This is a genomic window from Pseudoalteromonas holothuriae (assembly GCF_945859825.1).
GTDB classification, from domain to species: Bacteria; Pseudomonadota; Gammaproteobacteria; order Enterobacterales; family Alteromonadaceae; genus Pseudoalteromonas; species Pseudoalteromonas holothuriae.
In genome coordinates, this window is record NZ_CAMAPC010000019.1 from 1 (window position 1) to 57,671 (window position 57,671).

Annotated in this window: 54 protein-coding genes (1 of these 54 running past the window's edge); 30 read left to right on the plus strand and 24 right to left on the minus strand. The window is 40.6% G+C overall.

Annotated elements, in window-relative coordinates:
• The coding region (locus tag OCI93_RS17455) for a mechanosensitive ion channel family protein (RefSeq protein WP_261626934.1) at positions 1-439 on the minus strand (439 nt) is incomplete at its 3' end.
• Positions 440-710: 271 nt separating this feature from the next.
• On the opposite strand from OCI93_RS17455, the gene OCI93_RS17460 reads away from it, so the two are divergent.
• The 5 genes from OCI93_RS17460 (at position 711) to OCI93_RS17480 (ending at position 3,322) form a co-directional block, all read left to right on the plus strand.
• Positions 711-1,277 (plus strand): BON domain-containing protein, encoded by a 567-nt coding sequence (locus OCI93_RS17460; protein WP_261595506.1) that lies wholly within the window; start codon positions 711-713, stop codon positions 1,275-1,277.
• Positions 1,278-1,390: 113 nt separating this feature from the next.
• Entirely contained in the window at positions 1,391-1,981 is a 591-nt protein-coding gene (locus OCI93_RS17465; RefSeq protein WP_261626935.1) for an outer membrane beta-barrel protein, read from the plus strand.
• A 337-nt stretch (positions 1,982-2,318) separates the two neighbouring features.
• A complete protein-coding gene (locus OCI93_RS17470) occupies positions 2,319-2,651 on the plus strand; it encodes a hypothetical protein (RefSeq protein WP_261594225.1) in 333 nt (110 codons plus the stop codon).
• A gap of 1 nt (position 2,652) precedes the next feature.
• Positions 2,653-3,060: a hypothetical protein gene (locus OCI93_RS17475; RefSeq protein WP_261594226.1), complete on the plus strand. Its 408-nt coding sequence runs from the start codon at positions 2,653-2,655 to the stop codon at positions 3,058-3,060.
• A gap of 7 nt (positions 3,061-3,067) precedes the next feature.
• Positions 3,068-3,322 carry a hypothetical protein gene (locus OCI93_RS17480; protein WP_261626936.1) on the plus strand — a complete coding sequence of 85 codons (255 nt, stop codon included), beginning with the start codon at positions 3,068-3,070 and terminating at the stop codon, positions 3,320-3,322.
• Here OCI93_RS17480 and OCI93_RS17485 read toward each other — a convergent pair.
• The 6 genes from OCI93_RS17485 to OCI93_RS17510 all read right to left on the minus strand — a co-directional run bounded on the left by OCI93_RS17485 (position 3,319) and on the right by OCI93_RS17510 (position 10,645).
• Positions 3,319-5,268 carry an ATP-binding response regulator gene (locus OCI93_RS17485; RefSeq protein ID WP_261626937.1) on the minus strand — a complete coding sequence of 650 codons (1,950 nt, stop codon included), beginning with the start codon at positions 5,266-5,268 and terminating at the stop codon, positions 3,319-3,321. The genes OCI93_RS17480 and OCI93_RS17485 overlap by 4 nt on opposite strands.
• A gap of 14 nt (positions 5,269-5,282) precedes the next feature.
• On the minus strand, positions 5,283-5,729 hold the full coding sequence (locus OCI93_RS17490; protein ID WP_261594229.1) for a response regulator: 447 nt from the start codon (positions 5,727-5,729) through the stop codon (positions 5,283-5,285).
• On the minus strand, positions 5,701-7,209 hold the full coding sequence (locus OCI93_RS17495) for a sensor histidine kinase (RefSeq protein WP_261594230.1): 1,509 nt from the start codon (positions 7,207-7,209) through the stop codon (positions 5,701-5,703). The genes OCI93_RS17490 and OCI93_RS17495 overlap by 29 nt, the downstream gene beginning before the upstream one ends.
• Positions 7,210-7,252: 43 nt before the next feature.
• Entirely contained in the window at positions 7,253-7,447 is a 195-nt protein-coding gene (locus tag OCI93_RS17500) for a histidine kinase (protein ID WP_261594231.1), read from the minus strand.
• 26 nt (positions 7,448-7,473) lie between these two features.
• On the minus strand, positions 7,474-8,883 hold the full coding sequence (locus OCI93_RS17505; protein WP_261626938.1) for a sigma-54-dependent transcriptional regulator: 1,410 nt from the start codon (positions 8,881-8,883) through the stop codon (positions 7,474-7,476).
• A 64-nt stretch (positions 8,884-8,947) separates the two neighbouring features.
• Entirely contained in the window at positions 8,948-10,645 is a 1,698-nt protein-coding gene (locus OCI93_RS17510) for a diacylglycerol kinase family protein (RefSeq protein WP_261594233.1), read from the minus strand.
• Positions 10,646-11,070: 425 nt separating this feature from the next.
• On the opposite strand from OCI93_RS17510, the gene OCI93_RS17515 reads away from it, so the two are divergent.
• Complete coding sequence (locus OCI93_RS17515; RefSeq protein WP_261626939.1) at positions 11,071-13,095, plus strand: methyl-accepting chemotaxis protein; 2,025 nt, start codon at positions 11,071-11,073, stop codon at positions 13,093-13,095.
• Here the strand turns inward: OCI93_RS17515 and OCI93_RS17520 are convergent.
• The 7 genes from OCI93_RS17520 to olsF form a co-directional block, all read right to left on the minus strand.
• The gene (locus OCI93_RS17520; RefSeq protein WP_261626940.1) at positions 13,085-14,287 is read right to left on the minus strand and encodes an iron-containing alcohol dehydrogenase; all 1,203 of its coding nucleotides are present in this window, start codon (positions 14,285-14,287) and stop codon (positions 13,085-13,087) included. The genes OCI93_RS17515 and OCI93_RS17520 overlap by 11 nt on opposite strands.
• Before the next feature lie 128 nt (positions 14,288-14,415).
• A complete protein-coding gene (locus tag OCI93_RS17525) occupies positions 14,416-16,263 on the minus strand; it encodes a DEAD/DEAH box helicase (RefSeq protein ID WP_261594236.1) in 1,848 nt (615 codons plus the stop codon).
• Positions 16,264-16,476: 213 nt separating this feature from the next.
• Complete coding sequence (locus OCI93_RS17530) at positions 16,477-16,740, minus strand: GrxA family glutaredoxin (protein ID WP_261594237.1); 264 nt, start codon at positions 16,738-16,740, stop codon at positions 16,477-16,479.
• A gap of 100 nt (positions 16,741-16,840) precedes the next feature.
• On the minus strand, positions 16,841-17,119 hold the full coding sequence (locus OCI93_RS17535) for a peptidylprolyl isomerase (protein ID WP_261594238.1): 279 nt from the start codon (positions 17,117-17,119) through the stop codon (positions 16,841-16,843).
• A gap of 179 nt (positions 17,120-17,298) precedes the next feature.
• Positions 17,299-19,374: a TonB-dependent receptor plug domain-containing protein gene (locus OCI93_RS17540; protein WP_410007646.1), complete on the minus strand. Its 2,076-nt coding sequence runs from the start codon at positions 19,372-19,374 to the stop codon at positions 17,299-17,301.
• Positions 19,375-19,481: 107 nt separating this feature from the next.
• Positions 19,482-19,964 carry a TlpA family protein disulfide reductase gene (locus OCI93_RS17545; RefSeq protein WP_261626941.1) on the minus strand — a complete coding sequence of 161 codons (483 nt, stop codon included), beginning with the start codon at positions 19,962-19,964 and terminating at the stop codon, positions 19,482-19,484.
• Positions 19,965-20,078: 114 nt separating this feature from the next.
• Entirely contained in the window at positions 20,079-21,785 is a 1,707-nt protein-coding gene (olsF, locus tag OCI93_RS17550) for a bifunctional ornithine lipid synthase OlsF (RefSeq protein ID WP_261594240.1), read from the minus strand.
• A 174-nt stretch (positions 21,786-21,959) separates the two neighbouring features.
• Between olsF and OCI93_RS17555 the strand changes: the two genes are divergently transcribed.
• Both OCI93_RS17555 and OCI93_RS17560 read left to right on the plus strand, forming a co-directional pair.
• Positions 21,960-22,880: a 2-hydroxyacid dehydrogenase gene (locus OCI93_RS17555; RefSeq protein ID WP_261594241.1), complete on the plus strand. Its 921-nt coding sequence runs from the start codon at positions 21,960-21,962 to the stop codon at positions 22,878-22,880.
• A gap of 388 nt (positions 22,881-23,268) precedes the next feature.
• On the plus strand, positions 23,269-23,409 hold the full coding sequence (locus tag OCI93_RS17560) for a hypothetical protein (RefSeq protein ID WP_261626942.1): 141 nt from the start codon (positions 23,269-23,271) through the stop codon (positions 23,407-23,409).
• On the opposite strand, the gene smrA is transcribed toward OCI93_RS17560, so the two are convergent.
• The 3 genes from smrA to OCI93_RS17575 form a co-directional block, all read right to left on the minus strand.
• Entirely contained in the window at positions 23,399-23,980 is a 582-nt protein-coding gene (gene smrA / locus OCI93_RS17565) for a DNA endonuclease SmrA (protein ID WP_261594243.1), read from the minus strand. The genes OCI93_RS17560 and smrA overlap by 11 nt on opposite strands.
• Positions 23,981-24,045: 65 nt before the next feature.
• The gene (locus OCI93_RS17570) at positions 24,046-24,285 is read right to left on the minus strand and encodes a hypothetical protein (RefSeq protein WP_261594244.1); all 240 of its coding nucleotides are present in this window, start codon (positions 24,283-24,285) and stop codon (positions 24,046-24,048) included.
• 100 nt (positions 24,286-24,385) lie between these two features.
• Positions 24,386-24,835, minus strand: coding sequence for a hypothetical protein (locus OCI93_RS17575; RefSeq protein ID WP_261626943.1), 450 nt, complete (start codon positions 24,833-24,835; stop codon positions 24,386-24,388).
• Positions 24,836-24,928: 93 nt separating this feature from the next.
• Here OCI93_RS17575 and OCI93_RS17580 point away from each other — a divergent pair, with 93 nt between their 5' ends.
• On the plus strand, positions 24,929-25,312 hold the full coding sequence (locus OCI93_RS17580) for a response regulator (RefSeq protein WP_261594246.1): 384 nt from the start codon (positions 24,929-24,931) through the stop codon (positions 25,310-25,312).
• Between the two features lie 56 nt (positions 25,313-25,368).
• On the opposite strand, the gene rpsT is transcribed toward OCI93_RS17580, so the two are convergent.
• Positions 25,369-25,629: a 30S ribosomal protein S20 gene (rpsT, locus tag OCI93_RS17585; protein WP_261594247.1), complete on the minus strand. Its 261-nt coding sequence runs from the start codon at positions 25,627-25,629 to the stop codon at positions 25,369-25,371.
• A gap of 380 nt (positions 25,630-26,009) precedes the next feature.
• Between rpsT and murJ the strand changes: the two genes are divergently transcribed.
• The 13 genes from murJ to OCI93_RS17650 all read left to right on the plus strand — a co-directional run bounded on the left by murJ (position 26,010) and on the right by OCI93_RS17650 (position 40,993).
• On the plus strand, positions 26,010-27,587 hold the full coding sequence (murJ, locus tag OCI93_RS17590) for a murein biosynthesis integral membrane protein MurJ (protein ID WP_261594248.1): 1,578 nt from the start codon (positions 26,010-26,012) through the stop codon (positions 27,585-27,587).
• A 72-nt stretch (positions 27,588-27,659) separates the two neighbouring features.
• On the plus strand, positions 27,660-28,586 hold the full coding sequence (ribF, locus tag OCI93_RS17595) for a bifunctional riboflavin kinase/FAD synthetase (protein ID WP_261626944.1): 927 nt from the start codon (positions 27,660-27,662) through the stop codon (positions 28,584-28,586).
• A 21-nt stretch (positions 28,587-28,607) separates the two neighbouring features.
• Entirely contained in the window at positions 28,608-31,433 is a 2,826-nt protein-coding gene (ileS, locus tag OCI93_RS17600) for an isoleucine--tRNA ligase (RefSeq protein WP_261626945.1), read from the plus strand.
• A 9-nt stretch (positions 31,434-31,442) separates the two neighbouring features.
• Positions 31,443-31,943: a signal peptidase II gene (lspA, locus tag OCI93_RS17605; protein WP_261594251.1), complete on the plus strand. Its 501-nt coding sequence runs from the start codon at positions 31,443-31,445 to the stop codon at positions 31,941-31,943.
• A complete protein-coding gene (gene fkpB, locus OCI93_RS17610; RefSeq protein ID WP_261594252.1) occupies positions 31,940-32,380 on the plus strand; it encodes an FKBP-type peptidyl-prolyl cis-trans isomerase in 441 nt (146 codons plus the stop codon). The genes lspA and fkpB overlap by 4 nt, the downstream gene beginning before the upstream one ends.
• Entirely contained in the window at positions 32,380-33,309 is a 930-nt protein-coding gene (gene ispH / locus OCI93_RS17615; protein ID WP_261594253.1) for a 4-hydroxy-3-methylbut-2-enyl diphosphate reductase, read from the plus strand. The genes fkpB and ispH overlap by 1 nt, the downstream gene beginning before the upstream one ends.
• Before the next feature lie 18 nt (positions 33,310-33,327).
• Positions 33,328-34,353, plus strand: coding sequence for a sensor histidine kinase (locus OCI93_RS17620; protein WP_261626946.1), 1,026 nt, complete (start codon positions 33,328-33,330; stop codon positions 34,351-34,353).
• Positions 34,350-35,015, plus strand: coding sequence for a LytR/AlgR family response regulator transcription factor (locus OCI93_RS17625; RefSeq protein WP_261626947.1), 666 nt, complete (start codon positions 34,350-34,352; stop codon positions 35,013-35,015). The genes OCI93_RS17620 and OCI93_RS17625 overlap by 4 nt, the downstream gene beginning before the upstream one ends.
• 508 nt (positions 35,016-35,523) lie before the next feature.
• On the plus strand, positions 35,524-36,105 hold the full coding sequence (gene pilV / locus OCI93_RS17630; protein ID WP_261594256.1) for a type IV pilus modification protein PilV: 582 nt from the start codon (positions 35,524-35,526) through the stop codon (positions 36,103-36,105).
• A gap of 3 nt (positions 36,106-36,108) precedes the next feature.
• Positions 36,109-37,104 (plus strand): PilW family protein, encoded by a 996-nt coding sequence (locus OCI93_RS17635; protein ID WP_261594257.1) that lies wholly within the window; start codon positions 36,109-36,111, stop codon positions 37,102-37,104.
• Positions 37,092-37,565, plus strand: a complete 474-nt coding sequence (locus OCI93_RS17640) for a pilus assembly protein PilX (protein WP_261594258.1) — start codon at positions 37,092-37,094, stop codon at positions 37,563-37,565. The genes OCI93_RS17635 and OCI93_RS17640 overlap by 13 nt, the downstream gene beginning before the upstream one ends.
• Before the next feature lies 1 nt (position 37,566).
• Positions 37,567-40,587 (plus strand): pilus assembly protein, encoded by a 3,021-nt coding sequence (locus OCI93_RS17645; RefSeq protein ID WP_261626948.1) that lies wholly within the window; start codon positions 37,567-37,569, stop codon positions 40,585-40,587.
• Complete coding sequence (locus tag OCI93_RS17650; RefSeq protein ID WP_261594260.1) at positions 40,574-40,993, plus strand: type IV pilin protein; 420 nt, start codon at positions 40,574-40,576, stop codon at positions 40,991-40,993. The genes OCI93_RS17645 and OCI93_RS17650 overlap by 14 nt, the downstream gene beginning before the upstream one ends.
• Positions 40,994-41,009: 16 nt before the next feature.
• On the opposite strand, the gene OCI93_RS17655 is transcribed toward OCI93_RS17650, so the two are convergent.
• Positions 41,010-41,528, minus strand: coding sequence for a GspH/FimT family pseudopilin (locus tag OCI93_RS17655; RefSeq protein ID WP_261626949.1), 519 nt, complete (start codon positions 41,526-41,528; stop codon positions 41,010-41,012).
• A 214-nt stretch (positions 41,529-41,742) separates the two neighbouring features.
• Positions 41,743-42,282, minus strand: a complete 540-nt coding sequence (locus OCI93_RS17660; protein ID WP_261594262.1) for a GspH/FimT family pseudopilin — start codon at positions 42,280-42,282, stop codon at positions 41,743-41,745.
• A 140-nt stretch (positions 42,283-42,422) separates the two neighbouring features.
• Here OCI93_RS17660 and glnB point away from each other — a divergent pair, with 140 nt between their 5' ends.
• Positions 42,423-42,761, plus strand: a complete 339-nt coding sequence (gene glnB, locus OCI93_RS17665; RefSeq protein ID WP_261594263.1) for a nitrogen regulatory protein P-II — start codon at positions 42,423-42,425, stop codon at positions 42,759-42,761.
• Between the two features lie 206 nt (positions 42,762-42,967).
• Here the strand turns inward: glnB and OCI93_RS17670 are convergent, their stop codons facing one another.
• Complete coding sequence (locus OCI93_RS17670; protein WP_261594264.1) at positions 42,968-43,726, minus strand: outer membrane protein assembly factor BamD; 759 nt, start codon at positions 43,724-43,726, stop codon at positions 42,968-42,970.
• Positions 43,727-43,849: 123 nt separating this feature from the next.
• Between OCI93_RS17670 and rluD the strand changes: the two genes are divergently transcribed.
• From rluD to OCI93_RS17690, 4 genes are all read left to right on the plus strand, one after another.
• Positions 43,850-44,827: a 23S rRNA pseudouridine(1911/1915/1917) synthase RluD gene (gene rluD, locus OCI93_RS17675; RefSeq protein ID WP_261594265.1), complete on the plus strand. Its 978-nt coding sequence runs from the start codon at positions 43,850-43,852 to the stop codon at positions 44,825-44,827.
• Between the two features lie 11 nt (positions 44,828-44,838).
• Positions 44,839-45,564, plus strand: a complete 726-nt coding sequence (gene pgeF / locus OCI93_RS17680) for a peptidoglycan editing factor PgeF (protein WP_261594266.1) — start codon at positions 44,839-44,841, stop codon at positions 45,562-45,564.
• A gap of 88 nt (positions 45,565-45,652) precedes the next feature.
• A complete protein-coding gene (gene clpB / locus OCI93_RS17685; RefSeq protein WP_261594267.1) occupies positions 45,653-48,226 on the plus strand; it encodes an ATP-dependent chaperone ClpB in 2,574 nt (857 codons plus the stop codon).
• A 527-nt stretch (positions 48,227-48,753) separates the two neighbouring features.
• Positions 48,754-49,524 (plus strand): response regulator, encoded by a 771-nt coding sequence (locus OCI93_RS17690; RefSeq protein WP_261594268.1) that lies wholly within the window; start codon positions 48,754-48,756, stop codon positions 49,522-49,524.
• Positions 49,525-49,618: 94 nt separating this feature from the next.
• Here OCI93_RS17690 and OCI93_RS17695 read toward each other — a convergent pair whose 3' ends face one another.
• On the minus strand, positions 49,619-51,166 hold the full coding sequence (locus OCI93_RS17695) for a methyl-accepting chemotaxis protein (RefSeq protein WP_261594269.1): 1,548 nt from the start codon (positions 51,164-51,166) through the stop codon (positions 49,619-49,621).
• A 798-nt stretch (positions 51,167-51,964) separates the two neighbouring features.
• Between OCI93_RS17695 and gshA the strand changes: the two genes are divergently transcribed.
• Together gshA and OCI93_RS17705 are read left to right on the plus strand one after the other, a co-directional pair.
• Positions 51,965-53,542 (plus strand): glutamate--cysteine ligase, encoded by a 1,578-nt coding sequence (gene gshA, locus OCI93_RS17700; protein ID WP_261626950.1) that lies wholly within the window; start codon positions 51,965-51,967, stop codon positions 53,540-53,542.
• Positions 53,543-53,665: 123 nt separating this feature from the next.
• Positions 53,666-54,274, plus strand: a complete 609-nt coding sequence (locus OCI93_RS17705; protein ID WP_261594271.1) for a transglycosylase SLT domain-containing protein — start codon at positions 53,666-53,668, stop codon at positions 54,272-54,274.
• A 40-nt stretch (positions 54,275-54,314) separates the two neighbouring features.
• Here the strand turns inward: OCI93_RS17705 and OCI93_RS17710 are convergent, their stop codons facing one another.
• On the minus strand, positions 54,315-55,514 hold the full coding sequence (locus OCI93_RS17710) for an ABC transporter permease (RefSeq protein WP_261594272.1): 1,200 nt from the start codon (positions 55,512-55,514) through the stop codon (positions 54,315-54,317).
• Positions 55,504-56,451, minus strand: a complete 948-nt coding sequence (locus OCI93_RS17715) for an ABC transporter ATP-binding protein (RefSeq protein WP_261594273.1) — start codon at positions 56,449-56,451, stop codon at positions 55,504-55,506. The genes OCI93_RS17710 and OCI93_RS17715 overlap by 11 nt, the downstream gene beginning before the upstream one ends.
• A 372-nt stretch (positions 56,452-56,823) precedes the next feature.
• Between OCI93_RS17715 and OCI93_RS17720 the strand changes: the two genes are divergently transcribed.
• Positions 56,824-57,671, plus strand: the 5' portion of a protein-coding gene (locus OCI93_RS17720; RefSeq protein ID WP_261626951.1) for a pentapeptide repeat-containing protein. It continues 2,041 nt past the right edge of the window; only the first 848 of its 2,889 coding nucleotides appear in the window; the start codon lies at positions 56,824-56,826; the stop codon falls past the right edge of the window.

The following is a 57,671-nucleotide window of genomic DNA, read 5'->3' on the forward strand; positions in this document are numbered from 1 at the left end:
CTGTGCCCAAGGTGTCATCAGCTTCAATGATATCACCCACTTTAAATGGTTTGCGTACCCCCATGACAACACCAGCAATGAGGTTTTCAGTCATATCTTGAAACGCAAAACCAATAGCAAGACCAATGATACCCGCACCGGCCAACAAGGATGCCACGGCACCAGAGAGCCCCATAATGTCCAAAGCGAAGAAAAAACCAATGGCAATGACCACTAAGCGAATAATAGCAGCTAACAGCCCAGCAACTTGGGTGGAGTGAGAGGCTTTTTTGATGAGCTTAAGTGCCCACCGAGAAATAATGCTGGAGAGAAACAAAAACACCACGAAGATAACAATGGCTACTACCAAGTTAGGGAGGTTTTTAATACTCAGCTCGGCCCAGCTGTCCATCTTTTCATAGATGAGTTGCCAAAATTTTTCTAATGAGAGGTTATTCATTGTGCGCTCGCTATTTAATTAATAATGAGGTGTGGTGAGGCATTATTTATGCCAGCCGCTTAGATACACTGCTTTATCGCGTCTGGATGAGTCATGACAGGTTGGGTCTGTAATTTTTGCCTGTAAAAACTACCGTGTTATGAGAAAACTACACATAGGGGGGCGTGGTGATTGGGGTGGTTAATTGTAAGTCATTGAATTTTAACTGTTTTAAATATGGCACACGCCGTGCATTAACTAATTCGTCAAAACAACTTAAAGGAAAATGATTATGAAACGCACTCTACTTACAATGGCATTAGCATCAGCAGTAACTGTAACGTCAGTACACGCAAAAGATAACGCTTGGGAAAAAGAAGCAAGTGATGCGTGGATTGATGGTAAAGCAGAAGCAACATTGCTTTTCAATACCAACCTAGATTCATTTGATATTAATACCGACGTACACAATGGCGTGGTGGTACTTACTGGTAAGGTTGAGCATAACGTTGATAAAAAACTAGCAGAAGAACTAATCACTGGCATTGATGGTGTGAAAGACGTCGATAACCGCATTAGCCTAGTAAAAGATGTGGACCACAAGACACTTGAAAAAGAGCGTGGTATGGATGAATCAAGCTTTACTGACGCTAAGATTGCCACGGTTATTAAAACACGTTTGTTATTTGATACTGACATTAGCGGTACAGATATTGATGTAGACGTTGAAAACGGCAAAGTAACCCTAACGGGTGATGTAGACTCAGATTCTGAAAAACAACTTGCTATCGCGATTGCGAAAAACGCTGATGATGTAAAGCATGTTGATGACAACCTACGCATTGATAAAGAGTCGTAAGTAATACGGCGCTATCAATTTAACTAAACAGTATTGAGCGCGATTAACCGCGCTCACCTTTTCTATCTATTTTTAAAATAAATATTCTCTGCAAAAAATTAAAAGGAGCCATTATGCTTAATCGCTTTTCTGTATCATCTATTTCTTTAGCGCTGATTTTGGGTGCATCAAGTGCCTCAGCATTGGCCGCTGATAGTAATTACTTTGACTTTAATGGCGAGCCAAAAGTGTATACGGGTATTGGTTATGGCCAATATTCATTTCAATGGGATGACAAAGAGAACGACACCAGCTTTGATGATGATGCATCCATGCTTAAAGCCTATGTAGGTACGGCGCTAAATGAATACTTTAGCGTTGAATTAGCCTATCAAAATTTTGATGAAGCCAGTGATATAGACAGCAACGCCGAACTTGACGGTGTGTCATTGGCTGCCCGTTTTTCAGCGCCTCTTAACGAGCGTTTTTCATTATATGCAAAAGGCGGTTGGTTAGAGTGGAATGCAGATATTTATGCCACTATTCCTGATGTAGGGCGTATTGGTCGCGAGCTGGACGGCGGCGACTGGTTCTACGGTGCGGGGATTGCCTTTGGCGTAACGCAGAATGTTAATATGCGTCTTGAATATGAACGTTATGAGCTTGATGACCGTATAGACCCCAATATGGATGTGGCATCCGTCTCTGTTGAATACGTTTTCTAAGTTTCTAGAATGATATTTTAACAACGCAACTTCTCCCCTGTGTATGTTGTTTTTAGCCACCTTGTTTTGCAAGGTGGCTTTTTTGTGTTTGTTTGGTGCGTTCTCAGTCAAGCTTGAAAAGGGGAGTGCTTGGGGAGCCTAGATTTGACAGCGGATGAATGTACGTAGCGAATAAACTAAAAGAGTAGGTTAATTTTACAGAGTAAAACTTTCTCAAGCGCGTAAATCTGATTAACCCTTAAAATAGAATTTTCTCAAGTTGTTGTTTTTATTGTTTTTAATCTTGGTTTGGTTGTTGCATATATCATTGTGAACTTAACTATTAAGGAGAAAATTCATGAGTACGCAGAATAACGCAAGTAGCAGCAAAGCTAATTCAAAAAACCAAGCTAATGGTAAATTAGAGAACATGCACCCTGTGGCTGACCAAGTGGCGGAGTCACTACATCACACAGTCGATTCTTTACACGATAGTGCAGCACGTACCGAAGAGAACTTAAGAGAAAAGAGCGATGCGTCGGCACAGTCACTTAAAGCGCAATCTCGTTTAGTACAAAAAAAATGGAATGAATCTGGGGTAAAAAAATATGCCACTGAAAACCCAGTTAAAACTGCTGGTATGGCCTTTACCGCGGGTATTGTATTAAGCATGTTACTAAGGAAAAAATAGCATGAAAGAGTCTATTAGCCCTCATCACAATGAGCGAGACTCAAACGACTTAGGAGCGCAGCTTACTGCGCTTTCTGAGCAGAGCGCTCAACTTGTTACCAGCTATGGTGATGTAATTACTGATTTTATACGCTTACTTAGAGCAAAAATTAAGGCAAATGCAGCGATGCTCTTAAGCATTTTCACGCTCGTTATTGCAGCGACAGTGTTGACGAGTTTGGTTTGGGTGAGCCTTCATGTCTTATTTGCCTATGCCTTAGTGTCTTTAGGGTTGAGTTGGTTTTTCGCAGCAGGATTAGTGATGACAATTAATATTGTGCTTGTGTATTACCTGCTGATCACTGCAATTCGACTTTTTGATAAAGCGAGTAGCGATTTGCTGGACGATTTTTTAAGCATAAAAAAATAGGTGTATGATGACCAGATTAGCGGATTACATTCATAAAAAAATATACCAAGATGTGGTGCTCAAAGAGTGTAAATATCGCCAGCGTCTAGATGAAAATAAATATATTAAAATGCAAACACTCAATACAGTAAAAAGTTTGGTGAAATCTCCCATTGTACTTACCGGGCTTGCACTTTCAGGTTTATTGGTAGGACAAGGTAGCCGTTTCGCTACCTTAAGAAGGCTGGTGCTGCTAAGACGTATACTTAACCAAGTAAGTTAAGTCTTAATAAGTTGTTGTAAATCTGGCAAAGATACAGGTTTGAGCAGCACCTTATCTACATCATATTTAGCTAATAGCTCGGGTTCGGGATCTGAACCGCTGACAATGGCTATATTTTGTGTTGGGGCTAAGGCTCTAATTTTGCTTGCCGCATCAAAACCTGAACCATCAGGCAAAGTCAGGTCTAATATCACTAAGTCAATATTTGTTGTACATTCAAAGCAGGCCATGCAACTTGCAATATCATGCGCACTTTGTACCTTAGCGCCAAGTGTTTGTAGTAACAAGGTCATCAGCTCTCTTGCATCTTCATCATCTTCAACCAACAAAATGTTATCTATTTGATTACGCTTTTTGGCTGTTTTTTCATTTTGAACGGTATGGGTATGACCTAAATAAAAAGATAGGCAACGGTATAAATCATCGATATCAATTGGCTTAGTCAAGCAATCGTTAAATCCAAGCGCCGTGAGTGTTTCTTTATTACCTTTTAGTGCAGCCGCGGTAAGCGCAACAACCGGAACAGTTATGGCATTTTTCCTGAGCGTGACAATCGCCTCTCGACCATCCATTTTTGGCATATGCAAGTCCATGAGTACCATATCGAATGTATGCGAGTGACTCAATAAATCCACGGCTTCAACGCCATTTTTTGCCGTGCTTACAGTCACACCACTACTACTTAGAATGTTGATGATCAGCGCTCTGATCTCTGGAATATCCTCCACTACCAAAACATGACCCGTTAACAGAGGTTTATTTGTGGGTGTTGATGAGGATACTTGCAGGGTTTGTAAGTCAAGAGGTGCTAACTCTAATCGACGCCCGACATCATCATTGGTATCTATAAAAAACGAAAACTGACTACCTTGTGCTAATTTTGATTCAACGTGAAGACCACCGCCTAGCAACGTAACAAGCGCACCACTAATTGCAAGTCCGAGCCCAGCACCTTCTTCTTGTCGGGTTGTGGTATCTTGTACTTGCTCAAATGGCTTAAAAATACGCTTTAATTTATCGGTGGGAATGCCAACGCCTGTATCACTAATCGTGAAGTGTAACGTACCACTGTTTTGATATTCTAGCGTAACCAAGATATGCCCTGAGTGGGTAAATTTAATCGCGTTGTAGATAATATTAATAAGGACTTGGCGCAACCGTGTATTGTCACTATAAATTTGCTTGGGAATATCGCTAAGGGCACTAATCTTGAAGTCTAGATTCTTTTTATTTGCGGCGACTTTAAATAGACTTTGTAGGTCAGCTAAAAATGGCGCTAAGGGCATCCATTCTTTAGTAAGCGATAGTGCATTAGCTTTTATTTTAGATAAATCTAGCACATCGTTCAACAGGGTTAATAAGTGCTGACTATTGTTATTGATAATAGATAATTCAGGCTTAATATTATCAAGCTCAGCGCGGTTTAACAGCAGGTCGGTGTACCCCATAATGGAAGTCAGCGGGGTGCGTAGTTCATGGCTTAGGTGTGCCAAAAACCGATCTTTAGCGCGGCTATCGGCTTCCACTTTTAGGCGTTCAATACGTTCATTCGCTAATTCTGTTCGCGCCAATGCATAGCGAATAGCGCGAATAAAACGTACGCTATTGATTTCAGATTTTACTAAAAAATCTTCCGCGCCCAGCGCTAGCGCTTGGTTATCTAATACTTCGTCTGCCTGGCCGGTGAGCATAATAAAAGGTGTAGTGCAGAGCATTTTCTTTGCGACTTCGAGTACTGACAAACCGGTGTGAGCACCCAGCTGATAATCTAATAAACATAAGTCAAATTTTGCATGCTCTAATGCATGAATGATATCGTCAAAATTACTTAACCAAGTAATATTAAAATCATAATCAGGCATTTCTTGCAGGTAATCTAGGGCGAGCATATAGTCATCTTCATCGTCCTCAACCAACAGCAAATTGACTAAGCGGTTATCGCCCATGTTGTTTCTCCTTTTTATGGTAACTCGACAATTTCTATCCAGTACTTACCGAGGTTTTTCATAAGTTCAACCAGCCCATCAAAATTAACTGGTTTTGCTATATAAGATGCAGCGCCTAAGTCATATCCTCTAATTTTGTCTTCTTCCTCTTTAGATGTGGTTAATATGACAACGGGAATAGAACGAAGCTGAGAATCTGCTTTAATCTCTCTTAAGGCTTGCCTGCCATCCATTCGGGGCATATTCAAATCTAATAATATTAAGCTGGGTCTAGGAAAATCTTGGACATTGCTAAATTTTCCTTCATTTCTTAGGTACTCAAGCAATTCTACGCCATCATTAACAAAGTTGATGGTATTGAGCACCCGGCTTTGCTCAAGTGCATCTTGTGTGAGCATACGATCATCTTCGTCATCGTCTGCCATCAATATGCTAATGCTTTGTGGTTTTAAGTAGTTCATGCTTATTATCCTTAGTGCTGTGAATATTTGCGTCAATGGGTAGTAACATAGTGAAAACAGCACCTGTTTGGGCGGGGCTGGATGCGCTAATTTCGCCGCCATGGCGTTCAATAATGCGTCTGCATACAGCGAGCCCTATACCTGTACCGGCATAGTCTTTGCGTGAGTGTAAACGTTGAAATGGGGTAAATATTTTTTCTTGGTATTCTGAGTCAAATCCAATGCCATTATCAGTCACGGTTATTTTTATCCACGACTCGTCACCTTGGTTAGTCAAGTGTTCAGGCGCAGTAGTTACTTCACATTTTATGTCAATGACAGGAGGCTCGTTTGCTCGTCGAAACTTAATTGCATTGGAAATTAAGTTTGAGAACAGCTGAGTTAACTGACTGGCATCTGCAGTAATTTGGGGTAATGGGTGTACTGTGACTTTACTGTGACTATCTTCAATAGCCACTTCTAAATCTTCAATCACTTTACTTAAAAGTAGGTTGAGGTCTACCTCAATAAATGGCTTTCCGCGCGTAGTAACACGAGATAGCTCCAACAGGTCGGTGATTAATGTCGACATTCTCATGGCTGCTGAATTCATTCGCGCAAGGTAGTCTTGGCCTTTGTCTCCAAGTTGTTCGCCATAGGTGGTTGTTAATCTGTCACCAAAGGCACGTATTTTTCGCAAAGGCTCTTGTAAATCATGAGAAGCGACAAACGCAAAGTCTTCAAGTTCTCGATTACTGCGATTTAGTTCTTCAGCATACACTTCCAATGCATGGGTACGTGCTTGTACTTTTTGCTCTAAAGTTGCGTTGTATTGCTCTAAGTTTAGTTTTGCTGCTTTTGTACTTTTGAGGTGCTTAATGAGCAATAAGAGGATCGCACCACAAAGTAAAATACTCAGTGCAGTAAACCAGACTACGTTACGTTTGGAATTTGCGCGGGCAATATCTAAGCGCTTCAATAAATCAAGCCGAATTAATGTCTCTTCGTGGATTATGATGCTGTATCTGTTGCGTAAATCAATGTCAGAATTTTCAACGTCTTCTAAAATTCGGTGTGTTGGGATGACATTGGATTGAGCGGCAAGCTCAATGCTGGCTTTGAGTGAATCAAGTTTTATTTGTGCGAGCCGGGTAAACTCAGCTATGCGCTGCTGCTGCAAGTGGCTATGCGATTGCACTTGTTTTGTGCGCTCTAAAGAAAGTTCAAACTGCTCAAGTGCTTTAGTAAATGGTGTTAAATGTTTATTTTTTTCAGAGATTAGAAAGCCACGATGGCTTGACTCCGCATTTAAAAGGTCGATATGTAAACTGTCAATTACCAACATTACTTCACTGGCTTTAGTCAAGTCTTTTTGAATTGTGGCAATATTTGTTATATTTTTTAACCCGATAACAGCGTTAAATATAATTGCAGCAACAATAATAACTGCACTTAGCGATACAAAACTAGAGGTGTTTAATGCTTTGATTAATTTATCCATATATTTAACTTAAAAGCTCATTAGTGAAGCTGCTCAATGAAACTTATTTGAGCAGCTGTTGCATTGTTTCGCTACATTCTTTGGCAGAGACAATTATTTGCTCTGCCACCTTTTTTATATCCTCAGGTGATATTGATTTATCCACCATTATTTTTAATAACTCGGCATTCATAGTGATATGGTTTAGTGGCTTTCTGGCATCATGAATGACAGTTTCAACTGATTGTTTATTTTCCATCATTGTCTCCTTTTTGCGAGAGAGTGTTAGTGTGTTTGCTCATAGGAATTTAATCGGTTGTAAAGTGTTTTGGTGCTAATTCCCAAAATTTTTGCTGCGTTAGTTTTATTACCATCGACGGATGCTAGAGTTTTATAGATCAGTTCTTTTTCTAATTCTTCAATCGTCGTGCCGACAGCTGTATCTGCAGAAAGTCTTGTATTTACAGGTGGTGGTGTAACCGGAGCGTGTGGCGATAGTATTTGTGGTGGTGGATTTGCGTTAGCAGGTGCTTGAGTTGCGCGAGAAAATGGAGAATCAAAAGAGGCAGGAAATACCAGTTTATTTTCTTGTAAGTCTGCCATGATAAATGCGCGGTGAATAGTATGTTTTAATTCGCGAATATTACCAGGCCAGTCATGCGCCATTAGCAAAGCCATATCAAGGTCAGTTAGCGCTAAACTGCTTTTATTTTGCTTGTTCATATCGTTTAAAAAATATTGGGCCAACAGGGCTATATCCTCTTTTCGTTCCCGTAACGGGGGGATCGAAATTGGAAAAACAGCTAACCGAAAATAGATATCTTCTCTGAGTACTTTATTTTGTGCTATCTCTTCTACCGAGCGGTTAGTTGCTGAGATAACTCTACAATTGACATCAATGCTTTTAGTACCGCCAACACGGGTGACCGTTTGTGTTTCTAGCACACGCAGTAAGTTAGGTTGCATTTCAATGGGCATTTCAGTTAATTCATCTAAAAATAAAGTGCCGTCTTGAGCCAGTTCAAATACGCCTTTTTTCTGGGCATTTGCACCTGTAAATGCGCCTTTTTCATGGCCGAATAACTCACTACCAATCAAGTCTTTTGGGATAGCGCCACAGTTAACAGAGACACGTTGGCCTGAAAGTTTACTGGCATTATGAATTGCTTGTGCAACCATTTCTTTACCTACACCGCTTTCGCCCAACAACATAATGTTGGCATCGGTTTGTGCCACACGCTCTATCATGCGATACATATCTTTCATTGTGCTCGACTCGCCAATTAAACAATCAAAGTATAGAGCGTGACTTTGTGTCTTATTTTTATTAGGTAAGTTATTTCCCCCAGCGTTACACAATACTTGCTTTAGGTCGTCAGCATCAATTGGTTTGGTTAAATGTCCAATTTCTGTGCTACATATTTGTGCAATGGCGTTTTTAACTGACGGGTGACCTGTGATCATGGTAACTTGTGTTGATATGCCATTAACGTTGATATGATCCAGCAAGTGCAAACCACTGCCATCAGGTAACATGAAATCAAGTAGCACATGATCAAAATGTTGCGTATCAAGCCACTGTTTTGCTTCTTTTAGTGTTGCAGCACTGAATACCTCGCATTCTAAATATTCTATTATCCGACATGCTATATCTGTAAATTCTAAATCATCATCAACCAACAAAACGCTTTTCACAATTTTATCCTTTTCACTCCCGCTTTTCTTAGTCTACCTTATTTTAACGCTAATTTATAATGGGTTAAGACGCGATAATAGACAAGCTTGCGGGTAGTACGTGAATTTTTAGCTCCGTTGCACTGTCAATTTCTCCGTCTATTGAATACTTAAGGTCTTGGTCGCTGTTAATTTGTATATGCTTTACATGGCAATGTTTTATATTCTTATTTTGCGCATCAGGTGCGCGCACACTGTTATTAAATAGTTCAGCCAAAGTAGTGAGTTGTTCTGTTGTGCTGTCTGTGTGATCAAGCTGGGTGACATCCAACAAACCATCTTGCCAATCAGGGGCACCACAGCCTTGTGCTAATACGGTACTAAATGGCGCTGCGTTAGCAACGACGATACTACTGCATTTAACCTCGTGCTGGGGTTGATTATCTAATGCAAGGTGGATGTTCAGCGCTTTATTGGTGACTAAAGCGCTGAAAAAACCTTTGATATAGGCAAGTTGACCTAACTCGTTTTTTTGTTCGCGACTGGCATTGTCAATCATTTGTTCCTCAAGGCCCAGTGCGACTACTAGCAAGGCAGTTTTTCCATTGCATTGCATAGTGTCCATTTTGACAGTCTTATGCTGGATTATGGCATCGCAAGCTTCGCTTATTGGGTCAATTTTGCTAGAAAACCCCCATAAAACATGTGCGAGTGCATTGGCTGTTCCCATAGGAATAATACCTAGGTGGTGGTGCGTGTTTTTTACTGCACAGGCTACTTGTCCAACGGTTCCGTCTCCACCACAGGCAACTAAAGTATGTGGTTCTTCATGGCTTTCAATTAATGATTCGCTGAGTTTTTTAACATCGGTATCTGCTTTGGTGAAATGAAATAAGAGTGTGTACTTTTTGGTTAATTCACCAATAATGGCGTTATCATGCTGAAACCATTTTCCAGAGCCTGATGCTGGGTTTATGATCAAACTTAGGTTATGCGCTTGATGCGCTTTGAGTTGGTTACTTAGCTTCACCAAACGTTTTAGCTGCTTTTTATTCAAGCGGGCTGTTCCTCTGATCTCTTGAACTTGCTCTATAACCTCTCTAACCGATATGTCAGGCTTTGAAGCAAGCAAATAGGCACAAAGCATGAAAAATGAGCGGCCTCGCCCTAAGGCACAATGTACAACTACTTTGTTATTGAGTTGGTGTTGCGCTTTAATCCAGTTAATAGCGTGTTCAAGTTGCTCTTGAGTTGGCGAAAAATGATCAAGAATCGGAATGTTAAGATAATAGAGGTTTTCCTGTTGAGCAGACCAGTTTAATCCATCAAATTCAGCAGTTACATCTAAAATAGCATTGACGCCCTTAGACTCTAACATATCTACATCACTGGGAAATAAACGACAGGCAAGGAATAAGTCATCGGTAATTTTTTGTATTGCTGGTACTTTGTCATGATGCCTCATAAACGCATTATAAAGCTGTGTGGCGAGTAAGTAGGGTAGTAAAATACATTTTATCCAAACAGGAATAGACCCTGTTGCTGATTTTCTAAATACACTGGGATAATTTGTACTGTAAGCGAATAAGACACATGCAAGAGAAATGCATAGCCATAATGCGGGCAAGAAAAACCAATTGTGGTAGCTCAGGACAACAAAAGCCACTGATAATAAAAATAGCAGCAAGTAGTATTTGATCATCTTCATTACTATCTCTTCCTTTTTATATTTAGCTGAGACTAATTCAAGAAACGTGCCTATATCAATTTGTATATTATTCATACGGTTATGCATTTTAATATGAGTTTCTGCAATTAAGACATGCACGGTTGTAGAATTTACACATACAGTAAAGGTACTTTGTAACTCTTACATAGGCACAGTTTAGTGTGTAACTTTTTGATTGTGCAGGTATAGAAAGCCGTTAATGATAAAAAGTAACTTGTTTAACGCAGAGCAGGTTATAAAGATCAATATTGAAAAAGATATTTTATGATTCGATAGAGTCGAGATATGAATAAAATCACAAGTTGAAAGTTGTTTAGTTTGCTCAGTTGTGCCATGTTTAAAAGGTTTTATGGCCTTTTATGCAATGTAGAGGTTTGATATAAAATAAACTTTTAAGTTTTTATTCTAATTTCTAGATAAGTGTGAAATATTAACCCTTTGATTTGTATTAGGAGTGTGCGTACCGCACTGTTAACCAAATGTTTAAAAAACTTTCTATCAAGCAGAAAATCATATTAGGCTTTTCTAGTTTTGGTGCGCTATTGTTAATATCTAGCGCATTAGCCTACACGGCGCTCAAGCAAATAAATCATGCCAACAGCAAAGTAAAAAATGTCGCGTTACCAATCTTGAAAACAGCTAATGCATTACAGTTACAGCAAAGTGCATTAAGCAAGTTAGTTTCAAAGGCATTTAGTGAAAACAACCCAACAAAAGTCAAAGAAATAGAAAATCGCTTTGTTCAATTACAGCAGGGTTATCAGAGAAAATTATCTGACTTACATGATGTTACAGCAAATAACCCACAATTCTCTACGTTACTAAAAGATATTGTGTCAGTGAGCACAAATATAGATCAGCATGCAAAATCATTATTATCAGCCAAACAAACGGTATTAGCTCAGCGATTAGCAATAAAAAATAGTGTGGGGCAGTTTGAACAAAGTCGCTCCATAGCAAGCGATGCAATGTTGAATTTGGAATTAGTAGAAACAGATAACGCGCGACAGCTAGCGGAAGTTGCAGGTACAGGTATTCGTATTGATGACATGATGTATACTTTGAGTGACAACATCAAGGTCGCAAACCAGTTGGAACTAGATAACTGGCAAGAGCAGCAACAGAGCGTGCAATTTTTACTAGGTAATATTCAAAACAACTTTGAGTTTTTAAAGCGCCAAGCTCAGGGGTTGGAGGTTGAACCGTTACTGAGTGAATTTAGTGAACAACTAGCGGTTATGAGTAAACTTTTAGATAAGCCCGGTCACCTTTATCAGCGTGTGGACAGCAAGCTCTCTGCCATTACCCAAACTCAAACAGCCTATCAACAGGCTGAGTCTGCAACTGAACGAGTACAAAATACACTCAGAGAATTGCAACAGGTATCAGATAACCAGTTGAGTTATTACGAAAACAGTGCGGAACAAAAAATAGAGCAAGCTCAAAATGCGGCATTGTTGATGGCACTTATCTTCATTTTGCTAGCTGTTTTCATTGCTATATCAACCAGCCGAGCTATGTTAGGCCCTTTGGCGGCAGTCAATAAAATGCTGGGCTATTTAGCTGAAGGTGACTTTTCTCGGGCAATGAAAAAGCGTAGTGACGATGAGTTTGGCATGCTGATCGACAATATTAATAGAGTAAAAGACAGCTTAAGAGTGTTATTAGAAGACATTAATTCTAAAGTACATGAGCTAGAGCAAATGTCTGATTCTTCACAGCAGCGAAGTCAGGTTTTGGCGAACAACTCTCAGCAGCAACTAAAGCGTATTGATAGTGCTGCCGGATTGGCATCTGACATAGCACTAAGCGCTCAGCAGGTCAGTGAGGAGTCTGCCACTACGTTAAACAGTATTAAAGAAGCAGAGCAACAAAGCCTGAGTGTGAATAAAATTGCCAACGATAACAGGCAACATATGTTGTCTCTTAACGGTAAAATGGCAAATGCAGTAGAGGTAATGGATAAATTAACTCAGCATAGTCAGAGCATAGGCTCAATTTTAGATACCATAGTATCTATTGCAGAGCAGACAAACCTGTTGGCACTAAACGCGGCGATAGAAGCTGCTAGGGCAGGAGAGCAAGGGCGTGGTTTTGCCGTGGTTGCTGATGAGGTGAGAACTTTAGCTGCACGTACGCAATCTTCGACTAATGAAATTAATACTATGATTGAATCGCTCCAGCAGGATACAAAACTTGCTAATAGTGCGATTGTTGATGGCCAAGGGGGGACTCAGGCTTGTGCACAACGCAGTGAGTCGCTATCTGAGGCTATTGAGCAGATAGAACAGATTTTGATACAAGTTAATGGGTTAAGCAGTCGAGCCAGTGACGCCGCGAATGACCAAGTGTCACATTGCCAGCAAATTGAAAGTGTGATGGCAAACGCTCAACATACCGCCAAAGAAAATGCCAGTGAAATGCAGCATATGGCTCAAGCTAGTGAGTCTTTGAGCCGCTTTGCCAACTCGTTAACTGCATTGGTAGAGCGGTTTAAGCTTTAACACTCACAGAGAGTAAAATATTTTGGCATTCTTTTAAGTTCATAAAGCAAGGGACTGGGTAATCTGGGTGTGCCTCTTTGAGTGCGCTGCTCGCCAATGTGTCAATATCTTCTTGACGTAGCTCTTCAAAATGCACTTGAATGTGCATACTGCCCAGTAGTTGCTCAATATGGCAGAGTAAATCCTCTGCTTGTTGAGCAATCGGGTAATCTAAAGACGTTAAGCGGCAGTGCCGCGCGATTAATGCCAACGTGCTGTCTACTCTGTTGCCATACCAGCGTAATACCGGCAGTAATAATACTGCGTTGGATAAGCCGTGTGCTGTGCCATAGTTTGCACTTAGCTGATGAGAAATAGCGTGTACATATCCTACTGAGGTACGGGTGAAAGCTTGCCCTGCATAAAATGATGCTAATAACAGCTGCTCTCTGGCATATAAATCTGAACCTTTACAATACGCGTTTGGCAAATAGCTAAAAATGAGGTCGCACGCTTGTAAGGCGCGTTGTCGGCTAAATGACAGACAGTTAATACTCAATAGTGCTTCTATTGCATGAGTTAGAGCATCTATCGCTGTTGTTGCGGTTAAGTGTGCAGGTAAACTGGTGCTCAACTGCGGCATCAGTACCGCATGTTGCGGCACCAGCGTAAAGTCTGTAGCGGCATATTTTAGTTGTTTTTGCGGGTCATTAACGACTGCTGCAACGGTGGTTTCAGCGCCAGTACCTGCGGTAGTTGGAATAGCAATATTAGGCGGCAGGCGTTTGCGTACTTTAAATAACCCCTTAAAATCAGTAACTGCTTTATTGGGCTTTGCCACTTTGGCACCAATTAATTTAGCACAATCAATAACCGACCCTCCACCGATGGCGATAATTGCATGGCAGTGATTTTGTTGGTAGTGGAGATAACCCTGTTCAACGTTTTTGATGGTTGGGTTAGGGTTAACGTCATCAAAAATGATAGGTGTGAGATCTTGCTTTGCGATACAGGCTAGTTGCTCAATGATGATTGGCAGTTCAATGAGAGTTTTATCTGTAACAATGAGCACATGACTGCCATTTTTAAGTTGCAGTGCTTTTATGGCGTTTTCGAGCGCCTCCTCACCTCGGTGTAACTTTGGATCAGGCACACCAATTAAGACAACAATGCATTTTAAAATAAAGTGATAACAGCGATAAAGTAGTGCCATGTGAGTGCTCGATTTTTAGTCTGGACCAAAAATGTAGCATAAAGCAGATGATTCATCTAATGTGGATGTGAAGAGTGCGTGTTGGATATAACAAAGCCGCTTAAAAGCGGCTTTGTTGGGACTGGCTATTAAGCTGTAAAGCTTACTGGGCGGCGTTCTTTTCGCTCGCCATCACGACGAGGAGCACGTTTACCTTCACCGCGAGAGTCTTTGCTGAAGCTGCGCTTCTTATCACCACCACGTGGTTCAGAGTTACCCGCGTCAGCTGAATGTGCACTCTTAGTCAACTTCATAGGACGCTTGCAGATGAACACATTCTGAAAATGTGATACGACATCAGCAGGCATGTTCTGTGGTAATTGAACCGTACTGTGTTCATTGAACAAACGGATATCACCAATGAACTTGCTTGAAATATCAGCTTCGTTCGCAATTGCACCTACAATGTTCTTAACTTGAACACCATGGTCACGACCTACTTCGATACGGTAAGTATCCATAGGGCCTTGTGAGCTATTACGTGGGGCACGTTCTGGACGCTCACCACGATTGTCACGGCTTTCACGACCTTTACGTTCACCACGAGCGCCTTCGCGACGGTCATCACGTCCACGGCCTTCACGGCGGTCATCACGTTCACGACGTTCACGCTGTTGGAACTTAATTTCTTCAACTTTAAGCGGAGACTGTTGCTGAGCTAAACAAAGCAATGCACCGGCTAAATCTTCTGAACTTAAGTCAAGCTTTTGCGCTAAGTCTTTAGCAACATCGTTAAAGAAAGTGATGTCTTTGTGCTCAAGCGCGGTTGCAAGTTTAGTTTGTAAACCTGCAATACGTTTCGCTTCTACCGCAGCAGCTGATGGTAATTCAACTTCAGCAATTTCTGACTTAGTGTGACGCATGATATTACGTAGTAAGTAACGTTCATTGTGCTTCACAAACAAGACCGCTTTACCTGAACGTCCTGCACGGCCAGTACGACCAATACGGTGAACGTATGCTTCACTGTCTTGTGGAATATCATAGTTGATAACCAAGCTTAAACGGTCAACGTCTAGACCACGTGCTGCAACATCTGTGGCAATAACGATATCAAGTAGGCCGTTTTTCAAACGCTCAACCGTACGTTCACGAGCTTGCTGATTCATATCACCATTAAGCGGAGCGGCTGAAAAGCCTTGCTGCTCAAGTAATTCAGCTAACTGTACAGTATCATTACGAGTACGAACGAATACAATTGCACCATCGTAATCTTCAGCTTCTAAGAAACGAACAATACCCTTGTTTTTGTGTACACTTGCACGCCAAAACACTTGCTCAACGGTCGATACCGTAGAGTTACGTGCAGAAATATGCACTTGCTCTGGGTTGTCTAAGTATTTAGCACAAATAGACTGAATTTGTTTTGGCATGGTTGCTGAGAATAAACAAGTTTGTTTATTCTTTGGCGTTTTTTCCATGATGCTTTCAACATCATCGATGAAACCCATACGTAACATTTCATCAGCTTCATCTAGCACAAGCGCGCGTAAATTAGACAGATCAATGGTTTTACGATTGATGTGGTCAATTAAGCGACCTGGTGTTGCAACAATAATTTGTGCACCACGGCGCAGAGCACTTAACTGAATGCCATAGCTTTGGCCACCGTAAAGTGCGAGTACTTCAACACCTTTAGTGTACTTAGCGTATTGTTCAAACGCTTCTGCTACCTGGATAGCAAGTTCGCGAGTTGGTGCAAGCACCAAAATTTGTGGCTGCTTAGTAGCCGGGTCAATATTGTTCAATAATGGTAATGCAAATGCTGCTGTTTTACCTGTACCCGTCTGCGCTAGTCCCAGTACGTCCTTTCTTTCTAGCAATAACGGTATACATTGAGCTTGGATCTCAGATGGTGTCTTGTATCCTTGCTCTTCGACTGCTTTTAAAATTGCAGGAGAAAGATCTAAAGATTCAAACGTGACTGGTTCTGACATTAATGCGCCTCAACGAATTTAAAGAGGCGCGCATTGTATAGGAAAAGCGAATCAAATGCTTGTACTAATTAGAACTAATTTATATGTAGTTGAAGTTGTACGTTTTTTAATCGCTCTATTTTGGGGTAATTAACAATGTATTTACTAATCGGTTATTGCTGAAGATATTTTAACCGAGCCAATAGCTCGGTTTTAATTGCATTAATATTCACATTAACGATATAAATCTAAGTGTTCTTTGGCATGAGCCTCAAACTCAGTAAATCCACCAATGTGATCTTGGTCGATGAAAATTTGTGGGACGGTTGGGCAGGGCTTACCTGCAGACTTTTCTAAGTCTTCTTTACTAACACCTTCTTTGATTATGTCTACATAACGAAAGTTAAAGTCATCTCGCTGTGCTGTTAAGCGCTCAGCAACTTCTTTTGCACGTACGCAGTATGGGCAACCTTCACGACCAAAAATAACAGTAAACATATAAAACCCTCATCGTTGATTAACTTTAATGTCTTCAGTTTAGAGGTTTTTTAGCGCAATGAAAGTGACTAAAAGCAATCACTGTCATCGAAAAAAGTGATTAGCTTCTGTAGAGCGTTTTGATCAGGTGGTAACCAAATTTGGTTTTAACAGGGCCATGCACTTCAAAAAGGGGCTTTTTGAATACAACGTCGTCAAATGCTTTGACCATATCGCCTTTGCTAAACTCGCCTAAGTCGCCCCCGCGTTTTTTTGATGGGCACAAAGAGTGTTGTTTGGCGAGTTTATTAAAATCGCCTCCTTTGATGAGCTTCGCTTTGATTGCTAGGCATTCTTTTTCAGTTTTTACCAAAATATGATAGGCACAGGCTTTTGGCATGATGACTCCTAAAATCGAATATAAGGCCAATGAACAAACGTATTAAACTAAATTGGAAGCATTAATGGCTCACTCCCTAGCTTTTTACTCATGCTCAATTTGGTGTAACAGCGAGATCATGCAGGGCTTGGCGGTAAAACACAAGCCCTAGAAGGGGAAATTATGACGCAAGATACAAGTTAAAAAGTAACGCTAAAGCCAATGGAAGGGCGCATTTCAAAATCGTCTTGCTCTTCTTTAATATATAAATCATCAACGGAATTTACTTTCTTGTAGTCAAGATCAATGTAGCTAATGTTGTCTTGTCCGTATGCATTCATAAGCTCAAGAATGAGCTTGCCATCAAGGCCAAATAGCTGTGTTTTTCTTTCAAAGCGAATATCAAGCCGATGATATAAGTCATGCCGTTTAGAAAAGGCGTCACCATAAACAGGTAAAAATCGGTTGGCATGTTCAGGGTTTTCTCGAACACCAACAATAGGTGTATAAGCTTGCCCACTGCGAGCGGTAAAGTTAAAACCGCCTTCCCACAGTTCGTTAATCTCGTAGTGGAGGACAGCATTGAATACTAGAGGTGTATCGGCAAAGTAATCTCGAGTAATGTTTTGTCTGGTATCTGTGCGCTCACTTTTAGCATAACTGAGCGAAACCCAGCCATACCAATTGTCGGTTTTATTTTTGCTCACTAGCAAGTCAACACCATAAGCGCGTCCTTCTACCTGATTAGTATAGAGTAGATGAGCATCTGGGGCGCTAGCATCAATTGCCAGTGGCAAGTCATCCATCGTTTTGTAATACCCTTCCACTGACCATGACCATTCGTGTTCAAGTTGCTGCTCAAAACCGAGTGTGAAGTGTTCTGATGTTTGTGACTTTAATTTTGGATTACCAACTTGTGGGATTATGTAGTCAACATCTTGCATTCGGTTATATTGGCCAAATTTAGCTATTATCGTACTGCTACCTGATAGGTAATAATTTAGCGCTAAACGAGGAGAGATAAAGTCCTCATCAGTATAGTCATTGTGTTGAAGTTGTACACCAAGCTCAGATTGCAGTTTGTTAGTTACTTGCCAAACATGTGTAAGACCGATAAACCCTGAATCGATGCCAATGTGTTGCTTACCACTGATACGCTCGCCTTTTTTAATATCGCAGTCTGGATCAAGTTCAGTACATAAATATTGAAATGTATCGTATGTATACGTTGTTTCATTATCAAAATAGGCAAAATCAGTGATTAATCTATGCAGTGGACTAATACGATAATTTAATTGCGCTTTGTAGCTATACTGTTGTTCTTTTTCTTGCTCGAAATACCCTGTACTGAGCGATGCTTGCTTACCATACTCAAGACGTCCAGAGTGATCGAGCACACCGACCCCAACCTTAAGGTGGTAATCTTTATTGTAATGATCCCATAATAAACTTTGACTATTAAATTCTCGAATGTATGTAGCATCGCCTTGAAACTCTGGTGTTTTTTGGGCTAATTCAGCACGTTCGTTGAACCCTGCAGCTGCTGAATCTTCAGCACCAGTAAAATTAAAAGTGAGTGTGTTATTGTTATTAATGTCCCATAACCACTTTCCTTGGTAATCATGGTCATCAGGAGCATCGTTGATGATAACGCCATTTTTCTCACCATCGTCATCTTCTAGCTCTTCACCCTCTGAGAAAAACAGTGGTAGGGTACTTTTGCGTGCAGAGAAATAGAATGCAGTATTGTCTGTAGCTTGACCTTCAATGAACATACCAGCATTGAACATAGTGAAATCAAGTGTTGTGTTAATTGGTTGGTATTTGGGGTTACGCAGTGTGACGTCAAATACTGCGCCAGTGGCATTGGAGTAGGCTGCCCCATATCCGGCAGAATAAAGTTGAAAATCTTGAATGATGTGCCGGTTGAAAATTGAACTGCCAAAGTCATGAAAAATATACCCCGCTGGCATAAAGTCAACTTCAAAAATATTGTCACTTGGAGATGAGCCTCGAACAGCAGGTTCACTCATCGACCCGCCTGCGGCAACAACGCCTGGTAATGCAAAAACTGCGCGTAATGGATCGCCCATCGCACCGGGCATTTCTATCAGCTTTTCGGTATCTTCAGTAATGGTGCTAGTAATACTGCTGCGTTTATAATGCACCTCTATATGTTCCATTTTATTTGATTTGTCTTGGGCCTGAGCACCAAGTGCAAAACATAGCATGATGGGTGAAAGAGGAAACGTTAGTTTATGAGCAAGAGAGAGCATTTTGATTCCTGAAATCAATAAGAAAATAACAGGGTTTAGTGTATCTTTAGTTAATGTTTAAGTGTTTTAGATTTGGGTAACAAAGTGTCATTTTATGCTACATAAACTTACAGTCTTAAACGTAATCCTAGTTCGCTTGAGTAGCCAACTGCACGTGCGATAATATTACTGTTTTCGTCTAAAACGTAGTAGCTCGGATAAGCACTAATTTGATAATTGGCTGAGATATTATGATTGCCCAGTAAGATAGGTAATGTCAGATCAAGGTCAGAGGCAAATTTTTGTATTTGTTCAACATTGTCATAATCTAATGCGATAGCAATTGCATTAATGTCTTTTTGCTCATATAGCTTATTCAGGTTGGGCATACTCAGTTTGCAAACTTGACACCATGGGGCAAAAAAGTAAACAACGGTTTTTTTGCCTTGTAGTGATGCTAAGCTTACTCGCTCTTGTGAAGACAGTGTGGGCAGTGAAAAATATGGCGCAGGTTGTGTGCCTGAATCTGCCAGCATATCCTTTTCTTGATAGCTACTAACAAGCAAAAAAACAACTAACGCAAAACATAATTGAGCAAATAGCTTTACCACAATGACACCTTTGATGACTAACGGTCATTGCAGTGTACACTGCTTTATTGGCTTACCAAAGTGCGTAAGGTATACATATTGGTAGATATATTGATATGCATACCTTCAGTGAGGTTAGCCTAAATATCTTTTGGCTTTTTGTGGCTTTATTTGTGTTAAATCAGCAAGGACTAAGCCATCAATACAATTATTGAAATCTGGATCGATACTAAAGCTCAAGAAATTAACACCCTCAGGCTCACAAATTTCAGTGTATTGCTTAAAAAGCGTAGGTACTTGGGCCCCTAAGTTTGCAAGTACGTGTTTAAGTTCTGCAAAATCTTCTTTAATATCCTGTCCATCAAATAGTGTTTGGTATTGACTTAGTTGTTGATTCGTAAGCTTAAACTCATTTTTAGGTTCTGCATGGTCTGCCAGTCGGGCAAAATAGTGCTTGTAGTGGTAAACTAACATTGCTTTTGCTTCATCAGGTAAACTGTTTGATAAGCTAACTGCGCCGAATAAGTACCTATGTTCAGGGTAGCGTTTTACAAATGCACCAATACCATACCAAAGATAGTCTAAGCTCTTTCTGCCCCAATATTTTGGCTGAACAAAGCTGCGACCAAGTTCTAGCCCTTGCTCAAAGTATGGTTGCATTTTTTCAGAGTAGTTAAATAGGCTATCGGTATAAAGGCCTTGTTGACCATACTCGCTAAGTACCTGTTTGGCACTTGCAAGGCGGTAGGCACCTACTAACTCTAACTGCTTGGGATCCCACAATACTAAATGCTGGTAGTGCATATCATATTTATCTATATCACGACGTTTGCCACTACCTTCACCCACAGCTCTAAATGCAATTTCTCTGAGTCTGCCAAGTTCTCTAAAAATTACCGAACTACCTTGATATTGGTATAAATAAATTTGCATGCCGTCTTGAGTTTGGCCGAGCACCTCACACACTTCTAGTGCTTTTTTTAGCTCTTTTTTACACTCTGGGACTGCTATGGGAGTTTGTGTTTTAAGTGGCAAAGACTTTTTGCTGTTTAGACGATATAGTTGCTTACGAATGAGACCAACGACTTCTTTATCTTTTAAATTCTCAATGATGTATGACTCGGGTGGAATACTTGCACCAATTTCAAACTCTAGCGACTTTTGTCGTTGTTTGAACATCTCTTTTACTAGGAGCAAACTTGCAAGTGGTTTATAAATCATTGATGTGCCGTAAAACAGCGGACTGTTTTTAGCTTTAATAAACACTGGCAATATCGGGCAGTTAGCTTTTTTAGCCATACGTAAAAAACCAGAGTTCCACTTACAATCTTTTATACCTGTAGGACCAAGTCGTGATACTTCACCTGCAGGGAATATTAACAAGGCACCTTCTTGTTTTAAGTGGTCTTGAATGTTGGCAAGTTCTTTTTTTCGGCTTGTGCCAGAGAGGTTATCAACAGGTAGGAGCAGTGAGTGCATGGGGGTGAGCGACATTAACATGCGATTGGCTATTACTTTTAAATCTGGACGCACTTTAGCAATGACTCGGATCAAAGCGAGAGCATCTAATGAGCCGATAGGGTGATTTGCGACAATAACAACACTTCCTTCGCTGGGGATATGTTCAATCTGCTTAGGTTTATAGCGAGCGTCAAAATCTAGTTCGTCTAGCACTTGTTCGACAAACTCAATACCTTGAAGGTGCGGGTAAGTGTCAGCAAATGCAACAAACTCTTGTTCGTGTAGCAAGTAGCCAAGTCCTTTTTTGACTAGCCCTTTCACTTTTGGAGAGTGTTCTAACTGCGGCAAGTTGGCTTCGATCACTTTATCGACACTGATCATAAAACGGTCCTATTGAATATCATTCATGCTAGATTAAAAATATCTAGTGACACCCATGTTGCAAAATTTTGTCATTTATATGACATTGAATGACTGAGTTATGTGATGACTCACTGGGCTTTTAACTGTGATTTAGTTAGCATAGCTTTATTGAATAATAAATTAGAGTTGTCTATGTCATTACTTGTTTGTGTAATGCAACGAAACAATGAGAAGTTGCTCAGCAGGTTAAAATCTCTTTTACCGAGTGTTGAGATTTACGAATGGCCTAATTGCCCTGACTTAGGCCAAGTTGAATTTGTTTTAGCGTGGAACGCGCCGGATGAACTTTGGGCGCAATTACCTAATTTAAAAGTGGTGCAATCTTTTGGTGCAGGAGTTGATGGTATCGCAATAAACTTACTTGCAAAGCAGGTCGTTGTAACACGTATTGTGGATAACCAATTAGCTGATGACATGGCACAGTTCGTACTTGCGCATATTTTGACCCATAAACTAAGAATAAAGCAATATTTAGCACAGCAGCAGCAAAACATATGGAAACCTAAGCGAGCGCATATTGGAAATCATGTTGGAGTGATGGGCTTAGGTGAATTAGGTAAAACGGTAGCTAATAAGTTGGTCATAAATGACTTTTTGGTCAGTGGTTGGTCAGCAAGCCCTAAGCAACTAAAAAACATAACGACCTATACAGGCCAAGATGGGCTAAATTTATTTTTGGCCGATTTAGATTATTTAGTGTGTTTGCTTCCTTTAACAAAGCACACAGAAGGTATTTTAAATAAAAGCTTATTTGCGCAACTGCCTAGTCATTGTGTTCTAATCAATGTAGCCAGAGGCCAACATGTTAATGATGAAGATTTACTATGGGCATTGGATAATGATGAGTTGGCTGGAGCAAGCTTAGATGTATTTACACAAGAGCCGCTTGATAATTCACATCCATTTTGGCACCACCCTCAAGTCTCAATAACCCCCCACTGTGCGGCGCTGACCAGTGTATCTGTTGTGTGTGAGCAGATAGCAATAAATTACTCAGCTTTGTTAAATAATGAAAGCCTTAAGAATGTCATTGATACGTCAAAAGGATATTAATATAAGCCCCTAGAGCTATAACAGAATAATAAAGGCATATTTTAGATTTGTAGCACAGTCTTGTGAAAATTGACTTTTATACCAATTTTATTAAAACATTGATCATGCTAGCGAGCTAGATACCTTATTAGCTGCGTTAAAAGTGACTCATGTAGAGTAACGACATACCGGAACTTTGCCTTGTGATTAAGTCATTTATCTATCGCAGTATCTGGTCATTTATTTAATGTAATTGGTATTACATTTGTTTTTTAATCTTTCCTTTGTACCTTTTGGGTCACAAAAAGTTCACTTTACATTCATTTTGCTGTATATAAAAACACCTTGTTAGTCCAGAGGATATTCAGTAGATTAGTAAAAAAAATAATAAAAAAGCAGAAGGCTATAAATGAAAAGTAAACAAAGTGGCGTAAAGTTCTCGATTGTACTTTTTTCAGTCATTTTCTTAGGTGTTTCAGCTTGGTTTACTAAGGCTCAAGCATATGAATTACCGGAGCCTCTGGTTACTGAGTATCTAACTATCGCTTAGCGTGGCGTTCTTTGTTTTCTAGTTTCTTTTCTTCGCTTTTTTTGAGTAAAACATAGGTTGCCGCGCTGCCACCGTGACAGCTGAGTGCGCTATGATAAGCCAGTACTTGAGGCATTTCTTGTAGCCACTTATTGGTATAGCTTTTAAGTATTGCAGGAAAAGGCTTACTTTTTAGGCCAAGTCCGTGTCTTACTAGCAGTACTCTAATATTTCGGCTGTAGCAATCCAACACAAAATCAAACAAAGCACTACGAGCCTCGTAAAAGGTTTTTCCATGTAAGTCTAGCGTTGCATCAATCTGGTATTTTCCCAAACGCAAGTTTTTGTATACACCTTCTTGAACACCCGACTTTTTAAATGCAAGCAATTCGAACGGATCAAGTAAATCAACATACTCTGTCGAGAGGAAATTACTATCGAAGTCGAGTTCCAGTTGTGCTGCGCGACGCTTTTCTAATTGAGCTATTGTTGGAGAGTGCTTGAGACGTGTTAGCTCAACATGATTAGTTTGTGCCAGCGGGGTGACATCGCCCATGGATGCCAAAAATAGTTCTTCATCTGTCATAGCCATACTGCACCTGTAAAACAAACTGAGAGTATGGCTAGGATTTTAGCTTAGTCGAACTAGGATGACTACTAACTAAGTTCTATTTGAGCAAAAGTGTATACTTTAAATAAATAAAAAGTATTAATTAGAATGAGACTTAAGTTAGATACCACACTTGTATTGACTAGATCCAAACTGAATGATAAAAACAGCAAGCCACATGCAGCAATGGCAGCTGCGCGTAGAAGCGTAATTTGATTGATGAAAAAGGCACCTAAGCCTAGTACTAGCAATACGATATTAATGAGCCAGTTGAACTCGTTGAGCATGGTCTGTATGGTCTTCCATTGTAGATTAAAGGAGCGCCATTATGGTGATCATTTAATCATGCTTCAAGCGAGTATTTTTATAATTTTCAGATTAGTTTTTTTAATCAATAATTAGCTTCTTCAGCGCAAAAAAGACACCAGATTGTTCTAATATTTTGTACCTTTGGCAGGTATTCGGGTCGTTCAGGTTGGCGCATAAATACAGTGTGTTACGTTCTAGAGCTGGGCGAGGGTGCAAGTGAGAATCAAACAAAACAGGGTTAATACCCGGTAAACCATCCCAATATACACTTTGTGACACTAGGCCTAGCTTTTCATAGGTGATTAGCTTTGGTTTTGGGAAAATAAGTATTAACAGCGCAAAAATGGCAAGCGCTAGCCACTTTCCATTTGATTTTTTATCTGCTGTGGGTTGGTTATCTGCAGTCAGTGCTGCTTTTTCTACCGTAGGGTTACCTTTATCCGGTGTCTTTTTTATTCGTGCCTTATGCTTTCCTTGTACTTTGCCAAGTAATGCTTGTTTTTTCTGTTTTTTTAAATTGTTTGACATGCTTAGGTGTAGCCTTTTAGTTGCAGCACTCTATAATAGTTCTATTATTTAAATAATAGCGTATTTTTATGTCGCAGCCTATGGGAAAGGATTATGGATCAACAAATCTCAATACTAATCGTCGATGATGTTGGCACGGTGCGCAGTTTTTTACACCAAACCTTAATGCACCTAGGAATTGAACATGTAAAGGAAGCATCAACGATCCGTCAGTGTATCAGTGCATGTGAAGAACAGCATTTTGATATTGTGTTTTTAGATATTGAGCTGCCAGATGGGGATGGTAAAGAGATAATCGCTCAGTTAAATGAAATTAACCCTGATCTAAACGTTGTTATGGTTTCAGCACATTCGACGGTAGAAAACGTAAAAGATGCTATTGAGTTAGGAGCAAAAGGTTTTGTTGTTAAGCCCTTTTCTCCGAAAAAAATAGCGGCTATGTTGAAAAAATTCTATCCCGATTTAGAAATTAGCTAGTTAAAATTCAGATATAAAAAAACCGACTTTCGTCGGTTTTTTCAATCAAAAACAAATTATAGAGCTTTGATTTTAGCAGCTATACGGCTCTTATGGCGAGCAGCTTTGTTTTTGTGAATAAGACCTTTAGTTGCGTAACGGTCTAAAATTGGTGTTGCAACAGCAAATGCTTGAGTTGCAGCTTCTTTGTCACCAGCTTCAATTGCAGCGATTACTTTTTTGAAGTAAGTACGCATCATTGAACGACGGCTTGCGTTGTGCTGGCGGCGTTTTTCGCTAGTAATAGCGCGTTTTTTTGCAGACTTGATGTTAGCCAAGGTTTGCTCCTAACAATCTTAAAATAAGCTTAATTTAAAGGCCGAGGAATATGCCCGTTTTAATCGCAAAAGTCAATATAATTTGACAGCTGCGGCCTTTGTTTCTTCGTCATCGGTTGTCTGTTCACACTAAAACATCAACAATTTGTTTGCAGTATTCAGTGATCTCAGACATTTGAATCACATCAAAACCAAAGAAATTCCCCGGCTGTTGCGATTAATGGCGCGTATTGTAACAAACCTTGCATCGTTCACATAGCATTAGGGAAAGAATTTTTATTTTCTTTACTTAAATTACGCAAAATGAACTGCCGATTCGGGTTTATCCTATGGCATAATCGGCGAATTTACAGCACATTTAATTATTTTAGGGGAAAAGGGTGACTAAAGGGTTGTTCAAGTCGGGCATGATTGTGAGTGCGATGACCATGATATCACGTGTAATGGGGCTTGTACGTGATGCGGTGGTTGCAAATTTGCTCGGTGCGGGTCTTGCAGCAGATGTGTTTTTATTCGCAAATCGTATTCCAAACTTTTTACGCCGTTTATTTGCCGAAGGTGCATTTGCACAAGCGTTTGTGCCTGTGTTATCTGAAATAAAAGAAAAACATGGAGATGATGCGGTTCGTATATTTGTTGCTCAGGCAGCGGGTACGTTGGGAACAATTTTACTTTGTATTACGTTATTAGGTGTTGTTGGGTCACCTGTTATTGCTGCTTTATTTGGCGCTGGTTGGTTTATTGATTGGTGGCAAGGCGGTGAAAGTGCCGAAAAGTTTATCTTGGCAAGCGGGCTACTAAAATTTACATTTCCTTATTTATTTTTTATTAGTTTAGTGGCGCTCAGTGGCGCAGTATTAAATGTTTATAACCGTTTTGCGGTTGCTGCTTTTACGCCTGTTCTTTTAAATATATCTATTATTTGCTGTGCTTTATTGCTTCATGATGTTTTTACTGTGAGTGCGTATGCACTGGCAATTGGCGTTTTTGTAGGGGGAGTTGCGCAGCTTGCATTTCAAGTTCCTTTTTTGTACCGGTTAGGCATGCTTAAAAAGCCTAAATTTGCTTGGCATGCCAAAGAAGTGACTAAGGTACGCCGATTAATGCTGCCAGCCATGTTTGGTGTATCTATAAGTCAGATTAATCTGTTGTTAGATACTTTAATTGCTACATCTTTAGGTACTAGTGCAATAGCGTGGCTGTATTATTCAGACAGACTTATTGAGTTTCCGCTAGGCTTATTCGGAATTGGCATTGCTACGGTTATTTTACCCGCTTTATCAAAATTACATGCGGGAGATAAACTTGAAGATTTTCAAAATACACTAGATTGGGGAGTGCGTTTTGTACTTTTCCTCGGCTTTCCTGCCATGTTGGGGCTTGTAGTGATCAGCCCATTAATTATCTCCGTGTTATTTAATCACGGTGCATTTGCTGCGTCTGAAGTGAATCATGTTGAAGCTGTAAGTTATGGTGTTGCTGCATATGCAGTGGGGTTGGTAAGCTTTATGCTGATCAAAGTGTTGGCTCCAGGCTTTTATGCGCGTCAAGATACTAAAACGCCAGTTCGAATTGGTATTGTCACGCTTGTGCTAAATATGGTGTTCAACCTAATGTTAGCCCCTTTTATAGGTTATTTGGGGCTGGCGCTTGCCACTTCTTTGTCAGCGAGTTGCAACGCATATCTATTATATCGCCAACTAAACAAGGAGCGAGTATATCGCGTATCTAGTTTTACCTGGTTATTTGCGCTGAAGAGTATTTTTGCTGCCATTGTTATGTCTATCAGTGTTTACTTTGTGGTTTTACAATATGATTGGCAGTCTTGGGCGTTCATTCAGCAGGTTGGGTTACTCAGTGGTTTATTAGTTCAAGCTGCGATGGTGTATTTTGGCGCGATGCTGTTAATGGGGGTAAGATTGTCAACCATTAAAGAGCTAAAGGGCTACACATCTTGATGTTCGCATTTTTGAGGAACTTGGGTATAATCGCTCACTTTCCAACTATTGCACAAATAAGGCATTAACACTATGCAACTGATCAGGGGTATACATAATATTCGGGCGCATCATTTTGGTTGCGTGTTGACTATTGGTAACTTTGATGGGGTGCATTTAGGGCATGTTGAGGTGCTAAAAGGGCTAAAGCAAGACGCACAAAAATATGGTTTGCCAAGTACGGTTATGTTGTTTGAGCCTCAACCACAAGAATTTTTTACCAAAGCACACGCGCCGGCTAGGTTAACGCGCCTTAGAGATAAACTGTCACTGCTCGCTAAGTTAGGCATAGAGCGTGTGATTTGTGTGAGCTTTAATGCTAAATTTGCAAGTCAAGAAGCCGAAGCGTTTATTAAGCAAGTGCTGGTAGCTAAACTCGGTGTGAAAGCGCTGACTGTAGGTGATGACTTTCGCTTTGGCCGAGCAAGAGCGGGTGATTTTTCGATGCTAAAACGCTTGGGTGAAGTACACAATATGAATGTGAAAAGTACTGCTAGCTTTCGGCGAAACGATCATAGAGTTAGTAGTACTTTGATTAGAGAAGCGCTTGCTGAAGGCTGGCTGGATAAAGCACACCACATGTTGGGTCATACGTATACTATCTCTGGACGAGTGATACATGGTTGGAAAAAAGGCCGAGAGTTAGGCTTTCGCACAGCTAATATAGCCTTAAAAAGGCAGGTTAACCCAGTGCGTGGCGTATTTGCAGTCATAGCAACGGTCGCTGGGAAACGATATGAAGGAGTTGCCAATATAGGCAACAAGCCAACTTTAAATGGCACCAAGGCACTGTTAGAAGTGCATTTATTTAATTTTAATCAAGATGTCTACGGACATTTTATGCAAGTGGAGCTAATTGAAAAGCTTCGCAATGAACAAAAATTCGATACATTGGAACAATTAACAGCGCAAATCGCACTTGATGTTGCAGCTGCCAAACAATGTTTTAATTTTAAGTAGCCGATACGGAAACTAGGATAAATGAGCGACTACAAACATACTTTAAATCTACCGGAAACTGAGTTTCCAATGCGCGGAAACTTGGCGCAACGCGAGCCAAAAATGCTTAAAGCTTGGTACGAGCAAGATCTATATGGTCAAATTCGTAACGCGAAAAAAGGTAAGAAGCCATTTATTTTGCACGATGGCCCTCCATACGCAAATGGTGATATTCACCTTGGTCACTCTGTAAATAAAATCCTAAAAGACATTATTATTAAATCAAAGACTTTGTCTGATTTTGATGCACCTTATGTGCCGGGTTGGGACTGTCATGGCCTGCCTATCGAGTTACAAGTAGAGAAAAAAGTTGGCAAACCTGGACAGAAAGTTTCAGCAGCAGAGTTTCGTGAAAAGTGTCGAGCGTATGCAGCAAAGCAGGTTGAAGGGCAAAAAGCAGACTTTAAACGCCTTGGCGTGTTTGGTGATTGGGATAAACCTTACTTAACAATGAACTTTGATTTTGAAGCCAATGCTATTCGTGTATTGGGCCGCATTATTGATAAAGGTCATTTACATAAAGGTGCAAAGCCTGTGCACTGGTGTACTGATTGTGGTTCAGCCTTGGCTGAAGCCGAAGTTGAATATCAAGATAAACAATCACCAGCGATTGATGTGCGTTTTGATTTTGTTGACCAAATCGCGGTTGTTAATGCATTTGAGCTTGCACAAGGTCATGAAGGTACGGGTACAGTAAGCACTGTTATATGGACTACCACACCTTGGACGCTTCCTGCAAACCGAGCTGTGGCCGTAAATGAGCGACTTGAGTACGCGCTAGTCCAAGTAGAAGACGAAGGCAAAGAGCAGCGTATTATCCTGGGTTCTGAGTTAGTTAAAGATGCTATTGACCGTTTTGGCTTTAAGCACTTTCACGTACTTGGTTACGTAAAAGGTCACGCGCTTGAAAATTTACGTGTCGCGCACCCATTTTTAGAAATTGATGTGCCTGTGATTTTAGGTGAGCACGTAACTACAGATTCGGGTACGGGTATTGTTCACACAGCGCCTGGTCATGGTCCGGAGGATTTTTCGGCAGGTCTTGCATATGGTTTAGAGGTTGCTAATCCAGTTGGGGCTAACGGTGTATTTTTACCAGATACGCCTATTTTTGCGGGACAACACGTGTTTAAAGCGAATGCGAGTATTGTTGACCACTTAGTCGAAAATGGCACTTTGATGCATCATCATGCGCTTTTACATAGTTACCCACATTGTTGGCGACATAAAACGCCTATCATTTTCCGGGCTACACCGCAGTGGTTTGTGAGCATGGACCAAGCTAATTTACGCCAAGATTCATTAAGCGAAATTGCGAATACGCAATGGCTTCCTGAGTGGGGTGAAAATCGTATTGCGAATATGGTAGAAGGGCGCCCTGATTGGTGTATATCTCGTCAGCGCACTTGGGGTGTACCTATTGCATTATTTGTTGATAAAGACACCGGTGCCTTGCACCCTAACACTCAAGAGTTGATTGAACAAGCGGCTAAATTAGTTGAAGAAAAAGGCATTCAAGCTTGGTATGACTTAGACCCTGAAACGTTGCTTGGTGATGATGCTCAGCAGTTTGTTAAAGTACAAGATACATTAGACGTGTGGTTTGACTCCGGCGTAACTCATTCGTGCGTTGTTGATGCTCGTGAAGAGTTAACGGGGCCAGCTGATTTATACCTTGAAGGATCAGATCAACACCGTGGCTGGTTTATGTCATCAATGATGACGTCAGTGGCAATAAATGGCCATGCCCCTTATCGTCAAGTTTTAACACATGGCTTCACTGTTGACGAAAACGGCCGCAAGATGTCTAAATCATTAGGCAATGTGATCTCGCCGCAGAATATAATGAATAAGCTCGGCGCGGATATCTTACGTTTATGGGTTGCATCAACAGATTACACTGCTGAAATGACGGTATCGGATGAAATCTTTAAACGCTCAGCTGATCGTTACCGCCGTATTCGTAACACCAGTCGTTATTTATTAGCCAATTTAAGTGGTTTTAATCCAGCAACAGACTTAGTTGCAGTGCAAGAAATGGTTGAGTTAGATCGTTGGATTGTGGCACGCGCGGCAGAACTGCAAAAAGAAATTGTCAGCGCTTATGACAACTATCAAATGTTAGTTGTAACACAGAAGCTTATGAACTTCTGTACAGGCGAGCTTGGGTCATTCTACCTTGATGTGATTAAAGACCGCCAATATACGGCGAAAAGTGACAGTCATGCGAGACGTTCATGCCAGTCAGCGCTGTATCATATTGCTGAAGCGATGACGCGTTGGATGGCTCCTATCATGAGTTTTACGGCTCAAGAAATTTGGGAAGCACTACCAGGTGAGCGAGGCCAATTCGTCTTTACCGATGTTTGGTATGCAGGTCTTGAAAATGTAACAGAAGGCCAATTGAGCAATGATTATTGGCAAAATCTACTTGCAGTGCGTGATGAAGTAAACCGAGTGCTTGAAAGTGCACGTAAAGAAGAGCTAATAGGTGCAACCTTACAAGCTGAAGTAACACTTTATACGGGTGATGATCTAGCTGATTCGTTAAAGCGTATTGGCGATGAGCTTCGGTTTGTATTATTAACCTCAAAAGCTAAAGTTGAAGTGGTGAATACCAAACCTGAAGGTGCCATTGCAACTGAAATTGATGGTTTGTACATTGCACTAAGCGCGACTCAATCCGCTAAATGTGAGCGTTGTTGGCACTACTGTGACGATGTAGGCTCACATGATGGACATGAAGAGCTATGTGGTCGTTGTGTGAGCAACGTAGAAGGTGAAGGCGAACAGCGTCAATTTGCATAGGAGCAATACGTGACTAACACAACTCAAAAAAGTGGTTTAGTCTGGTTATGGCTGAGTCTACTGCTTTTTGCAGTAGACTACGTAACCAAAGCCGTGGTAGTTGCAAATATGGAACTCTATGAATCAATAGAGTTATTACCATTTTTTAATTTTACTTATATGCATAACTACGGCGCCGCTTTTAGTTTTTTAAGTGAAGCGGGCGGATGGCAGCGTTGGTTTTTAAGTGTTATCGCAATTGCTATCAGTGCACTTTTACTGTATTGGTTGAAAAAATTATCGGCGAGCAGCTGGGTACTATGCGGCGCATACTCGATGGTACTTGCTGGCGCCATCGGTAATCTTGTAGATAGATTAATACATGGTTATGTGATCGACTTTTTACATTTCTACTATAAAAATTGGCACTACCCTGCGTTTAACGTGGCTGATATGGCGATTGTTTGTGGCGCTGGGTTATTGATCTTTGATGCCTTTAAAGGTGATAAAGCGCAGGAGAGAAAAGCATGAGTGAGCAAGTGATTGGCCCAAAATCTGAAGTAGTGTTTCACTTTTCAATTAAGCTTGAAGATGGCTCTGCGGCTGATTCAACCAAAGTACATAACAAACCGGCCAAGTTGTTTATGGGGGATGGTAGCCTTACTGATAACTTTGAAAAGTGTTTGCTCGGTTTAAAAACTGGGCAAAGTAAGTCGTTTGACTTACGGCCAGAAGATGCATTCGGTCAACCAAACCCTGATAATATTTATTATTTAGATCGCAGCAAGTTTGGCGCTGATACTCCTGCTAAAGTGGGGAGTATCATTGCATTTACTCAACCTGATGGTACTGAATTACCTGGATTAGTACGTGAAGTTGCTGGTGATTCAGTAACCGTTGATTTTAACCACCCTCTGGCTGGGCAACCAGTTACCTTTGAAGTTGATATTCTTGAGGTAAAAAACTAATGGATATTTTGCTGGCAAACCCTCGTGGCTTTTGCGCTGGTGTTGACCGTGCTATTAGCATTGTTGAGCGTGCGTTAGATATTTTTGAAAAGCCAATTTATGTGCGTCATGAAGTTGTTCACAATAAATATGTTGTGGATGGTTTGCGCAAACGAGGGGCTGTGTTTGTTGAAGAGTTACATCAGGTACCAGATGAAAGCATCGTTATTTTTAGTGCGCATGGGGTATCTCAACAAGTACGGCAAGAAGCAAAGCGCCGTGAGCTAAAGGTATTTGATGCAACTTGCCCTTTGGTCACTAAAGTGCATATGGAAGTAACTCGTGCCAGTCGTAAAGGCACTGAATGTGTGCTCATTGGTCACCACGGTCACCCAGAGGTTGAGGGGACAATGGGGCAATACAATAACCCAAATGGTGGTATCTACTTAGTTGAAACACCAGATGATGTTGACAATTTACAAGTCAAAGATGCAGCGAATTTATTTTACTGTAGCCAAACCACTTTGTCGGTTGATGATACAGCAGATGTTATTGATGCATTGCGCAACAAGTTTCCACAAATTCACGGGCCTCGTAAAGATGACATTTGTTATGCAACGCAAAACCGTCAAGATGCAGTGCGAGATTTATCAGATAAAGTTGATATTTTATTGGTCGTTGGGGCAAAAAATAGCTCTAACTCCAATCGACTAAGGGAACTTGCTGATAAGATGGGAACCCAAGCTTACCTTATTGATGATGCTGACAGTGTGGACGTTAATTGGTTTACAAACGTTAGGCGTGTTGGCGTAACGGCTGGCGCATCTGCGCCAGAAGTGTTAGTGCAGCAAGTCGTCACAAGATTGAAAGAGCTAGGAGGCAACATGGTTGTTGAAAACCCAGGTGAAGAAGAAAACGTGGTCTTCGCTGTTCCTATTGAACTTAGATAGTCTTTAGCAAACAGCTTTATGGTTAAGTCGAACGATTTAACATCGCAGCTGCTACCTACCATTATTACCTCAAGAGGTGTGCTGGCTATGCTAGTCACCTCGCAGATACTTGCTTGTGTCTTGGCATTTTCACCAATGAGTTATGAAGATGTTTGGGTTCGCTTAGGCATGTTTAGTTTATTCATTCACTGTGTTAGTGCTGTCGGGTTTAGCTTACTATATTTTTTACAAGCTCAATTGAGTCGCTGTAATATGTTCAGCCAAGCAACCGTAATTATTATTATTTTTGAATGTATAACGGCAACACTTAGTATCGCAGTGCCATTTTTAACTCCCATTGAGGGCCTTGAGGTTGATGGGTCATTTGTGTTGAAGAATATGACGATTTGCCTATTTGTATCGTTATTGTTCATTCACTCCATGAGTATTTTTTTAGATAAACTACAAACAGTTGAAGCTTTATCACAAGTAGAGCTAGAAGCATTGAGCGCACGTATTAGGCCCCACTTTTTGTATAACAGCTTAAACACAATAGCAGAACTAACACACATAGATAAAAATCATGCAGAGCAAGCCGTTATAACGCTAGCACAATTATGCAAAGCAACGATGTGTACTCAGCAATTAAGTTCTTTAAATGACGAGCTGCAATTAGCACGTCAATATGTTGAGTTAGAACGATGGCGATTTAGTGAACGCTTGTCAGTCAATTGGAGTATGCCGAGCAGTATTCCAAATGTGCAAATTCCTGTCTTAAGCGTACAGCCTTTGCTGGAAAATGCCGTAATCTATGGGGTAGAAACTAACCCCGAATTGACACAAATAGACATTGAACTTACGCTTTATAAGCGACAGATAGAACTTAAGATCTGTAATAGTTACCACCACACTGATGTTCACTCACATCAAGGTCAGGGAATGGCGCAAAATAATATTCGTGCACGGTTAGCGTTGCACTTTGGTAATAAAGCAACTTTGCAAACGCAGCAAACTCAGGATAAATATACAGCGCTACTTATTATTCCTATAGGTGAAAAGTCATGAAGTACATGGTTGTTGATGATGAACCGTTGGCGCGCCAACGCATTAAAAGGTTGATTGCTCCTTTGCATGATTATGAGTGTATTGCAGAGACAGGAAAACCTCAGGAAGTTTTGATGTTGGCTGAGCAGTTCCAACCGCAGTTGATTTTACTCGATATTAGTATGCCGGGTATGGATGGGTTAGAACTGGCAAAGTACCTAGCAGAACTGACGTTTGCACCCAAGGTTATCTTTATTAGCGCGCATCCAGAATATGCGTTAGATGCCTTTAAGGTTTTTGCCAATGGGTACTTGGTGAAACCAGTGGAGCAAAATGAACTCCATATACTACTTCAGCGTTTGTTTCCCGCAAAAATTAAATATACCATTGGCAATCAAACTCGGTGGGTTGAAGTCGCTGATATACTGGTTGCAAGAGCACAAGATAAATATACTCAGCTATTTTTAAAATCTGGGCAGGCTGTAATAGATATAAGTCTTAAGCAACTGCTCAGTCTCTACTCACTGCATTTCGTACAAGTGCATCGCAAAACGTTAGTAAAAAGTAGTGCAATGCAAGCCTTGATTCACAATAGCAAAGGTTACTTTGTGACGATTGACGGTTACCCCGATGAAATAGCAGTAAGTCGTCGTGCGGCTCAAGCGCTTAAGTTAAAAAACTAGGGGCTTATATGGACTCCCTGCCAATGTCAAAAAGAAAGAGTTAAAATAAATTAGATGCTTGCTTATATACGGGCTCAAATTGAGGGCTACTTTTGGCCTGTGATGTATTCTCACCTTCATGACTTCTGTTGAGCAGCTTATGCAACTTCAGTCCCTAACAGTTTTTTGAAGGTCCCTCTTACTTATTTTAAGGCTCTTATTGACAAGCTTTAAGCCACAAGTAATCGTGCCTCATATTCTTTATGATGTTTTTGCACTGCAAAAGCGGTTCTTATTGTTTTATTCGCTAAAGCAATTACCGCGACTTTCTTGCCTCGGCGAGCGGTTAATGTTTTTAACCAACTCTCTTTTTCACTGCAGTTTTCTCTTTTTCTAGTTGGGAAAATACCCGAACGACTGCTGTAAAAATACACAGCAAAGATAAACAGCCCCTAACCATTTATCGGTTACTTTTACCATTCATAGTAAAACAGCTTGTATATTTTACATGGTTTCATAAGCTAGTTTTATGAAACTTTTTTCGCAATTTAATATGTCTGATGTTACTTTGAAAAACTCTGGGTTTACGCTGCTTGAAGTACTGATTGCATTTATGGTGCTCAGTTTTGGTTTGCTTGGTGCTGTGGCACTGCAAGCTAAAGCAAAACAGGCAAGTTTTGATGCAATGCAGCGTGCTGCGGCAATTGCATTGGCCAATGATATTGTGCAGCGCTTAAGAGTGAATGATACGTTAGCACTCAGCGCTAACTATAAAGTAGTGTTTAACAGCACGACAACCTTGAGTCCGGTTACTCGTTGCTTTAGTACACAATGTAATTCTGCAACGATTGCAGCGATGGATATAGAGCATTGGCGTCAAGCAATACGAGCCAGAGAAAATACGGGGTCACTTGATAATACCACCGTATGTATTAAGCCATCAGTTGTGGGTGGTACTCGCAATCGTGGATATAACGTTGAGGTTGTGGTGGCGTGGCAAGGTAAGCAAGCAATGAAAGCAAGTGAAAAAAATCAGTCTATTAGCTGTGGAATTAAAAATGATAACCGGCGATTAGTGGTGCTCAATAGTTACATTTTATTGAGGGCTTAGCACATGAAAAATCAAGGCTTTTCTATAGTTGAATTACTGATTGCTTTGTTTATTGGCGTGTTAATTTTAGGGGGCGTTAGTGCAACTTATATCAGTATGAAAGTGACTACACGCGATACGATGACGATTGGTGAAATGCAAGAAACTGGTCGGCTAACATTGGATATATTAAAACGAGATATTGAGCAGGTTGGCTTTTGGGGCACTTTTTATGAAGAAGGTTTTAGCGACGAGAATGTTACCTTAGTTGATGGTATTAAGACACCAAAAGGCGATTGCTTTGGTGGTATTAACAATGGCAGTTTTCCAAGTACTGATCCGACAAATTTTCGGTCAATCTTTTCAGCTCAAGCTTCGAGCAGTAACGCACTAAACTGTATTTTAAATGCAAAACAAAATACTGATGTAGTGCAGTTAAAATTTTTAGAAGGTAGCCCTCTTACCAGCAGTGGTGCTATGAATGATAATCGTTATTACTTTATTGCCGATCAAGAGCAGGCCATATTTACCTCAGGCGTTCAAAGAACAGCGTTGCCCACCGTTAACTCTACACTTTGGCCATATAGCCACCATGTATATTATATCAGTGAGCAATCTGTAACACTCAGGGGCCAACAGCTAACTATTCCAGTTTTATCCCGAAAACGCTTAACGGTAAAAGGAGGTATGTTTAGTGAAACGGTAATGGAAGGAGTTGAGGATATTCGCTTTGTCTTTGGCTTAGATACAAATGCCGATAACAGGGTTGATAGTTACCGCAGTACAATAGATATGGTTGCTTCAGACTGGGAGCGGCTAAACGGTATTTTAACAGTACAAATTTTTGTATTAGTAAGGGCATTGGAACCTGATGCTGACTTGAATCTTAAAAATCAAATTTACACGTTGGGCTCTGACCCTGATAAGCGAGTACATACTTTTAGCGATAACTTTCGTCGTACTGTATTTTCTACCACAGTAAGGCTTAATAACATGGGAACAATCATATGGCGTTTATAAAAAAACAACAAGGTATCGTATTGATCAGTGCCATGATTATGATTGTTGCGGTCAGTGCCATCGCCGTCGCTTTGATGAGTACTAGTAGTTTAGATTTGAAAATAACCAATGCGGCACAAGAGAGACAAGAAGCTGAAAGTATTCTTATGGGGGAGGTGCAACGGGCGATTGCGATGCAAACTGCATTAGAAGGAAATAGCTTATTTACGCGTAGCCGCCAGCAATTAGCACAAGGAAATAACACGTTCAACGGGCTCAATGGGGTAACAAATGCGGTAATTAGCTTAAACAAAGGCCCGATGGAAATTCAATGTCCTCGCTCTTATAGCTATACCTCAGGTGTAATTTGCAATATGACACAATTAGAAACTTCGATTACCTATGGTACTAAAACTCAGCATACGGTTACAGTAGTAACGGGTATAGGTCAAGAAATGTTGAGCATTAAGGAGGGGCGTTGATATGGTTAAAGTGTTAGTTATTTTATTATTTATAGCGTGTCAAGTTGCCGCTGAAGACATCGAATTATATATCAAACGAAATGCTGATATTACGCAAAATCCCAGAGTGTTAGTTGTATTTGATACATCAGGGAGTATGGCTTTTTCAAGCACAACAGGCAATAGCTGTGATTATAATTACAGTACAGGGCGTTACATTTTATGTGATGATAACCGCTTAGGTGTGGCTAAAGAGGCAATAACTACGTTGGTAGATAGCAACACCGATATTGATTTTGGCTTGATGCGTTTTAATGGTAGTAATGGTGGCTATATATTAGCTGGATTAGGTGCCAGTTCCAACACAATGAAAAATCAGCTTAACTCTTTAGAAGCAAATGGAGCAACGCCGCTTAGTGAGACTTTATGGGAAGCTTATTTATATCTAACCGGTGGCAGTCGTTATTATACAAGATATTGGACTACCTCAGGGCGAGACACTAATGTCGAGCGTGGTTATCAATATATCTCACCGTTCGAAGCAATCGCCAGCGACCCAAGAATATGTAATAGCTCTGCGAATGTGATTGTTATGACTGATGGTGATCCCTCTAATGATAACCAAAGCGACTTTAACATTACAAGTGAGTACTTTAGCACCTTTTCAAAGACCGCAAGCAGAGTGCGTAATAATTATATGCCTGCTTTGGCTGAGCTTATTCACAAGAAAAGTGATTTATATACGCAACAAGGTAACGTGGTTGATAGGGGTCGTGTTTACACCATTGGTTTTGGTCTTGGAATGAGTGATGTAGGCACTGAAATATTACAAAAAACGGCTGACCTAGGAGGGGGGATTTATACTCAGGCTAATACCCCTAATGAATTGTCAGAGGCACTAAAAAACCAGATAGACAACATTCGCCAACTTAACGATAGCTTCTCCTCGCCATCAGTATCAACCAGTAGTTCAGATCAAACTAGAAGCGGTAATTCGTTGTACTATACAATGTTTTACCCTGAAAGCCACACACGCTGGCAGGGTAACTTGAAAAAGCTAGAGTTTTCAAATAATAAAGTAGTTGATATGCAAGGCGCCAACGCGCTTGATGGGCAAGGGTTAATTAAATCAGGGGCAACCACCTTTTGGTCAGAAGCCAACTCTCAGGATGGAAATAGTGTCAAACGTGGTGGTGTTAATTATCAGTTAAGCCAACAAGTAGATAGAGTAATTTATTCTGACTTTGGTCAAGGTGAACTGAAGCCCTTTACAATGCGTGAAGGAAGAACTCGCTATGGAAACAGAAGAAAATTCGCGCAAAAGTTAGGTGTGAATGGGAATCAAGCACGAACAACTGTGAATTGGGTGTATGGTATTGATGTGGACGATGAGGATGGTGATGGCAATACAACTGAGCGTCGTGATACCATTTTTGGCGATCCACTGCATTCTAAGCCTGTTTCAATGGATTATGGTAATGGTGACGTGCGCGTGATCGTTGGCACGAATGCAGGTTTTTTGCATATGTTTAAAGATAATGGAGATACGGTAAGGGAGAGCTGGGCTTTTATTCCTGAAGATTTATTTGATGTAATACAACCAACACGTATTAGCAGGCCTGATACTAAGTTGTATGGTATGGATGGCCCGTTGACTATATATTTTCATGATACTCAGAAAAACGGTGTTGTAGATGGTGAAGATAAAGTGTGGCTATTTGCTGGAATGCGTCGAGGCGGGCACCGTTACTATGCGTTTGATATTACCTCGCCAGATAGACCCAAACTAATGTGGGATGGAGCGCTTGTTGGGGGGAGTGATGATTTTGCCGAGTTAGGGCAAACTTGGTCTAAACCAGAGGTTACCTTTATTGAAAGCCAAGGAGAAACACCGGTATTAATTTTTGGCGCAGGTTATGACACAAATAAAGACAATCACTCTAAGTCTGATGACAACAAGGGTCGCGGTGTTTTTATTATTAATGCACAATCTGGAGATTTAGTGTGGTCGCTAACGCCTGCTAATGGGTTTACAGGCCAGCATAGTGTCGCGAGCGATTTAACAATGTTAGACTCCAACTATGATGGCTATACTGATAGGCTATATTTTGCGGATACAGGTGGCGGGGTATGGCGTGTTGATATGCCAGGAGACAGTCCTACAGCATGGACACATTTTCAATTGGCGGAGTTAGCGCAAAATGGTACAAGCGGTGATAGGCGCTTTTTTTATAAACCCGCTTTAGCACGAACATTTTTTAGTAAAGTAACAGTTACATCGACTCCTGATGGGGATATTACCACACGTAAAGATACCCCTTATGAGGCAATTATTCTAGGTTCAGGTAATCGTTCAAGGCCAACTTCCACTGGGGTGAATGATTACTTATTCATGATAAGAGATGAAAATACCGTCACACAATCTTTTAAAAATAATGTACCCGAGACGATTAAAATGGGTGACTTAATGGATATAACGAGCGATCCATTTGCGTCTACTTTAAATGACCTCAATGGCTTTACTAATGTAGAGGCAACATTAGGTGGTTTTAATGGTTGGAAATATGCATTAAGTGGTAATGAGAAGTCATTAGCTGGTGCTACAGTGGCAGGCGGAATTGCTTATTTTTCGTCGTTTACACCACCAGCGAATGTGAGTCGTTGTGATGTGTCGACAGGTACCGGTAATTTATATGCGTTGCACTTACATTATGGTACACAGGTTTATGAGCAGCTAAAGTATGAAACGACACACAGTGTACCAGACACCCCCAAAGTCTATTTTAGTTGTGAAAATGGCTCTAATGCTGGCGGGTGTGAAACCGTTGTTAGAATGGTTGGCCCAGCCATTAAATCAGATGTAGCAAGTAGCCCAGCAGATGGGCCATCAACAGGCACTCCTTGGAAAGCAGCAAAGATAGTTGAAAGCCCTCAGCCTGTCATGGTTGATGGGGTACCAACCTTGGTTGAGCCACAAATTGATTTCGGTCTAACGACTCGACAAATGTTTATCTACAAAAAAGAGAAAAATGATGAAAAATAACCGCAGCTTTAGCAACGGGTTTACTTTGTTAGAGGCACTGATTGTATTAGTGATTGTAGGTATTATTGCATCCTTTGCTTATCCTAGTTATCAGCAGTTTTTAATCAAGGCGGCGCGCTCAGATGCGATGGTTGTGTTACTCGACGCTGCAAATAGACAAGAGCAATACTTTGTGGATAATCGAATTTATACTAACAAACTATCAGACATAGGTGTGCCCAATACAACTGATAAGGGCTACTATTCAATCACAGTGACTGTTGATGATAATAAGTTTGAATTTAAGGCAACACCAATTTCCGGTCCAGTTTTAGGTGACACGCAATGCTCAGCTTTGATGATAAACGAGCTAGGACAAAAACTCAGTGATGGCAGTTCGTCGAGTGAGCATTGCTGGCAACAGTAGGGTGGTAACGCTTGGCCTACAAGGGGCACTTTTTAGTGTCTCTTATACGCGCCCTACCGGAATTGCTAACACTCATTTCTAAGCCATCAGAAACGCCTTGATGTATTGGTAAACAATACACAAATGTACCATTGGTAAACCCTTTTATAGAAGCATCACTATTAAATATAATCGCCCGCCTAGGGTATTCGATAGTATCTTGAGGCGCAATGGCGGATAGTTCATGAAGCCGAATATCATCACCATCTAACACCCTAAGCTCTCCTCTATCGACAAACACGGTAAGTTTTTTATGCCAAGCATTGTCAATACATTGTTGATTTTCAAGATGACAAAGTGTTGTTTTATTGCCTGATGAAGCCGCTTGAGTTTTAGCTAAATGCAGTGCGCGCTTGAGTTTTTTCAGGGCAAACTCAGGGCGATGTGCAGAAATTACTTCGCCGTAGCTTGTCAGCGCAAGACTTAGTAAAACGATTATTATTGTTAGGGTAACGAGTATTTCAAGTAGAGTAAGCCCCACATGTTTATAAAACATATGACCATCCATCCTTGGATTTCAAACTATATTGTGAGCTAAAAGTTAGCGTATTACCCGCTAAATGCAAATAATCAGTATCATGGTGGTATGTTAATTAACCTCAGGTTCGGATAAGGGTTTTGGAATAGAAAATATTTTGTAAACAAACATTACGTATAATCCAATGAGGAAAATAGCTTTATTGGGCAAATTCGCTTATCTAGAGCAGAAGTTAATTACAGCTAGAGTTAGTTTTTCCATTGAACAGAGCATTGCCAGATAAAGTCACTGTGAGCATTTGATTCGCCGTATTTTCGGAACTACTTGGGCAATAAATGAACTTTCCAATATTGCTCGTAATTTGGCCGCTGCTATCAAAACGTATAAAAGAACTGGTAAAGCCTAGTGAGTCTGAGTCATGAATCGGGTCTATCACTCTTAAAATTGACTCAGTGCTACTGTCAAAGCTACCATTATTATTTTTGTCGACGAAAACAACTTTGGCTGAACTGGACCAGTTGTTAAGGCAAGATAGAGAGTCGCCGCTAGATAGCTGGCTTTCATCAACAGGGCAAAGTATGACTATTTCATCACTGGCGGTCGCTTTCGCCCTCGCAAAGGTAATATTGCGTTTCAAATCAAGTAAATATGATTCGGCGCGATTATTGCTGATTAGGTTATTGTTACCATAAAAAGCAACTGAGGCAAGTATTGCTAAAATTGCGATAGTAATGAGCAGTTCAATAAGTGTGAAACCTTTGGCTTTATACACAGTAGAATCCATATGTCTCAACGAGTTCAACATTAATTTTATTCATTATGGTGCTTTTTGACTCTAAAGCAATGACTTTGTTTGCTAACATTTTTAGGATTGATTAAAATCGACGCACCAGTATAGGAAAATACACAGCCATGAAAAAAATAGAAGCGATAATTAAGCCATTCAAGTTAGACGACGTGAGAGAAGCACTATCAGACGTAGGCATAACCGGTATGACGGTATGTGAAGTAAAAGGCTTTGGTCGCCAAAAAGGCCATACTGAATTGTATCGCGGTGCCGAGTACATGGTAGATTTCTTACCTAAAGTGAAACTGGATATAGTGCTTGGCGATGAAGACGTTGATAGAGCAATTGATGTAATCTTAAAAACAGCACAAACAGGAAAAATCGGCGACGGTAAGATTTTTGTTACAGAAGTAGAGCGTGTGGTACGTATTCGTACAGGCGAAGAAGATGAAGACGCAATTTAATGACCACACACCAAATTAATGTATTTTTAATGTGAAATGTTAAACATACTGTGAGCTGTGTTATCAACCTTGGCTAATGAGGGCGATTCACGCACTCTACTTTATGAACAGTATTTATCTACTGTTTATGATTACTGCAAAAGAATTAAAAAAGACAGGTAAGTTCTGTGCGTACACATTAGTACGCACAGGATTTATTGAAGTTTCTAGCGCTTATTAACTTTTCTAGTTTGACGCGCGTTATCACTAAGCTCTGTCAGGCCAAGCTTCTTGTAGCTCTTTTCCATCATCTCTAAAGCGTCATTCAAATAACTGCTTTGTGAATAATGTTCAACAACGTATTTGCCACGATTTGCAGCTGCAAGATAGGCTTCACGTTCAAAATAATACTGCGCCACTTTAAGCTCATAGCGCGCCATTTTATTTAATAACCACACAAGACGCTTCTTGGCTTCAGGCACATACTGACTGTCAGGGTAGCTTTGAACCAGTGTTGATAAGTCTTGGAATGCTACACGAGTACGGTTCGCATCACGGTCGGCTCTGTCAATTCCAAAATAATCTTGGAAAGCATTTTCATCTGCCTTGATATTTACTAAACCACGCATGTAGTACATGTAGTCTAAGTTTTTATGGTTTGGGTTTAAGCGAATAAAACGGTCAATGTGCGCGAGCGCTTGTTCTGTATTACCCGTTTGATAGTGAGCAAATACTAAGTCCATTTGCACCTGTCGAGAAAACGGTCCAAAAGGGTAACGTGAGTTGATTGCACTGAGCAATTCAATGGCTCTTGCATACAGACCTGAATCTAATGTTTCTTTAGCATCTTCATAAAGAGCTTGAGCAGATTTATTGGGTACGCGTTCTATTTCATCTTGTTCTGGTGCAGAAGAGCAGGCTGCTAAGCCTAAAAATGAGGCGCTAAGTATGATGGCAAAGGCGCGCTTCCCTAAGTTATTTATCATTTTATTTTACTACCTTTGTTGTCTTCGGCTAGGCCAAGTGGGTAAAACCGAGTAAACTATGCATTTATGCGATTCTAACCCAGTCGAGCACAGCTTGCACTGGTAAATTAGGTAAAGTTACGAATGTCAGAGCAAATTTCTCTTCAAGCTGAAGTCCCCACTGAGTTAGGTGGTAAACGTCTAGACCAAATTTTGGCGCAATTGTTCCCCGATTTTTCTCGTTCGAGAATAAAAACTTGGATTTTAGATGATAAAGTCACGGTAGATGGAGCTGTGTTCAACACCCCTCGTGAGAAGTTACTCGGTGGTGAAGTGGTTGCTATTGAAACCCAAATAGAGGCACCGCGTGAATATGAGGCACAAGATATTGCCTTAGATATCATATATGAAGATGATGATATTTTGGTGATCAATAAGCCCATGGGGCTGGTTGTTCATCCAGGTGCAGGTAACCCCGATGGTACGGTCCTTAATGCCTTACTTCATCACCACCCTGAGATTATTAATGTTCCACGAGCCGGTATTGTTCATCGTTTGGATAAAGATACAACAGGGCTTATGGTGGTTGCTAAAACCATTCAAGCACAAACGCATTTGGTGAAAAACCTACAAGCGCGAGAAAACTTTACTCGAGAGTATGAAGCGATTTGTAATGGCACAATGACGGCTGGCGGCATGGTTGAAAAGCCAATTGGCCGACACGCTACAAAGCGCACCCATATGGCGATTCATGAAATGGGTAAACCGGCAATTACACATTACCGTGTTGCAGAAAAATTTCGTGCGCATACACGTTTGCGTCTACGTTTAGAAACAGGCCGAACTCACCAAATTCGTGTACATATGGCGTATTTAAATCATCCATTGATAGGTGACCAGTTATATGGTGGTCGTCCTCGTCCCCCACGCAATGCAACACCAGAGTTGTTTGCTCAGTTACGAGATTTTAAGCGCCAAGCGTTACACGCTATTAAGTTAAGTATTGCACACCCAATTAGTGGCGAGATGATGACATGGGAAGCACCAGTGCCAGAAGATATGCAAGTACTTACGCAAGCTTTGCGTGAAGATACGAAAGAAAACCCTAATTTAGCTTTGTAAGAAATTAGTCAATGTTACTGCCAAATTGGCCTATGCAGCATGTTGTGGGAGGGTTATCGACAACCCGAGCTTATGGTTGCTCTAATGGGCCTTTTACAGGGTTGAACTTGGCTTATCATGTTGGGGATAGCGCTGTTGATGTGGATGCGAATCATCACCAGTTGCTCAACTATCTGCCATGCCCAGCACATTGGTTAACTCAGGTTCATGGTGCAGAGGTCGTTGAGGTAAATTGTGAGCAACCCATGTATCCTTGGCCGAAGGCCGATGCTTTGTACACACGTTTGCGCCAACAGCCTTTGGCGATTATGACGGCTGATTGTTTGCCGATATTAGTGTGTGATCAACAAGGTCTGGAAGTAGCTGCAATCCATGCAGGTTGGAAACCATTAGTTAAAGGAATTATTGGCAATACACTGGGCATATTCCAGTCATCGCCTAAGCAACTTGTTGCTTGGCTTGGCCCTGCTATTGGTGCGCAACAGTTTGAAGTTGGTGGTGAAGTTAAATCGCAATTTTGTGATTTTCATAAAGCGCATACTAATGATTTTATTGAGCAAGGTAATGGTAAGTATCTTGGTGATATTTATGCCATAGCGCGGCGTCAGTTAAACTTGTTAGGCGTTGGGCAAGTTTTTGGAGGAGAATATTGCACCGTAAGTCAAAGGGAGTTGTTTTTTTCTTATCGCCGAGATGGTCAAACAGGGCGAATGGCCAGCTTGATCTGGCGCAATTAATCTTATTTTCCTTTCACTTATTACTTGAACAATCTGGCAACAATACCCATTAATTAACTAGTTATCGTTTTTATATAGGTAGATACCCATGCGTTTAGATAGATTTACCAGCAAATTTCAGGCTGCGCTTTCTGATGCGCAATCATTGTCTCTAGGGCGGGACCATCAATTTATCGAACCAGTTCATTTAATGTATGCACTATTACAGCAAAATGGTTCGAGTGTGCGTGCCTTGCTTGCTCAAGCAGGTGTGAGCGCAGATGAATTAAACAGTAAGTTATCTCAAGCAATTGAGAAAATATTCAAAGTTGAGGGTACAGGCGGGGATGTTCAGCTTTCAAACAATCTCGTTTCTTTGATCAATTTGTGTGACAAATACGCGCAAAAAAGAAAAGATCAGTACATTTCCAGTGAGCTTTTTGTATTCGCGGCATGTGAAGACAAAGGGCCTTTAGGTGATATTTTCACCTCACTTAATATCACTCAACCCAAGATAGAGACTGCAATTAAAGCAATTCGTGGTGGCCAAAAAGTAGATAGCCCTAATGCAGAAGAAACAAGGCAATCGCTGGAAAAGTTCACCATTGACCTAACAGAGCGTGCTGAGCAAGGTAAACTTGATCCTGTTATTGGTCGTGATGATGAAATTCGTCGTACCATTCAGGTTTTGCAACGTCGTACAAAAAACAATCCTGTGCTAATTGGTGAACCTGGTGTTGGTAAAACGGCCATCGTTGAAGGGTTAGCGCAGCGCATTATCAATGGCGAAGTACCAGAGGGCTTAAAAGGTAAACGTGTTTTATCTTTAGATTTAGGCGCACTCGTTGCTGGTGCCAAATACCGTGGTGAATTTGAAGAGCGGCTAAAGTCGGTACTTAATGAACTGGCTAAAGAAGAAGGCCAAGTTATTCTGTTCATAGATGAAATTCATACTATGGTAGGAGCTGGTAAAACGGATGGTGCAATGGATGCGGGTAATATGTTAAAACCAGCCTTAGCGCGTGGTGAGTTACATTGTGTTGGCGCAACTACGCTGGACGAATATCGTCAGTACATAGAAAAAGACGCTGCACTTGAACGGCGTTTTCAAAAAGTATTTGTAAGTGAACCCAGCGTTGAAGATACCATTGCTATCTTACGTGGTTTAAAAGAGCGCTATGAGTTACATCACTCAGTAGATATTACCGACCCAGCTATTGTTGCTGCTGCAAATTTATCTCACCGTTATATCAGTGACCGTCAATTACCAGATAAAGCCATTGACTTAATTGATGAAGCTGGTAGCTCAATTCGCTTGCAAATAGACTCCAAGCCCGAACAACTCGATAAACTTGAGCGACGTATCATTCAGCTTAAACTTGAAGATAACGCGTTAGTTAAAGAAAAGGATGAAGCAAGTCAAAAGCGTCGCAGTGAAATGCAATCGTTAATAGGAGATCTTGAGGGTGAATATAAAGAGCTAGATGAAGTGTGGAATGCAGAAAAGGCATCATTGCAGGGCACGCAAGTTATTAAAGCCGAACTTGAACAAGCCCGTTTAGACTTGGAAGTAGCTAGGCGTGCAAGTGACTTACAACGCATGTCAGAGTTACAATATGGCCGCATTCCCGAGTTAGAGAGAAAGCTTGATCTTGCTTCACAAGCAGAGATGCAAGAAATGAGCTTGTTGAAAAACCAAGTAGGAGAAGATGAAATAGCCGAGATTCTTTCTCGTTGGACAGGGATACCAGTGGCTAAGATGCTGCAAGGGGAGCGTGAAAAGCTATTACAAATGGAAGATGAGCTGCACAAAAAGGTGATTGGCCAAGATGAGGCTGTTACTGCAATTGCCAATGCTATTCGCCGTTCACGCGCTGGCCTTGCCGATCCAAACCGCCCAATTGGCTCATTTTTGTTCTTAGGCCCAACGGGTGTGGGTAAAACAGAACTTACTAAAGCTCTTGCGCATTTTATGTTTGATACCGAAGATGCCATGGTTCGTATTGATATGTCGGAGTTTATGGAAAAACATTCAGTCGCAAGACTGGTGGGCGCACCTCCGGGTTATGTTGGCTATGAAGAAGGTGGCTATTTAACTGAAGCTGTACGTCGCAGGCCTTATTCTGTCATATTACTCGATGAAATTGAGAAGGCACACCCTGATGTATTTAACATATTGCTTCAGGTACTAGATGATGGACGTTTAACTGATGGCCAAGGGCGCACTGTAGATTTTAAAAATGCCGTGATTATCATGACTTCAAATTTAGGCTCTGACATTATTCAAGAGCAGGCGGGAAGTAATGATTATGCTGCCTTGAAAGAGTTAGTCATGGGGGTGTTAGCGAGTCAATTTAGACCAGAGTTTATTAATCGAATTGATGAGACGGTGGTATTCCATCCGCTTGTAGGTGAGCATATAAAGCAAATCGCCAGTATTCAATTAGAGAAGCTAGAGTCGCGTTTACGTGATAAAGGGTATGAATTTATTCTAACGCCTGCAGCACTTGAAAAAATTGCAGCGAGTGGTTTTGACCCCGTGTTTGGTGCTAGGCCTTTAAAGCGTGCAGTTCAGCAATACATCGAAAACCCCTTAGCACAGCGTTTGCTCTCAGGTGACTTCATCAGTGGTGATAAAGTAACAGTTGATGTACAAGGCGATGACATTGTTTTTGTAAAATAATGCCCAGAAGTAAGCTTGGCAAGTCCTTGTTGAGCTTACGGCCTTGGCTGATTAGCAGATGTGCAGCTACTAAGCCATTTTCCAATGGTAAAATCTGAGTATTTATTTAATGCAATTTAGGGCGTTTTAATTTTTACTGTATCTTTTCAGCAGTTATTCAGGTGTTTCCCCAAGGCAGAGCATAGTTATTTTATGTAAGTCTAGTGATAACGTAGAAAAATACTTATATGGGTACTGCTCAAAGGCTTACGCTGCGTTGTCATGGGCTACTAACATAGAACACTATGCAACAGAGTCGATTCCTTGCATTGAAAGCCTTTGATTAGAACAAAATTCATACCTCAAAAATAACAACCCCTAGTATAAAACACGCTTAGAAATATCATCATGACGAATCATTAACAAAAATGCGATTATTGTTATTGGAGCAAGGTGTGCTAAAACTAAACAATGAGTTCGCTTGCATTGCTGTTTATGTTTACGAGTGAGTATATTTCTTTTTGATCAATTTTATAACGAGGCATTAAATGCAAGATGTAAGCTTTTTAGTTGTTGACGACTGCCAGCTAGTTCGTAACTTAGTAAGAAATACCATAGAAAACCGATTAGGATCTGAGCGTGTGTATACCGCAGTCAATGGTAAAGAAGCGCTTGAGTTATTAAATGCACGAAAAATTGATGTGATTATTGCAGATTGGCAAATGCCAGAAATGGATGGTGATGAGTTACTGCGTAAGGTACGAAAGTCAGATAAGTTAAAAGCTATCCCTTTTATTATGATGAGTTCTTTAGGTGATAAAGAGCATGTCCTATCTGCTATTCAAAATGGGGTGTCGCAATATGTAATGAAGCCCTTCACTGCAGAGAAATTAGAAGATGCGATTCAAAAGTCTTGGAACTCGGCTAATCGCCGAGGTGCAACTAGATTGTCAAGCCTGCCTGAACACAAAGTAAGAGTTCAAACGAGCAATCGTAAGCTTGCAGGTACAGTTAAAAATATTAGTCATACAGGCATGCTTATTGAGTTGACTTATAGCCGAGAGCTTCACCTATTTAATAACTACTCCTTTGAGCTTGATGTCTTTGATTTAAATGATGAAGGTAACGTATTAATTGAGCCTATTTACGGTATACCGGTACGACTGATGGCACTTGAGTCAAATACTGGAAATACGAAAGTTTGCCAAATGGGTATTCGCTTTAGCAGCGGTATGCTTCACGAGACGGTTAAAAGCAAGCTGAACTATTTGTTACAGTCTATAGGTGAAAGTGGCACTGAACTCATTCAAGATAACTAACCTTATATTGAGCAAATTCGCTTATCAAGTTAGGTAAATTAATAAGCAAAGTGATGTAAATTTACTCGCTTTGCTTATTATCTTTTGGTTGCAGCTAAGCTTTAAATGTAAGCAGCAGCCCAGATATTTTGTTGGCACTTTCAACTAATTTTGCTGCATCTTCTGCCACACGGTAACTTAATTGTAAATTGTCGTTACCATGCTCTCTTATGTTGCCAATATTGTTGTTTATCTCAACACTGACGACTTGTTGTTGCTCTGCTGCAGCTGAAATTTCTTGTGCTGATTGAGCAATGTCACTTATTTGTGAGAAAATAGTTTCTAGTGCTTGTTGGCTCTGTTGACTTGCTTGTGCACAAGAGTCGGCTCTGTCTTTGGTGTTTTGCATGACTTTGGACCAACTAAATAGCGTGTCTTGAATCTCTTTAATTGAGGCATAAATATGGCTGGTGGCATTTTGTGTTCTAGATGAAAGAGCCCGCACTTCATCGGCAACTACGGCAAAACCTCTGCCATGCTCACCCGCTCTAGCAGCTTCGATAGCTGCATTGAGCGCTAATAAATTAGTTTGCTCAGCAATGCCTTCAATTTCGGTCATCACTTTGCCTATTTTCTCAGCTTCACTGGCTAGTGATGTTGCTGTTTGTGCTGCTTCATCAACTTGGCCTGCCAAAGTAGTTACCATATGTGCGTTATCAGCCATAGAAGATTTGATGTCTTGGCAATGCTGTTGAGTTGCATCAACTTTGTTTGCGGTTTCTCCAGTGTTATGAGATATCTCCCCAATAGTGCTGCTCATTTGCGACATGGCTGCAGCAATGGAGCTTAAGCGCTGGCTTTGCGCTTGTATGCCTTGTTCGGTTTGGCTGGACTTATCATCAAGGCCTGTTGCAATATCTTTAAAGGTGAATGTGGAATCTTTCATGCGACCTAAAACGGTACGTAATTTAGCTTGCAGCATACCTTGATTATACTTTGCAACACTAAAAGCACTATGACCATCATAAATATAGCGAGAAACGGAATCAAATTGTGCTTGCTGCTCTTTTAAAGCGCCAGGTGTTGTTATTAATTCTTCGTAATTGATAGCAAGTAATGCAATAAATGTTGCAAATAGCAGCAATGCGCTAGTTACTCCCAAAAACCAACCTGTTAAAACAATACTAAGCGCTGTAATTGCAAAGCTGAGGCTGCGACGTAAGGTGTATTGTTCACTCCAATGCCAAATACTTTTACCTTGGTTGATTGCACTATATAATGTGTGTGCTCTTTGTTTTAGCGCATTGCTAGGACGTACTCTAACAGACTGATAGCCAATGAGTTGGCCACGTTCAAAAATTGGCGTAATAAAGGCATCTACCCAATAATAGCGACCATCTTTACAACGGTTTTTGACGACACCTCGCCAAGAATGTCCCTCTTTTAGCTTATCCCATAACTCTTTAAATGCGGCTTTTGGCATGTCAGGGTGGCGAACTATATTATGGTTTTTACCAACGAGTTCTTCTTGAGAAAATCCAGAAACTGCACAAAAAGCATCATTTGCGTATGTTGTAACACCGCGTAAATCTGTAGTAGAGACAAGCTGATGGTTATCATCAAATGTGACCTCTTCATTAATTATATTGTGCCCGCGACGCATAGTTTTCTCCATTAGCTAACAAGTCCGTTAAGGCTTTACGAGTATGTACTTATCATTTGAGAACACCTTTTTGGTGTTGTGATAGCACTTAGCTTTTATCTTAAGATGATGAAAGCTCGTAAGCATGCCGTTAAGATTTACTTTAATTTTTTAGATTATAGCGAGTTATCAAGTCGTACAACAGGGTGTATTTAAATGGTATAGCCATAGTTAGTCTGCACAGTAGAGTAGGCAAAAATACATCAGGGCTAAGTAATTACGCTATAAGAGAAAGTAAATTCAGCTATAGCAGGTCTATGTTTGAGCGGTTACACTGCGCGGCAAACATTAATTTTTTTGCCAATGGAACAGGTAAACCACTTTTTTATTTACGCACTAACTAGCAATGTGAGGCATTCAAAAGAGATAGCACTCAGTTTAAAGCTTAATGCCTTTCATTAAAGTTGCAGACAGTTGAGGTGATATAACTCATTGCTAATTGAACTGAAAATTGTCAAGTACTCAATATGCAGGCTTTCAGTAAAGCCCAATTTGTTGTTTTTGTTAAGTGTAAACGAATCAGAGCAGTAGAAATAGGATTGAGTCAAACAATGATGAACTCAATAAATTGTATCATACGTATATAAGTGGCAAACTGAGTATACATGTGGATTAACAATTTGCGCTCTATGATGTTGGCTAAGCATATAGCGATATACAAAGTGCCCAGCATCTAGGAAAAGTCATTATTGTAACTTGAGTATTGCAAGTTGTGCCCCCATAACGTTTGGCATTGCCTAACTGGCCGAGGATATTTTTTTGATTACTACAGATTTACAGACCACATTAGCGGCATTGTCAGTGCCACAGCATAAGTATGCAATTAAAGGTATTAAGCGAGGAATAGAGCGAGAAGCCCTACGCATCAATAAAAATGGAACTATTGCTAAAACACCCCACCCAGAAGAGACTGGTCACCCTCTGACACATAGTAGTATCACCACCGACTTTTCTGAGTCTTTATTAGAGTTTATTACACCAGCCAGTGATGACCCTGAACAAACATTATCGCAATTAAGAGATTTGCAAAAATTTACCGTGTCTAAAATGGGTGATGAATTGCTTTGGCCAGTTAGCATGCCTTGCTTTATTAATGATGAAAATGATATTGCTTTAGCGCAGTTCGGTGACTCAAACGTTGGTAAAATGAAAACTTTATATCGGCAGGGGCTAAAGAACCGTTATGGTAGTATGATGCAGGCAATTGCGGGTGTGCATTTTAATATCTCTTATCCAGAGTCTCTATGGCAGAGCTTGGCGCAATTACAGAGCAACACGCAACCATTACAGCATTTTATTTCAGATAAATATCTGGGGTTAATTCGTAATTTTAAGCGAGAGCTTTGGCTTATTAGTTATTTATTCGGTTCTTCACCGGCGTTATGCTCATCGTTTTTGCAAGGTAAAGAGAGTCATCTGCCCTTTAAGAAACTAGGCAAGGGTACTTTATATTTAGAATACGGCACGGCTTTGCGTTTAGGCGATTTGGGTTATACCAATAGCGCACAATCATCACTAAAGGTGACATACAACTCATTGGATGATTATATTGGTGGATTACGAGAGGCGATTCGTTGTCATTCTGACTTATATGGTCAATTAGATGATTACACCAGTGCAGCTCCAAAGCAGTTGAATAAAAATATTTTACAAATAGAAAACGAATTTTATTCACCTATTAGGCCAAAACGTAATGCACTTAGCGGTGAACCACCAACGCATGCCTTAGAGCGCGGTGGTATTGAATATATAGAAATTCGCGCGTTGGATGTCAATCCATTTGTTGATACTGGAATAAGCCTAGAGCAAATTAATTTCCTTGATGTATTTTTGACTTATTGCTTATTAAAGCCGTCGCCCATGATGCATTGGGATGAGCAAAAGGTCAGTCAAGACAACTTAACCACAGTTGTCAATCAAGGTCGAGACCCTCAAGTAAAGTTACAGCAACATGATGAGCAAGTATTGCTTAGCCAGTGGGCTGCGGATATTTTTGCCGAGTTAGCAGGTGTTGCAAGCTGGATGGACGAAGCACAGCAAAGTAATAAGTATTCAGACACTATACAAGCATTAAGCTCTTGGGTTACACAGCCAGAGAAAACATTTTCTGGTCGCTTAGTTGCACAGCTCAAGTCGCAGCAGCAAGACTGCGGTATAATGGCACTTCATTTAGCTGAGAATTACAAAGCATCGTATTTGAATATTAATTATCAGCAATATAGTGAACAAGCACTCAATGGGGTTGCTGAACAGTCACAACAAGCGGCTAAGTCTATAAAGCAAAGTGATGAGAAAGACTTCGTTGCTTTTCTTGATGATTACTTTGCTAAAGCGTAGGCAAAAAAAAGCGCAGTTTAATAAACTGCGCAAATAAATTTCAGGGATGAAACAATGCTAAACTGCTGCATTCATAAGTTAGGACTGGCATTATTTAGAAAAGTTCAATGGGTTTTAAAAAAAATGCAAAAATTTATAACTTTATTGTCAGTACTGTTTTTTGTAACTGGTTGCGCCACCGCACCACCAAAGCAACCTCATGATATATGTAAAATATTTAAAGAAAAAGAAGATTGGTACTATGATGCGCGTGACGCTCAGGATAAGTGGGGGTCACCCAAGCATGTGCTGATGGCAATGATGTATCAAGAAAGTTCCTTCAAGCACGATGCCGCGCCTCCAATGGAATATTTTTTATGGGTGATCCCTATTGGTCGAGTTAGTTCAGCTTATGGCTATTCCCAAGCTAAAACTCCTACATGGAGTGACTATAAACGAGAAACAGGTAACTCAGGTGCCGACAGGGATGATTTTGAAGATGCCATCGATTTTATGGGCTGGTTTGTTTATAAAACCCATAAGGTAAATGGAATATCAAAGTGGGATGCGTATGCGCAATATTTGAATTACCACGAAGGGTGGGGTGGCTACAAACGAGGCACTTACCGTAAGAAAAAATGGCTAATGTCAGTTGCAAATAAAGTGAAACACAGAGCCAGTCGTTATGGTGCACAGTTAAAGCGCTGCGAAGATGACTTAGACAAAAACTGGTTTGAGCGACTATTTGGCTAATGAATAAGTTTGGAGATAGCGCGAGCTATCTCCGTACTTTCTAACTTGGCTCTTTCAATGCCCATCGTAGCATTTGCTTTAAATTTGGTTCTTTACCATACATAACCATACCTAGTTTAAATAAACGTCCAGCACTGACTCTAGTAAAATAGCAGCCAATTAAGGTACTGACTATGGCAATCAGAGTTTGCCAAATAGGAACGTCAATGAGTGCCATCTTCATAGGCATAACAGCAAATGCAGTTAGTGGAAAGTAGCTTAGTACCTCAACGAATGTACCACTTGGGCTATCAATTATAAAAAAACCAATGATCATAGGAAGTAGCGGTAATATCATAAAAGCCGTTTTTCCACTATGGTTTGGGTCATCGATGGCAGATGCAATAGCAGCCATAAATGCGGTTGCCATATATATTCCCAGTAACGCAAATAATCCTAGCCACGGCAACAAGTCAAAGTTAATCATAGATAAATCTAATGGCTGCCCTTTTAAGATAACTTGCATAAAAGCCATGACTAAAATAAAGCTGATTAACGTGCTTATCATCGCTTTTAAACTATGCAGCATTTGGCCGAATATTTTTCCGTCAATCCAAGTTTGTGCGCTCATACAAGCATATAGCTGCTCAGTCACTCGTTGCTGCTTTTCACCGGTGATCGATACAAAAATTTGCCCAAATGACATAAAAATGCCGATGATCATCAATACCAAAACGCCTATGGCTGTGGAGGATGACTGTTGCTCTTGACTCTTAATTTTTGTGTCTAGGTAGCTGTTTACCAAAGTAATAGGTTGTTGCAGTAACTCAATTTGTTGCGCCGTAATGTTTAAACGCTCAGCAAGTACTTTGGAGTAATGGGTACTTAGTACCATTTCAAATTCTTTTTGCCATGCCATTTTACCTACCGTGATCAGCTTAAATTGTTGTTGCTGATCTAATGTATTCATAGGTAGCAAAATACCATCTAGCTGCTTATTTTCTAGCATAGGGATTAGTACCTCGACGGCTTCGGAGCGTTTTTCAATTATAAAGGGGGCTGGCAGTTGGCTGGCCGAGAAATTACTCGGCACGGCTATAACATATTTGTCTGGAGAAAATAGTGCGCCACTTTGCGAAAAGTAAATAAATAGCCCCACACATAGCATGATTACTTTGCTTAACAGCTCTTGCTTCCACTTAAAAAATTGCATGAACTCCCATTTTGCTACTAACAGAATTTGCTTGAATTTATGCTCCATGTTGACGTTGCTCCTGAGTAGGGTGCTGTGCGATGGCTTTGAGGTAAAGCTGGTGTAAATCCATAGTTTTACTTTCAATATGTTGCAATGTGCCCAATTGTGTGAGTTCTATGAGTTTAGTGTTTAAGTGCTTAGCATCGCTTAGTTCTATACGTATAGTATTGTTGTTTAACAAGGTGAGCCGTGAGCTATCAGCGTCTAACGTATTTAAGTTGATATCGGTCTCGTAACGTAAAACTAGCTCTGCACTTACCCCTATTTGCTGTTTAATCTCTGCCAATGAGCCCAGCAGTACTGTTTGGCCTTGGTTCATTAATAGCATTCGATCAGCTAGCTTTTCGACCATGGCCATTTGATGTGCGCTTAAAATAACTGTTATACCGCGTTGTTTTAGTTTTGCTAAAAAGGTAACCACTTTTTCCTGGTTTATTGGATCAAGGCCTGAGAAAGGCTCATCCAGTAATACTAATTTTGGTTCATGCAGAACAGCGCTGATAAGCTGTACTTTTTGCTGATTACCTTTTGATAGTGACTTTAACGGGTCATGCTGTCTTTCAATAAGCTCAAATTCATTTAGCCAAAAGTCAATGCGCTGCTTGGCAATTTGTTTATCAACACCACGCAATCTTGCAAAATACATTAAATTTTGTGTTAGGGTTTTTTCTGAGTATAACCCTCTGTCTTCTGGTAAGTATCCTAGTGCATGATGGGGAATTGCGGAATATGATCTCGCATCAAGATTTACCGTAATCGTGCCAGAGTCAGGGTGAGTAAAGCCAATCAGCATACGAACTAAAGATGATTTACCTGCACCATTGGGTCCAAGTAACGCGAAGATTTCACCCTCTTTTACACTAAAGCTCAAGTTATCAACCGCAGTCACTTGCTGGTAATGTTTAAACACATTGCAAACATTGAGAATTGGTTTTTCTTGCATACATATACCTGCTGAATATTCTTTGTAATTAAGAGTACCGCATTTTTGTATTAAACGAGCCATGTTAATACACTAAATTGTAAAGAGATTTTTCAAAGAAGCGTCACTTGCAGCGAAACAAGAATGCGCTAATGTGTTACTACGCTAAACAAGTGTATTTAAACTTATAGAAGCGATCACATTCATAAGTAACACAGCATACATCTATCAAACTCCGTTACTCACTACCTACCTTGCTGACAATGTATGTATTTTGCGTTTAGTTGCGTGGTAATGCCATGAAAGGACTAGATATTTAAGTACAGATACATGAGTATTGTAAATTGATGTGAATTTTTTGTTTTATTTAGTGTGCGATTACAAGGACCCATTATGAGTAAGCATTATGACCTAACCCTAGAGCAACCTGTGTCAGTTTGGAACAAAGAGTTGTCTTTACCTATTCGAGAATTATTTAAAAACTTAGGCAAAGCGGCTATATCTGGCGTTTTTGCCGATAGCAAAGGAATGTATGAAAATCTAGTGGAGGCGGGTAGTGTGATGGGGTTTGCTGACAAGCCAGCGCATGCCGCATGGGTTTTGGTATTTAAAAGCTTGCAAAATACTTTGTATATGTTGGTGCCTGACTATCAGGAGCTATTTGCAAGTAAGCTTAAGGATAAAGAGCTTGAGCAGCTCAGTCACAATATTGAAGAGCAAATCAGTCAGATTCCGCTTGGTCTTACTGTAGACTTTTTTACGCATCCAGAGCGATTACCCCTGTTTGAACATATCAAACCTGCCATTTTATATTGGCTAGAAAGCTTAGGTATGCGCACGCAAGATGCCGCGGGCTTTTTTGTCCGTTTGCAGCAAAGTTTTGCGTTAGCTCTACATAAAGAATGGAATGAAAACCGAGCAGGCTACCTTTGCATTGCGCAGCAGCTAGATAACCCATTTGCACAAGCAAGTAAAATAGAACAACGCTGGCAGTTGTATAACGCGTGGCTTCAAGAGCAAGTTAATCAACGTATGTTTGCCGAGGCATTTAGCTTGAGCCAGGTGTATGTAAAGCTCAATGCTTTTTACAAAGTTAACGCGGGCGATGATGAAGAGTTTGCTGAATATGGTAGAGCAAATAAATATCAAAAGCAGGTTGTTGACCTACACAACGAAATACAGCAGTGGGTAATTAATTTTGATAAAACATGCCCTGTTAGGGTGATAAGTGGAGGGCCTGG

Coding starts and splice junctions, on each gene's coding strand:
- OCI93_RS17645 (WP_261626948.1), top strand. CDS start 37,567: ATGGTTAAAGTGTTAGTTATTTTATTATTTATAGCGTGTCAAGTTGCC.
- pgeF (WP_261594266.1), top strand. CDS start 44,839: ATGTTACTGCCAAATTGGCCTATGCAGCATGTTGTGGGAGGGTTATCG.
- glnB (WP_261594263.1), top strand. CDS start 42,423: ATGAAAAAAATAGAAGCGATAATTAAGCCATTCAAGTTAGACGACGTG.
- OCI93_RS17475 (WP_261594226.1), top strand. CDS start 2,653: ATGAAAGAGTCTATTAGCCCTCATCACAATGAGCGAGACTCAAACGAC.
- olsF (WP_261594240.1), bottom strand. CDS start 21,785: ATGATCAGTGTCGATAAAGTGATCGAAGCCAACTTGCCGCAGTTAGAA.
- OCI93_RS17465 (WP_261626935.1), top strand. CDS start 1,391: ATGCTTAATCGCTTTTCTGTATCATCTATTTCTTTAGCGCTGATTTTG.
- OCI93_RS17620 (WP_261626946.1), top strand. CDS start 33,328: ATGGTTAAGTCGAACGATTTAACATCGCAGCTGCTACCTACCATTATT.
- OCI93_RS17640 (WP_261594258.1), top strand. CDS start 37,092: ATGGCGTTTATAAAAAAACAACAAGGTATCGTATTGATCAGTGCCATG.
- OCI93_RS17520 (WP_261626940.1), bottom strand. CDS start 14,287: ATGGCACTACTTTATCGCTGTTATCACTTTATTTTAAAATGCATTGTT.
- OCI93_RS17705 (WP_261594271.1), top strand. CDS start 53,666: ATGCAAAAATTTATAACTTTATTGTCAGTACTGTTTTTTGTAACTGGT.
- ispH (WP_261594253.1), top strand. CDS start 32,380: ATGGATATTTTGCTGGCAAACCCTCGTGGCTTTTGCGCTGGTGTTGAC.
- OCI93_RS17480 (WP_261626936.1), top strand. CDS start 3,068: ATGACCAGATTAGCGGATTACATTCATAAAAAAATATACCAAGATGTG.
- OCI93_RS17530 (WP_261594237.1), bottom strand. CDS start 16,740: ATGTTTACTGTTATTTTTGGTCGTGAAGGTTGCCCATACTGCGTACGT.
- OCI93_RS17485 (WP_261626937.1), bottom strand. CDS start 5,268: ATGGGCGATAACCGCTTAGTCAATTTGCTGTTGGTTGAGGACGATGAA.
- OCI93_RS17715 (WP_261594273.1), bottom strand. CDS start 56,451: ATGCAAGAAAAACCAATTCTCAATGTTTGCAATGTGTTTAAACATTAC.
- OCI93_RS17470 (WP_261594225.1), top strand. CDS start 2,319: ATGAGTACGCAGAATAACGCAAGTAGCAGCAAAGCTAATTCAAAAAAC.
- OCI93_RS17495 (WP_261594230.1), bottom strand. CDS start 7,209: ATGGATAAATTAATCAAAGCATTAAACACCTCTAGTTTTGTATCGCTA.
- OCI93_RS17555 (WP_261594241.1), top strand. CDS start 21,960: ATGTCATTACTTGTTTGTGTAATGCAACGAAACAATGAGAAGTTGCTC.
- OCI93_RS17625 (WP_261626947.1), top strand. CDS start 34,350: ATGAAGTACATGGTTGTTGATGATGAACCGTTGGCGCGCCAACGCATT.
- OCI93_RS17570 (WP_261594244.1), bottom strand. CDS start 24,285: ATGCTCAACGAGTTCAACTGGCTCATTAATATCGTATTGCTAGTACTA.
- OCI93_RS17490 (WP_261594229.1), bottom strand. CDS start 5,729: ATGAACTACTTAAAACCACAAAGCATTAGCATATTGATGGCAGACGAT.
- pilV (WP_261594256.1), top strand. CDS start 35,524: ATGAAACTTTTTTCGCAATTTAATATGTCTGATGTTACTTTGAAAAAC.
- OCI93_RS17560 (WP_261626942.1), top strand. CDS start 23,269: ATGAAAAGTAAACAAAGTGGCGTAAAGTTCTCGATTGTACTTTTTTCA.
- OCI93_RS17670 (WP_261594264.1), bottom strand. CDS start 43,726: ATGATAAATAACTTAGGGAAGCGCGCCTTTGCCATCATACTTAGCGCC.
- OCI93_RS17710 (WP_261594272.1), bottom strand. CDS start 55,514: ATGGAGCATAAATTCAAGCAAATTCTGTTAGTAGCAAAATGGGAGTTC.
- OCI93_RS17575 (WP_261626943.1), bottom strand. CDS start 24,835: ATGTCAAACAATTTAAAAAAACAGAAAAAACAAGCATTACTTGGCAAA.
- OCI93_RS17650 (WP_261594260.1), top strand. CDS start 40,574: ATGATGAAAAATAACCGCAGCTTTAGCAACGGGTTTACTTTGTTAGAG.
- smrA (WP_261594243.1), bottom strand. CDS start 23,980: ATGGCTATGACAGATGAAGAACTATTTTTGGCATCCATGGGCGATGTC.
- OCI93_RS17695 (WP_261594269.1), bottom strand. CDS start 51,166: ATGCGTCGCGGGCACAATATAATTAATGAAGAGGTCACATTTGATGAT.
- OCI93_RS17690 (WP_261594268.1), top strand. CDS start 48,754: ATGCAAGATGTAAGCTTTTTAGTTGTTGACGACTGCCAGCTAGTTCGT.
- OCI93_RS17460 (WP_261595506.1), top strand. CDS start 711: ATGAAACGCACTCTACTTACAATGGCATTAGCATCAGCAGTAACTGTA.
- ribF (WP_261626944.1), top strand. CDS start 27,660: ATGCAACTGATCAGGGGTATACATAATATTCGGGCGCATCATTTTGGT.
- OCI93_RS17580 (WP_261594246.1), top strand. CDS start 24,929: ATGGATCAACAAATCTCAATACTAATCGTCGATGATGTTGGCACGGTG.
- OCI93_RS17500 (WP_261594231.1), bottom strand. CDS start 7,447: ATGGAAAATAAACAATCAGTTGAAACTGTCATTCATGATGCCAGAAAG.
- ileS (WP_261626945.1), top strand. CDS start 28,608: ATGAGCGACTACAAACATACTTTAAATCTACCGGAAACTGAGTTTCCA.
- OCI93_RS17635 (WP_261594257.1), top strand. CDS start 36,109: ATGAAAAATCAAGGCTTTTCTATAGTTGAATTACTGATTGCTTTGTTT.
- OCI93_RS17510 (WP_261594233.1), bottom strand. CDS start 10,645: ATGAATAATATACAAATTGATATAGGCACGTTTCTTGAATTAGTCTCA.
- OCI93_RS17515 (WP_261626939.1), top strand. CDS start 11,071: ATGTTTAAAAAACTTTCTATCAAGCAGAAAATCATATTAGGCTTTTCT.
- OCI93_RS17540 (WP_410007646.1), bottom strand. CDS start 19,374: ATGCTCTCTCTTGCTCATAAACTAACGTTTCCTCTTTCACCCATCATG.
- clpB (WP_261594267.1), top strand. CDS start 45,653: ATGCGTTTAGATAGATTTACCAGCAAATTTCAGGCTGCGCTTTCTGAT.
- OCI93_RS17525 (WP_261594236.1), bottom strand. CDS start 16,263: ATGTCAGAACCAGTCACGTTTGAATCTTTAGATCTTTCTCCTGCAATT.
- fkpB (WP_261594252.1), top strand. CDS start 31,940: ATGAGTGAGCAAGTGATTGGCCCAAAATCTGAAGTAGTGTTTCACTTT.
- OCI93_RS17535 (WP_261594238.1), bottom strand. CDS start 17,119: ATGCCAAAAGCCTGTGCCTATCATATTTTGGTAAAAACTGAAAAAGAA.
- rluD (WP_261594265.1), top strand. CDS start 43,850: ATGTCAGAGCAAATTTCTCTTCAAGCTGAAGTCCCCACTGAGTTAGGT.
- OCI93_RS17655 (WP_261626949.1), bottom strand. CDS start 41,528: ATGTTTTATAAACATGTGGGGCTTACTCTACTTGAAATACTCGTTACC.